Annotated in this window: 59 protein-coding genes (2 of these 59 only partly in view); 26 read left to right on the top strand and 33 right to left on the bottom strand. The window is 71.8% G+C overall.

Annotated features, from left to right (window positions below):
• Positions 1-1,538, bottom strand: the 5' portion of a protein-coding gene (locus AC6CCG_RS05905; RefSeq protein ID WP_496653540.1) for a DUF4091 domain-containing protein. Its footprint begins 985 nt before the window's first position; the window shows 1,538 of its 2,523 coding nt (coding positions 1-1,538); it begins with the start codon at positions 1,536-1,538; its stop codon lies off the left edge, out of view.
• A gap of 75 nt (positions 1,539-1,613) precedes the next feature.
• The gene (locus AC6CCG_RS05910) at positions 1,614-2,717 is read right to left on the bottom strand and encodes a phosphotransferase (RefSeq protein WP_496653541.1); all 1,104 of its coding nucleotides are present in this window, start codon (positions 2,715-2,717) and stop codon (positions 1,614-1,616) included.
• A gap of 163 nt (positions 2,718-2,880) precedes the next feature.
• Between AC6CCG_RS05910 and AC6CCG_RS05915 the strand changes: the two genes are divergently transcribed.
• Complete coding sequence (locus tag AC6CCG_RS05915) at positions 2,881-3,333, top strand: MarR family winged helix-turn-helix transcriptional regulator (protein WP_496653542.1); 453 nt, start codon at positions 2,881-2,883, stop codon at positions 3,331-3,333.
• Here the strand turns inward: AC6CCG_RS05915 and AC6CCG_RS05920 are convergent, their stop codons facing one another.
• Positions 3,334-4,134, bottom strand: a complete 801-nt coding sequence (locus AC6CCG_RS05920; RefSeq protein ID WP_496653543.1) for an ankyrin repeat domain-containing protein — start codon at positions 4,132-4,134, stop codon at positions 3,334-3,336.
• 74 nt (positions 4,135-4,208) lie between these two features.
• Between AC6CCG_RS05920 and AC6CCG_RS05925 the strand changes: the two genes are divergently transcribed.
• Positions 4,209-4,877 carry a GntR family transcriptional regulator gene (locus tag AC6CCG_RS05925; RefSeq protein WP_496653544.1) on the top strand — a complete coding sequence of 223 codons (669 nt, stop codon included), beginning with the start codon at positions 4,209-4,211 and terminating at the stop codon, positions 4,875-4,877.
• Here AC6CCG_RS05925 and AC6CCG_RS05930 read toward each other — a convergent pair.
• The 3 genes from AC6CCG_RS05930 to AC6CCG_RS05940 form a co-directional block, all read right to left on the bottom strand.
• Positions 4,820-6,112, bottom strand: a complete 1,293-nt coding sequence (locus AC6CCG_RS05930) for an MFS transporter (protein WP_496653545.1) — start codon at positions 6,110-6,112, stop codon at positions 4,820-4,822. The genes AC6CCG_RS05925 and AC6CCG_RS05930 overlap by 58 nt on opposite strands.
• Positions 6,109-7,299 carry an amidohydrolase gene (locus AC6CCG_RS05935; RefSeq protein ID WP_496653546.1) on the bottom strand — a complete coding sequence of 397 codons (1,191 nt, stop codon included), beginning with the start codon at positions 7,297-7,299 and terminating at the stop codon, positions 6,109-6,111. The genes AC6CCG_RS05930 and AC6CCG_RS05935 overlap by 4 nt, the downstream gene beginning before the upstream one ends.
• A gap of 140 nt (positions 7,300-7,439) precedes the next feature.
• On the bottom strand, positions 7,440-8,558 hold the full coding sequence (locus AC6CCG_RS05940; RefSeq protein WP_496653547.1) for a serine hydrolase: 1,119 nt from the start codon (positions 8,556-8,558) through the stop codon (positions 7,440-7,442).
• 135 nt (positions 8,559-8,693) lie between these two features.
• On the opposite strand from AC6CCG_RS05940, the gene AC6CCG_RS05945 reads away from it, so the two are divergent.
• Together AC6CCG_RS05945 and AC6CCG_RS05950 are read left to right on the top strand one after the other, a co-directional pair.
• Positions 8,694-9,503, top strand: a complete 810-nt coding sequence (locus AC6CCG_RS05945; RefSeq protein WP_496653548.1) for a hypothetical protein — start codon at positions 8,694-8,696, stop codon at positions 9,501-9,503.
• Positions 9,500-10,033 (top strand): hypothetical protein, encoded by a 534-nt coding sequence (locus tag AC6CCG_RS05950; protein ID WP_496653549.1) that lies wholly within the window; start codon positions 9,500-9,502, stop codon positions 10,031-10,033. The genes AC6CCG_RS05945 and AC6CCG_RS05950 overlap by 4 nt, the downstream gene beginning before the upstream one ends.
• A gap of 4 nt (positions 10,034-10,037) precedes the next feature.
• On the opposite strand, the gene AC6CCG_RS05955 is transcribed toward AC6CCG_RS05950, so the two are convergent.
• Both AC6CCG_RS05955 and AC6CCG_RS05960 read right to left on the bottom strand, forming a co-directional pair.
• Positions 10,038-10,832 (bottom strand): ABC transporter permease, encoded by a 795-nt coding sequence (locus tag AC6CCG_RS05955; RefSeq protein WP_496653550.1) that lies wholly within the window; start codon positions 10,830-10,832, stop codon positions 10,038-10,040.
• Positions 10,829-11,776 (bottom strand): ATP-binding cassette domain-containing protein, encoded by a 948-nt coding sequence (locus AC6CCG_RS05960; protein ID WP_496653551.1) that lies wholly within the window; start codon positions 11,774-11,776, stop codon positions 10,829-10,831. Before AC6CCG_RS05960 ends, AC6CCG_RS05955 begins: the two co-directional genes overlap by 4 nt.
• 82 nt (positions 11,777-11,858) lie before the next feature.
• Between AC6CCG_RS05960 and AC6CCG_RS05965 the strand changes: the two genes are divergently transcribed.
• Both AC6CCG_RS05965 and AC6CCG_RS05970 read left to right on the top strand, forming a co-directional pair.
• Positions 11,859-12,935, top strand: a complete 1,077-nt coding sequence (locus tag AC6CCG_RS05965; protein WP_496653552.1) for a TetR family transcriptional regulator — start codon at positions 11,859-11,861, stop codon at positions 12,933-12,935.
• Positions 12,936-12,973: 38 nt separating this feature from the next.
• Positions 12,974-13,195 (top strand): FmdB family zinc ribbon protein, encoded by a 222-nt coding sequence (locus AC6CCG_RS05970; RefSeq protein ID WP_496653553.1) that lies wholly within the window; start codon positions 12,974-12,976, stop codon positions 13,193-13,195.
• Here the strand turns inward: AC6CCG_RS05970 and AC6CCG_RS05975 are convergent.
• Positions 13,192-13,881 carry an SGNH/GDSL hydrolase family protein gene (locus tag AC6CCG_RS05975; RefSeq protein WP_496653554.1) on the bottom strand — a complete coding sequence of 230 codons (690 nt, stop codon included), beginning with the start codon at positions 13,879-13,881 and terminating at the stop codon, positions 13,192-13,194. The two genes, AC6CCG_RS05970 and AC6CCG_RS05975, sit on opposite strands and share 4 nt — an antisense overlap.
• 93 nt (positions 13,882-13,974) lie before the next feature.
• On the opposite strand from AC6CCG_RS05975, the gene AC6CCG_RS05980 reads away from it, so the two are divergent.
• Entirely contained in the window at positions 13,975-14,433 is a 459-nt protein-coding gene (locus AC6CCG_RS05980; RefSeq protein WP_496653555.1) for a winged helix-turn-helix transcriptional regulator, read from the top strand.
• Here AC6CCG_RS05980 and AC6CCG_RS05985 read toward each other — a convergent pair.
• The 7 genes from AC6CCG_RS05985 to AC6CCG_RS06015 all read right to left on the bottom strand — a co-directional run bounded on the left by AC6CCG_RS05985 (position 14,430) and on the right by AC6CCG_RS06015 (position 19,472).
• Entirely contained in the window at positions 14,430-15,149 is a 720-nt protein-coding gene (locus tag AC6CCG_RS05985) for a YqjF family protein (protein ID WP_496653556.1), read from the bottom strand. The two genes, AC6CCG_RS05980 and AC6CCG_RS05985, sit on opposite strands and share 4 nt — an antisense overlap.
• Before the next feature lie 2 nt (positions 15,150-15,151).
• Positions 15,152-15,754 (bottom strand): methylated-DNA--[protein]-cysteine S-methyltransferase, encoded by a 603-nt coding sequence (locus AC6CCG_RS05990; RefSeq protein ID WP_496653557.1) that lies wholly within the window; start codon positions 15,752-15,754, stop codon positions 15,152-15,154.
• A 2-nt stretch (positions 15,755-15,756) separates the two neighbouring features.
• On the bottom strand, positions 15,757-16,248 hold the full coding sequence (locus AC6CCG_RS05995; protein WP_496653558.1) for an RNA polymerase sigma factor: 492 nt from the start codon (positions 16,246-16,248) through the stop codon (positions 15,757-15,759).
• A gap of 2 nt (positions 16,249-16,250) precedes the next feature.
• Entirely contained in the window at positions 16,251-16,763 is a 513-nt protein-coding gene (locus AC6CCG_RS06000) for a methylated-DNA--[protein]-cysteine S-methyltransferase (protein WP_496653559.1), read from the bottom strand.
• 161 nt (positions 16,764-16,924) lie between these two features.
• Positions 16,925-17,830, bottom strand: coding sequence for an NAD(P)-dependent oxidoreductase (locus AC6CCG_RS06005; RefSeq protein ID WP_496653560.1), 906 nt, complete (start codon positions 17,828-17,830; stop codon positions 16,925-16,927).
• 91 nt (positions 17,831-17,921) lie between these two features.
• Positions 17,922-18,575 (bottom strand): flavin reductase family protein, encoded by a 654-nt coding sequence (locus AC6CCG_RS06010; RefSeq protein WP_496653561.1) that lies wholly within the window; start codon positions 18,573-18,575, stop codon positions 17,922-17,924.
• A 45-nt stretch (positions 18,576-18,620) separates the two neighbouring features.
• Positions 18,621-19,472, bottom strand: coding sequence for a helix-turn-helix transcriptional regulator (locus AC6CCG_RS06015; RefSeq protein ID WP_496653562.1), 852 nt, complete (start codon positions 19,470-19,472; stop codon positions 18,621-18,623).
• A 100-nt stretch (positions 19,473-19,572) separates the two neighbouring features.
• On the opposite strand from AC6CCG_RS06015, the gene AC6CCG_RS06020 reads away from it, so the two are divergent.
• The gene (locus AC6CCG_RS06020) at positions 19,573-20,595 is read left to right on the top strand and encodes an aldo/keto reductase (protein ID WP_496653563.1); all 1,023 of its coding nucleotides are present in this window, start codon (positions 19,573-19,575) and stop codon (positions 20,593-20,595) included.
• Between the two features lie 91 nt (positions 20,596-20,686).
• Complete coding sequence (locus AC6CCG_RS06025; RefSeq protein WP_496653564.1) at positions 20,687-20,887, top strand: three-helix bundle dimerization domain-containing protein; 201 nt, start codon at positions 20,687-20,689, stop codon at positions 20,885-20,887.
• A 4-nt stretch (positions 20,888-20,891) separates the two neighbouring features.
• On the opposite strand, the gene AC6CCG_RS06030 is transcribed toward AC6CCG_RS06025, so the two are convergent.
• The 7 genes from AC6CCG_RS06030 to AC6CCG_RS06060 all read right to left on the bottom strand — a co-directional run bounded on the left by AC6CCG_RS06030 (position 20,892) and on the right by AC6CCG_RS06060 (position 27,428).
• Entirely contained in the window at positions 20,892-21,587 is a 696-nt protein-coding gene (locus AC6CCG_RS06030; protein WP_496653565.1) for a TetR/AcrR family transcriptional regulator, read from the bottom strand.
• A gap of 7 nt (positions 21,588-21,594) precedes the next feature.
• Positions 21,595-22,842: an FAD-dependent monooxygenase gene (locus tag AC6CCG_RS06035; protein ID WP_496653566.1), complete on the bottom strand. Its 1,248-nt coding sequence runs from the start codon at positions 22,840-22,842 to the stop codon at positions 21,595-21,597.
• A gap of 177 nt (positions 22,843-23,019) precedes the next feature.
• A complete protein-coding gene (locus AC6CCG_RS06040) occupies positions 23,020-23,679 on the bottom strand; it encodes a hypothetical protein (protein ID WP_496653567.1) in 660 nt (219 codons plus the stop codon).
• Positions 23,676-25,100 carry a DUF58 domain-containing protein gene (locus tag AC6CCG_RS06045; RefSeq protein ID WP_496653568.1) on the bottom strand — a complete coding sequence of 475 codons (1,425 nt, stop codon included), beginning with the start codon at positions 25,098-25,100 and terminating at the stop codon, positions 23,676-23,678. The genes AC6CCG_RS06040 and AC6CCG_RS06045 overlap by 4 nt, the downstream gene beginning before the upstream one ends.
• Positions 25,097-26,140, bottom strand: coding sequence for an AAA family ATPase (locus tag AC6CCG_RS06050; RefSeq protein WP_496653569.1), 1,044 nt, complete (start codon positions 26,138-26,140; stop codon positions 25,097-25,099). The genes AC6CCG_RS06045 and AC6CCG_RS06050 overlap by 4 nt, the downstream gene beginning before the upstream one ends.
• Positions 26,137-26,631 (bottom strand): hypothetical protein, encoded by a 495-nt coding sequence (locus tag AC6CCG_RS06055; RefSeq protein WP_496653570.1) that lies wholly within the window; start codon positions 26,629-26,631, stop codon positions 26,137-26,139. Before AC6CCG_RS06055 ends, AC6CCG_RS06050 begins: the two co-directional genes overlap by 4 nt.
• A complete protein-coding gene (locus tag AC6CCG_RS06060) occupies positions 26,628-27,428 on the bottom strand; it encodes a DUF4129 domain-containing protein (RefSeq protein ID WP_496653571.1) in 801 nt (266 codons plus the stop codon). The genes AC6CCG_RS06055 and AC6CCG_RS06060 overlap by 4 nt, the downstream gene beginning before the upstream one ends.
• Positions 27,429-27,500: 72 nt before the next feature.
• Between AC6CCG_RS06060 and AC6CCG_RS06065 the strand changes: the two genes are divergently transcribed.
• The 4 genes from AC6CCG_RS06065 (at position 27,501) to pdxS (ending at position 32,009) form a co-directional block, all read left to right on the top strand.
• Positions 27,501-28,394: an alpha/beta fold hydrolase gene (locus AC6CCG_RS06065; protein WP_496653572.1), complete on the top strand. Its 894-nt coding sequence runs from the start codon at positions 27,501-27,503 to the stop codon at positions 28,392-28,394.
• Positions 28,395-28,741: 347 nt separating this feature from the next.
• Positions 28,742-29,815: a DMT family protein gene (locus tag AC6CCG_RS06070; RefSeq protein WP_496653573.1), complete on the top strand. Its 1,074-nt coding sequence runs from the start codon at positions 28,742-28,744 to the stop codon at positions 29,813-29,815.
• Positions 29,793-30,992, top strand: a complete 1,200-nt coding sequence (locus AC6CCG_RS06075) for a glycosyltransferase (protein ID WP_496653574.1) — start codon at positions 29,793-29,795, stop codon at positions 30,990-30,992. Before AC6CCG_RS06070 ends, AC6CCG_RS06075 begins: the two co-directional genes overlap by 23 nt.
• Positions 30,993-31,103: 111 nt before the next feature.
• On the top strand, positions 31,104-32,009 hold the full coding sequence (pdxS, locus tag AC6CCG_RS06080; RefSeq protein WP_496653575.1) for a pyridoxal 5'-phosphate synthase lyase subunit PdxS: 906 nt from the start codon (positions 31,104-31,106) through the stop codon (positions 32,007-32,009).
• Positions 32,010-32,048: 39 nt separating this feature from the next.
• On the opposite strand, the gene AC6CCG_RS06085 is transcribed toward pdxS, so the two are convergent.
• Entirely contained in the window at positions 32,049-32,795 is a 747-nt protein-coding gene (locus AC6CCG_RS06085; protein ID WP_496653576.1) for an NYN domain-containing protein, read from the bottom strand.
• 161 nt (positions 32,796-32,956) lie between these two features.
• On the opposite strand from AC6CCG_RS06085, the gene AC6CCG_RS06090 reads away from it, so the two are divergent.
• From AC6CCG_RS06090 to AC6CCG_RS06110, 5 genes are all read left to right on the top strand, one after another.
• Positions 32,957-33,706, top strand: a complete 750-nt coding sequence (locus tag AC6CCG_RS06090) for an ABC transporter ATP-binding protein (RefSeq protein ID WP_496653577.1) — start codon at positions 32,957-32,959, stop codon at positions 33,704-33,706.
• Positions 33,703-35,955, top strand: coding sequence for an ABC transporter permease (locus AC6CCG_RS06095; protein WP_496653578.1), 2,253 nt, complete (start codon positions 33,703-33,705; stop codon positions 35,953-35,955). The genes AC6CCG_RS06090 and AC6CCG_RS06095 overlap by 4 nt, the downstream gene beginning before the upstream one ends.
• Positions 35,956-36,072: 117 nt before the next feature.
• Positions 36,073-37,185: a serine hydrolase domain-containing protein gene (locus AC6CCG_RS06100; RefSeq protein WP_496653579.1), complete on the top strand. Its 1,113-nt coding sequence runs from the start codon at positions 36,073-36,075 to the stop codon at positions 37,183-37,185.
• 26 nt (positions 37,186-37,211) lie between these two features.
• Positions 37,212-37,304 (top strand): MerR family transcriptional regulator, encoded by a 93-nt coding sequence (locus AC6CCG_RS06105; protein ID WP_496653580.1) that lies wholly within the window; start codon positions 37,212-37,214, stop codon positions 37,302-37,304.
• 57 nt (positions 37,305-37,361) lie between these two features.
• On the top strand, positions 37,362-37,994 hold the full coding sequence (locus AC6CCG_RS06110; RefSeq protein ID WP_496653581.1) for a hypothetical protein: 633 nt from the start codon (positions 37,362-37,364) through the stop codon (positions 37,992-37,994).
• Positions 37,995-37,999: 5 nt separating this feature from the next.
• Here the strand turns inward: AC6CCG_RS06110 and AC6CCG_RS06115 are convergent, their stop codons facing one another.
• A complete protein-coding gene (locus AC6CCG_RS06115) occupies positions 38,000-38,722 on the bottom strand; it encodes an SDR family oxidoreductase (RefSeq protein WP_496653582.1) in 723 nt (240 codons plus the stop codon).
• 126 nt (positions 38,723-38,848) lie between these two features.
• Between AC6CCG_RS06115 and AC6CCG_RS06120 the strand changes: the two genes are divergently transcribed.
• Both AC6CCG_RS06120 and pdxT read left to right on the top strand, forming a co-directional pair.
• Positions 38,849-39,262, top strand: a complete 414-nt coding sequence (locus AC6CCG_RS06120; RefSeq protein WP_496653583.1) for a MerR family transcriptional regulator — start codon at positions 38,849-38,851, stop codon at positions 39,260-39,262.
• 85 nt (positions 39,263-39,347) lie between these two features.
• Complete coding sequence (gene pdxT / locus AC6CCG_RS06125; RefSeq protein WP_496653584.1) at positions 39,348-39,920, top strand: pyridoxal 5'-phosphate synthase glutaminase subunit PdxT; 573 nt, start codon at positions 39,348-39,350, stop codon at positions 39,918-39,920.
• On the opposite strand, the gene AC6CCG_RS06130 is transcribed toward pdxT, so the two are convergent.
• On the bottom strand, positions 39,900-40,496 hold the full coding sequence (locus AC6CCG_RS06130) for a rhomboid family intramembrane serine protease (protein ID WP_496653585.1): 597 nt from the start codon (positions 40,494-40,496) through the stop codon (positions 39,900-39,902). The two genes, pdxT and AC6CCG_RS06130, sit on opposite strands and share 21 nt — an antisense overlap.
• Before the next feature lie 249 nt (positions 40,497-40,745).
• Here AC6CCG_RS06130 and AC6CCG_RS06135 point away from each other — a divergent pair, with 249 nt between their 5' ends.
• From AC6CCG_RS06135 to AC6CCG_RS06150, 4 genes are all read left to right on the top strand, one after another.
• A complete protein-coding gene (locus tag AC6CCG_RS06135) occupies positions 40,746-42,146 on the top strand; it encodes an alpha/beta hydrolase family protein (protein WP_496653586.1) in 1,401 nt (466 codons plus the stop codon).
• A gap of 102 nt (positions 42,147-42,248) precedes the next feature.
• On the top strand, positions 42,249-43,256 hold the full coding sequence (locus AC6CCG_RS06140; protein ID WP_496653587.1) for a Gfo/Idh/MocA family protein: 1,008 nt from the start codon (positions 42,249-42,251) through the stop codon (positions 43,254-43,256).
• Entirely contained in the window at positions 43,253-44,263 is a 1,011-nt protein-coding gene (locus tag AC6CCG_RS06145; RefSeq protein WP_496653588.1) for a Gfo/Idh/MocA family protein, read from the top strand. The genes AC6CCG_RS06140 and AC6CCG_RS06145 overlap by 4 nt, the downstream gene beginning before the upstream one ends.
• A gap of 94 nt (positions 44,264-44,357) precedes the next feature.
• Entirely contained in the window at positions 44,358-45,578 is a 1,221-nt protein-coding gene (locus AC6CCG_RS06150) for an ROK family protein (protein ID WP_496653589.1), read from the top strand.
• Between the two features lies 1 nt (position 45,579).
• On the opposite strand, the gene AC6CCG_RS06155 is transcribed toward AC6CCG_RS06150, so the two are convergent.
• On the bottom strand, positions 45,580-46,182 hold the full coding sequence (locus AC6CCG_RS06155) for a class I SAM-dependent methyltransferase (protein WP_496653590.1): 603 nt from the start codon (positions 46,180-46,182) through the stop codon (positions 45,580-45,582).
• 132 nt (positions 46,183-46,314) lie between these two features.
• Here AC6CCG_RS06155 and AC6CCG_RS06160 point away from each other — a divergent pair, with 132 nt between their 5' ends.
• The gene (locus AC6CCG_RS06160) at positions 46,315-47,526 is read left to right on the top strand and encodes a Gfo/Idh/MocA family protein (RefSeq protein ID WP_496653591.1); all 1,212 of its coding nucleotides are present in this window, start codon (positions 46,315-46,317) and stop codon (positions 47,524-47,526) included.
• 102 nt (positions 47,527-47,628) lie between these two features.
• Here the strand turns inward: AC6CCG_RS06160 and AC6CCG_RS06165 are convergent, their stop codons facing one another.
• From AC6CCG_RS06165 to AC6CCG_RS06175, 3 genes are read right to left on the bottom strand one after another with little or no spacing between them, the layout of a single operon-like run.
• Positions 47,629-48,657: a DUF2891 family protein gene (locus tag AC6CCG_RS06165; protein ID WP_496653592.1), complete on the bottom strand. Its 1,029-nt coding sequence runs from the start codon at positions 48,655-48,657 to the stop codon at positions 47,629-47,631.
• A 43-nt stretch (positions 48,658-48,700) separates the two neighbouring features.
• On the bottom strand, positions 48,701-49,675 hold the full coding sequence (locus AC6CCG_RS06170; RefSeq protein WP_496653593.1) for a DUF4432 family protein: 975 nt from the start codon (positions 49,673-49,675) through the stop codon (positions 48,701-48,703).
• Between the two features lie 57 nt (positions 49,676-49,732).
• Positions 49,733-50,335 (bottom strand): hypothetical protein, encoded by a 603-nt coding sequence (locus AC6CCG_RS06175; RefSeq protein ID WP_496653594.1) that lies wholly within the window; start codon positions 50,333-50,335, stop codon positions 49,733-49,735.
• A 247-nt stretch (positions 50,336-50,582) separates the two neighbouring features.
• Between AC6CCG_RS06175 and AC6CCG_RS06180 the strand changes: the two genes are divergently transcribed.
• Positions 50,583-51,608 carry a DUF4192 domain-containing protein gene (locus tag AC6CCG_RS06180; RefSeq protein ID WP_496653595.1) on the top strand — a complete coding sequence of 342 codons (1,026 nt, stop codon included), beginning with the start codon at positions 50,583-50,585 and terminating at the stop codon, positions 51,606-51,608.
• Here AC6CCG_RS06180 and AC6CCG_RS06185 read toward each other — a convergent pair whose 3' ends face one another.
• The 3 genes from AC6CCG_RS06185 to AC6CCG_RS06195 form a co-directional block, all read right to left on the bottom strand.
• The gene (locus tag AC6CCG_RS06185; protein WP_496653596.1) at positions 51,609-52,175 is read right to left on the bottom strand and encodes a helix-turn-helix domain-containing protein; all 567 of its coding nucleotides are present in this window, start codon (positions 52,173-52,175) and stop codon (positions 51,609-51,611) included. It abuts the gene before it with no gap.
• 128 nt (positions 52,176-52,303) lie between these two features.
• Positions 52,304-52,942 carry a response regulator gene (locus tag AC6CCG_RS06190; RefSeq protein ID WP_496653597.1) on the bottom strand — a complete coding sequence of 213 codons (639 nt, stop codon included), beginning with the start codon at positions 52,940-52,942 and terminating at the stop codon, positions 52,304-52,306.
• Positions 52,939-54,061: the 3' portion of a sensor histidine kinase gene (locus AC6CCG_RS06195; RefSeq protein ID WP_496653598.1), read on the bottom strand. It continues 110 nt past the right edge of the window; only the last 1,123 of its 1,233 coding nucleotides appear in the window; the start codon falls outside the window, past its right edge; it ends in the stop codon at positions 52,939-52,941. Before AC6CCG_RS06195 ends, AC6CCG_RS06190 begins: the two co-directional genes overlap by 4 nt.

Consider the following 54,061-nt stretch of genomic DNA (forward strand, 5'->3'; position numbering starts at 1 on the left):
TCCGGCTGGATCTTGTGCTCGGCCAGGAAATCCCAGTACTTCAGCCGCATCGCCTCGCGCTCGCCCGGGTCGGTCATCCCGTACAGTTCCCAGGCCAGCCAGGGCGTGAACTGGAACGCGGTGCGCAGCTCCGGCCGGTCCTTCGGGGTGAGCGGCCAGACCGTCACCGCGACCGCGAGCCGCTGGTCCGGCTGGCCCTCGGCACGCACCCGCACGGTGATCTTGTAGCTGCCCGGCTTGAGGTTCCGGGCCGCCTCGACACTGACCAGGTACGGCTGCACGTCGCCGGCCGGGATGTCGACGGTGCTCAGGTCGGCCCGGATCGGGTCCGGGGTCCAGCCGGTGTAGGTCGGGCGGCCGTACGCCGAACTCGGCACGGTGTACAGCGACCCGATCGGGGCCACGGTCGCTGCCAGCGCGGTGGCCGGCACCGGCTTGCCGTCCGGTCCGCGGACGCCGTCGATCGAGACCCGGACGTCGTTGAGGTCGATGCCGTACGGGACCACGACGGCCTGCACGTGCTCGGCCTCGCCGCGGGCCAGTTCGAGCGCCGGGGCGGTGCCGGTGCCCGCCCAGGTCTTGTCCTTGGGATAGACCAGGCTCATCGAGTCGGCCGTGTCCAGGCCGAAGCGACCCTTCGGCTGGCCCTGCCGCAGGGTCAGGATCTGGGTCAGCCGCTCCGGCGCCGCGACCAGCGTGGCCAGCGTCTTGATCATGGTGTTGTACTGGTCGACGGTGGTGATCGAGCCGAGCCCGTCGCGGATCGCGTCGGTGTCGGCGGCGAGCCCGTCGACCTGCGCCTTCATGTCCGCGTACGACGGCGAACCCTCGTCGCCGAGCAGCGTGGCGGCCTCGGCCAGGTCGGCGTCCACGCCGTCGAGGATGGAGTCGAAGTCGACCTGCCGGACCAGGTTCTGCACCACCCGGTTGCCGAACGCGCTGTGGTCCGGAGTCCCGTCGATCAGGCGCAGGGCGTCGTAGTAGCCCTTCACGGGTTCGGCCCGGCGGGGGATCGAGATCCCGATGTACTTGATCGAGGCGAGGTCGACGCCGGCCTTCGCGACGTCGGCCAGCTTCACCTGGACCGCCGTCCAGCCGCGCCCGCGGATGGCGTAGTTCACGCCCCAGGCCACGTTGTGGGTGTCCCGGATCGTGATCCGGCCGTTGGTCGTGTAGTCGGTCGGCATCCAGAAGTCCCAGGCCAGCCAGTCGTGCCCGGACCAGTTGTTGTCCGGCATCGCGGCGGTGCCCGCGTTGAGCGTGAGACCGGAACTCGCGGTCGCCCCCGGCGTGCCGGTCGGCGCGACCGTGAACTCGAGTCCGCTCTCGCCGTGGCTGCCGTACGGCACCCGGGTGGCGGCGTCGTAGCCCGGCACGCTGACCGTGGTCGCCGCCACCGCCTCGTCGGTCTCGAAGTCCTGCCAGATGCCCGGTCCGGCCGCCCGCGCCGGCCCCGAGACGGCGACCAGCAGGGCCGCGATCAGGGCCAGTCCGAGCAGGACGGGGGTTGTTCGGCGAAGTCCGCGGTTACGCACCATGACCACATCCTCGACGTCGAGTTGGGATTATGTCGCAACCGTATGAGATTTTTCGGCTGACCGGAAGACCCAATTTTAACGATGAAACACGGGGGTCCGGCCCAGGATGTTCGCCTCGGCGAGGGTGCCGACCGCCCGGTCGGCCAGGAATTGGCAGAGCCGCACGCGCTCGTCGAAGGTGTGCCGGGCGCCGTCGGAGGGGTCGTCGAGCAGTCCGTACAGGAAGGAGTCGAAGCCGCTGCGCAGCAGGGTGGTGATCGCGAACGACCAGGCGACGCCGGCGATCGAGGGGTTCAGGCCCTCGGCCCGGAGACCGCGCAGATAGCTGGGCAGGATGACGTCGGCGATCGTCGGCAGTCGGCTCGCCGGGACCTCGCCGGCGTGCACCAGTCCCACCAGGAGCTGACCGAGGTCGAAGCCGAGGGTGTGCGGCGTCCGGAAGCTGAGGTCGATCACCACGACGGTGTCCGGCTCGTCCCGGGGGACCAGCAGGTTCTGCGGGCTGGCGTCGCCGTGCGGCAGACACTGCGGCAGGGTGTCGAGTCGATCAAGGAACTCCGGGATCCGCGGCGCCAACCGGCGCAGGTCGCGCCGCAGTTCACCATGATCACGAAGCCATGGGTGGGCCCACAGGTCGTCATCGGCGAGCGGCTCGAGGCCGCGCAGCGGGACGGCGGCCGTGGCGTACTGCCGGAGCGCCCCGTTGGCCGGGGAATCGTTGGTGGCCAGGATCTCCGGGCTGCTGCAGCGGGCGTTCCAGCGGCCCAGCAGGTAGGCCGCGCGACGATAATGATCAAGATCGAACGGCTCCGTGGAGATCGCGATGTCCTCCTGCCAGACGGCGACCCGGTCGTCCGGGAGTTCGACCAGCCGGTGCAGGCGCGGCGGCCGCAGGCCGGGCGGGAAGCTGTCCAGGATCAGCGGATCCCAGAGCTCGAGCTCGGACCGCCAGGGAAACCAGGCCATCATGTCGGCCCCGACCTCGGGCGGCAGCAGGGACAGCATCGGCCAGTGCCGGACGTGCTGCAGCACCTTGCAGAACAGGGACCAGCGGCGCCCGTCGGTGGTGGTCCCGCACAGCCGGTAGAGCGCGCCGGTGGCCGGTGAGCCGGAGGCGTAGGGGACGGGCTCGAGGGTGCCCTCGGTGGCGGCCTCGGCTCCGAACGCTTCCCGTACCAACGCGCGGACAGTCGTTCCCAGGTCGGCTGTCTGCAGGAGTTCGTTCGGTGTAAACGCCGGGCCGCCGCCGAGTTGGCCCCCCACTCGCGCGCCACGCATGGCGCTCCTTCCCCCCGATCTTTGTCAGGAAACCTTACTGACTCGCTGATAGTAAGGTTCCCTTATGACCGTGGTCAAGCAGGTTCAGCCCGATCACATCTTCGCCCTGCTCGGTGGACTTCTGGACGCGCTGCGAGCCGATTTTCAGCAGGAAGCAAAGGTGCTGCGACAGCCGTACCGGCGGCTGCGGACCTCTCAACTGCGGCTGCTCAGCCTGACCCCGGTGGAGGGAATGCGCCTGACCGATCTCGCGGTCCGGGTGGGGATGACCAAGCAGGCGCTGGGGGAGTTCGCCAACGTCCTGGAGGGCGAGGGATTTCTCGAGTCCGTGAGCGATCCCACCGATCGCCGGGTACGGATCCTGCGCCCCACCGCCAAGGGCCGGCGCGCCGTCGAGGCCGGTGAGCAGGTGATCAACGCCGTCGAGGAGCGTTGGCGGGAACGCCTCGGCACCGAGCACTGGGAGCGCTTGCGTACCCTGCTCGCCGACGCGCTCCCTGCCGGTGACGGGTCATGATCAGGAAGCCTTGTCGATCTCCGCGACGATCTTGGTGAAGCCGCGGTCGGCGGCCAGTCGGCGCGGGAGCACTCCGTCGCCGTCCGGGATGGACGGATCGGCGCCGGCGGCCAGCAGCAGTCGCACCACCTCGACATGATCATCCGAACCGTTGCCGAGCACGATCGCCTCGTGCAACGCGGTCCAGTTGAGCTTGTTGACATGGTTGACCGGCACGCCGGCCGCGATCAGCAGCCGCACGGTCTCGACGTGGCCGTGCTCGCTCGCCGGGATCAGGGCGGTGCCGCCGTACCGGTTGGTGCTCTTCACATCCGGGTCGTGTTCCAAGATCAACTCGAGGATCTCATTCAGTCCCTCGGCTCCCGCGTAGAGGAAGGCCGAGTCCTGGAGATCGTCCTTCGCGTCCGGGTCCGCGCCGGCCTCGAGCAGGAGCCGGGCCAGTTCGACCCGATTCGCCTTCGTGGCCGAGACCAGCGGCGTCCGGCCGTCGTCCGAACGCGCCTCCAGGTCGGCGCCGTCGGCGATCGCCTGCTTCGCTGCGGCGGGGTCGTCCTCGCGAACGGCGCGCAGCAGGGCCTTCGTCGCCGCCTCGCGGCTGACCTTCGGCTTCGGCGTCGGAGACGGTGTGGGCCGCGGTGTCGAGGACGACGGGGCGGGCGTCGGCGTGGGATCGGTCGGCATGGTGGTGCTCTCCTGCGTGGTCGGTACGGCAGCGGGCTGGGGCGGAGCGGCCGAACAGGCCGACGCGACCGTGATCGCGGCGATTCCGGCGGCCATGCGGATCGTGTCGCGGTAGGTCATCGGGTCCTCCTGAGAAAGTATCCTCCTTTTGGTATACCAAACCGTTCAAGGGGTGACTGGTGAAGAATGGCCGGATGGTGAACGACGGAGGCTTCGAGCCGGAGTCGGCGCGGGTCACCCGGCAGCTCCGCGACGACATCATCGACGGGGTACGGCAGCCGGGCAGCAAGCTGGTCGAGCGCGACCTGGCCACCGAGCTCGGGGTGAGCCGGATCCCGGTCCGGGACGCGCTTCGGGCGCTGGTCGCCGAGGGCCTGGTGGTGCAGCGCCCGCGGACCTGGGCCGTGGTGCGCGAGTTCACCCCGGCCGACATCGCCGACCTCAGCGAGGTGCGGTCCGCGTTCGAGGAACTGACCTTCCGGCTGGCCGCTCAGCGGCACGACCGGGCCGGGCTGCGCCGGCTGCAGCAGGTCCTGGAGACCGAGACCGAGGCGGCCCGGGCCGGCGACGCGGTCCGGGCCCGCCGGGCCGCGGCCGACTTCCACGAGGTGGTCACCGACCTGTCCGGCAACGAACTGCTGATCGAACTGGAACAGATCCTGCGCAGCCGGATGCGCTGGCTGCTGACCCAGCACGACGACCTCGAGGTGGTCGCCGCCGAGCACGAGCGGCTCTACCTCGCGGTCGCCGATCGCGACGTCGACGGCATCGGCGCCCTGGTCCGGCAGCACCTGGAGACCAGTCGTCAGCTGAGCCGGGCCGGGCGCTCCGTGGCAGACCCGTCGTCGTCCGGAACGGATTGACGGCCGATCCTGATCAGCCGCGGTTCGGCGACGGCGAGGGCGGCCAGGGTGATGATCAACAACAGGCTGCTGCAGAGGGTGGTCGGGCCGACCCCGACGACCTGGGCGATGGCGCCGAGGGCCAGGGCGGCGACCGGCATGATCCCGATCGCCAGTTCCTGCAGGCCGAGGGCCCGGCCGTGCAGGGCCTCGTCGGTGGTGATCAACAACAGGGTCGTCTGCATCACGCCGAACGCCGCGCTGAACACGCCGATCGCGGCCATCAGCAGGTACGAGACGGCGACCTGGCCGGACACCGCGAAGAGGGCCCACATGGCGCCCCAGGCCGCGGTGCCGAAGACGAACAGCGCGCCCTTGTGCCGGAAGTCGCCGAGCCCGGCGATGATCATGGATCCGACCAGCCCACCGACGCCGCCGCAGGTGAGCAGGACGCCCAGACCGGCGGCGTCCAGGCCGAGCTGGTCCCGGGCGAACACCGGCATGAAGGACTGGTAGACCGGCCAGATCAGGATGTTCGCGGCCAGCGTCACGCCGAGCACGGCGAGGGCGAGCCGGTTCCGGCCGATCTGCCGGAACCCGTTGATCATCAACGGCAGCATCCGCTCGGTGACCCGGGTGACGGCGCGGCCGTACCGGCGCAGCGGGAGCAGCAGGACCAGTGACGCCGCGTACCAGAGCGTGGAGATCCACAGCGTCGTCGGCGCGCCGAGCACGGCGATCATGGCCCCGCCGAGTGCCGGGCCGATCACCTGGGTGACGTTCATGGCCAGGGCGTTGAGGGCGTTGGCGTTGCTGAGGTTCTCCCGGCCGACCAGCTCGAGGACGAGCGCGGCCCGGGCCGGTTGGGAGGGCGACTGGGCCAGGCCGACGGCGAGCCCGCCGATCACGATCGCCCCGTACGAGAGCAGGTCGACCGAGGCGAGCAGGGCGACCACGGCGACCGCGAGGAAGGCCCAGCCACTGGCGATGATCAACATCCCGACCCGGTGGTGCCGGTCGGCCAGGGCTCCGGTCAGCGGGCCGAGCAGCAGCGGCGCCAGCCGTACGGCGGTGAACACGGCGACCAGGAACTCCGACCCGGTCAGTTCGTAGGCGATCCAGCCGAGCACCAGGGTCTGGCTCCAGGCGCCGCCGAAGAAGAACAGGTTCGACCACCAGAGCAGCCGGAACCGCGGGTTGTGCCGCAGGGAGGCGAGGGCCGAGCCGAGGCCCGGCCGGGTCCGGACCTGGTTCACGCCAGGCGGCCGGACCGTGCGACCACGCGACCGCCGGCGATCACCAACTCCCGGGCGGGCGCGCGGACCAGGGCATCCGGCACGTTCTCGGCGTCGATCAGCACCACGTCCGCGCGGGCGCCGGCGACAAGATCATGAACGGTACGCCCGACGAAGGCGGCGGCGCGGCTGCCGGCCAGCTCGACCGCGGTGATCAACTCCTGATCGGTACGCAGGCCGTGCAGCCTGGCGAATCCCAGCGCGACCCGGAGCAGATCGCCGTCGCCGAACGGTGACCAGAGGTCACGGATCCCGTCGGTACCGAGTCCGATGCCGACGCCGTACTCGATCATCTCGCGCCAGGGCAGCGGTGCTGATCTTGGTGGGGCGACGGTGGCCCAGGAGATCCCGGCCTCGGCCAGCCGCTCGACCATGGCGCGGCGGCGGTCGGCGGTCAGCTCGCCGAGCGCGAATCCGTGCGACACCGTGACCCGGCCCTGCAGCCCGGTCCGCAGCGTGCGGTCGATGATCAACTCGTACTGGAAGGCGCCGAGTTCGCCGCCGTCGTGCAGGTGGATGTCCAGCCCGACCCCGCGCCGCTCCGCGATCGCGAACAGGCCGTCCAGCTGTGCCACCGGGTCCCGGTCGATGCCGGCCGGGTCCAGCCCGCCGATCGCCGTCGCGCCCGCCGCCGCGGCGCGGTCCAGCAGGTCCAGCACACCCGGACGGCGGATCACCCCGTCCTGCGGGAACGCCACGATCTCCGCCTGGATGGCACCCTGGTGCCGGGCGACGGCCTCCCGTACCACCTCGATGCCGGTCAGCCCGACCCCGAGATCGACGTCGACGTGGGTCCGGGTCGCCGTCGTCCCGTGCTTGAGGAACTCGCCGAGCACCGCGGTCGCGGCATCGGCGCTCGGGATGCCGAGCCGGTCGCGTTCGGCGCGCTCGTGGGCGATCCGACCCTGCGTGCCGCCCTCGCCGCCCGAGGACACCCACGGCATCCCCCACCAGCTCTTGTCCACGTGGGCATGGGCATTGATGAACCCCGGCAGCGCGACCAGGCCCTTGCCGTCGATCACCTCGCCGTCGTCGGGGGTCCCCGGCCCACCCGCAGGCCGGACCTCCACGATCCGGTCGTCCTCGATCACCAGATCGACTGCCTCGCGACCCCAGGGTCGCACCTTGCTCACCGTCCGACGCACCATGGTCAGATGGTATACCAAATTGAGTCGTGGCGAGGGCGTCACGATTTCTCTTCGCACGCGAGTCTCCGGGCGAGCTAAGCGCTTTACCGGCTGGTGCGAAGAGGAATCGCGACACGAGGGTGGGCAGATCCGGCCCGGGGTCAGCGGCTGACGGCTTGGGCCAGGGCGGCGAACTGGTCAGGGTTGCTCAGGGCACCGATGCCGAGACGGATCAGGGCGGGTGCGCCGTTGATCACCTGCTCCTCGGACAGGTCGGTGAGCATCAGGGCGAGGACGCCGGTCCGGCCATCCTGCCAGTGCACGTTGAGGCCGAGGTTGACCGTCTTGGGCAGGCTGCCGCCCTTGAAACCGAGACCGGCGGCGCCGTCGGGGCGCAGGGAGGCGAGGCCGCGCTCCAGGTGGCCGCGGATCACGGGCAGCGCGGACCGGGGGCGGAAGGTTCCGGCGGCGACGGCGTGGTGCAGGCCGGCCAGGTCGGCCGCCGTGCCGCGCGCGTGGCCCTGGGTCCACGGCCACTGTTCCTCGGTGGTCGCCGGCATCCCCGGAATTCGCTTCCAGACCTCCTTGCGGAACTTCAGGTCGTGGACGAACCGCCGCGCGAGGTGATCACCGATCGCCCGGCGCAGGGCGGCCGGTGCACCGAACGGGGCCGCCCGTTCGGGCAAGATCAACTGGAGCACTTCGCCTTGCAGGGAACGGGTGTCGGGGCGATGCCAGCCGCCGGCTGCCGCGGCCCGGTGCAGCGTCGGATCGCCGAGCCGGTCCCGGAGATAGTCGGTCGCGGCATTGTCGCTGAAGTCGATCATGGCCGCGGCCAGGGTGTCCAGGGGTACGGTCCGGTCCGGGTCGTCGGCGATGCCGTACTCGTTGCAGGGGATGCCCAGCGCCGTCAGGGCCGAGTAGTGGGCCCGGCCGTCGCTGACGTACGGGTGCCGCGCGTCCCAGTCGCCGAGCCGGATCGGCTCCGCCGGATCCAGCCGGCCCCGGGCGACGGCGGTCGCGTACGCGGAGAGATGGACGATCTTGACCGCCGAGGCGAGCACCCGCGGCCGTCGCTCCAGGTGCCGGATCCGTCCCTGGTCGCCGTCGGTCGCCGCGACCGAGACGGAGGACCGGTGGGCCCCGATCCAGTCCAGCCAGGCCGCCACCTCGGGATCGGACGGCCGGCGCGGTTCGGCGGCGGCCGGCGTGGAGCCGAAGGCCAGTGCCCCCGGGATCGCCAAGGATCCGGCGATCAGGAATCGGCGCCGAGAGAACATGAACTCCTCCAAAGCCTGTAGATTACGTAATATCGTAAATCCTACAAGTTGATCAGGTCATGGTCAATCGACCTCGGTACGCGTCCAAGATCATTTAGAATCCAGGTCCGGAGACCCAAGGGGGATTGGGGACCTATGAGTGTGGTGCGTGCGTTCCGCTCCGTCCTGATCGCCGCGCTGTCGCTGGTGCTGCTGGCCTGGATCGGGCGGGCCCTGTTCGGGACCGACCAGCGGGGGCCGCTGCTGCCGTTCCTGGCGCCGTTCTCGTTCGACGCCGTCGTGGACGCGATGGCAGTGCCGTTGCTCGCCGGGGTCGCCTGGGCCGGGCTGCTGACGTTCGGCGGATCGACCTGGGACTCGACCTCGAAGAGAATCAAGGGCCCGGTCGCCATGGCCACGGTGATCGAGTCGTCGACGACCGGGCTGTCGGTCAACGACGTCCCGCAGTACCAGCTGTATCTCGAGGTGAGACCCACCGACGGTCACCGGTACGTGAGCCAGTGCCGGCTGCTGGCCTCCAGTCGTGATGCCTGGATGGTGGAGCCCGGGGTCGCCGTCCCGGTGCACTACGACCTGAACCAGCCCGACTACGTCACGCCGGCCGAGCCGGCCGAGCCCGAGGTCCGGCGGGCGGTGTTGCAGTGGCGGATCGAACGGGGCCTGATCGAGCCGCGGCTGATCCGCGCGTACCTCGACGGCCGCTCCGAGCATGCCTCGGTGATCGACCTGCGGCCCACCGGGCGACACCAGGACGGCCAGAGCGAGCTGGAGATCCGGCTGCTGGTCTCGCCGGACGGCCAGGACCCGTTCGAGACGACGAGCCGCGTGTTCGTCTACCCGGAGTCGGTCGCGGAGGTGCAGGTCGGCTCGCCGGTGCGGGCCTACTGGCTGCCGGGTGACCGGGAGAACGTCGCGATCGGCGTCGGGCGGGGGATCGGGCGGTGAACGGGCTTCTTGATCATCTCGTCTGGCTGGCGAACTTCCCGGCCGGCACCGGCTACGTCTGGGTCTTCATCTCGAGCTTCGGCGCGTTCGGGGTGGGACGTCACATGATCAACAGGAGCGCCCGGCGGTCGCGGCTGACCGAGCTGCGCCAGGAACGTGAGGCGCCGCTGGGGCTGCGCCGGCAGCCGGTGCTCGACGCGCTGCAGCTGATCAAGGCCTGGGTGGCCCGGGTGGTGTTCGTCTGGCTGGTCGTGGCCGGGGCGCTCGGAATCGCATCGCTGGCCGGCTTCGCGCCGACGCTCGGCTACATCCACGCCAACGGTGCGACCGCGCCGGCGACGCTCGAGAACGACTACGTGACGTTCACCGCGAGCGACGGCCGCACCTACACGCTGCCGTACGACTTCTTCACCACCCCGGCCTACCCGGACCGGGAGTTCTTCACCAGCGCCGACGAGATCGTCGTGCGCTATCTGGAAGCGCACCCGCAGGCGTACGTTCTCGACACCGAGCGGACGCCTGAGCGGTGAACGCTCACTGCTGCCGGGCCCAGGCGCGGACGGCGAGCGGGCAGAACACGGCGACGAGGATCGCGCACCAGATCAGCGTGACGATGATCGAGTTCCCGGCCGGCGTCCCGGTGAGCAGGGCCCGGCAGGCGTCCATCGCCTGGCTGAACGGGTTCACGCCGGCCCAGGCCTGGAGCCAGCCCGGCAGCGAACCGACCGGTGCGGCCAGGCTGGTGCCCAGCTGCAGCGGCAGGAAGGTGATGAACCCGATCGCGGTCACCCCGTTCGGGTCCTTGATCAACACGCCGAGGAAGACGGTGACCCAGCTCAGGCAACTGCCGAAGAGGATCGCCAGGCCCACTCCGGCGACCGCCGCCGGAAGGCCGCCGGTGATCCGGAAGCCGGCCAGGCTGCCGAGTCCGAACAAGATCGCGGCTGCCGCCAGATAGCGGACCAGGTCGGCCAGCAGGGAGCCGAACAGCGGGGCGATGCGGGCGATCGGCAGGCTGCGGAAGCGGTCGGTGATGCCGTTCCTCAGGTCCAGGCTGAGGTTGGTGCCGGTGGACAGCAGCCCGGCCGTCGCGGCGCCCATCACCAGCACGCCCGGGAACAGGTACTGCACGTACGCCGACGTGGAGCCGGCGACGGAGCCGCCGAAGAGATAGAGGAACACCGCGCCGAACAGGGCCGGCGTGACGACCGCGTTGATCACCGCCCCCGGGTTCCGGCCGGTCTTGATCAAGCTGCGCCGGGCCAGTACGGCGCTGTGCCGGAGCCAGCCGAGCGGGCGGGGCGGGGCCTCGGGCCAGGTGGTGATCATGAGGCGGTCTCCGTCGGCTGGGCGTCGGTCAGGGCGTGGAAGGCCTCGTCGAGGCTGGGGAGGCGGAGAGCCAGCTCGGACACGGCGACCGCCTCGTCGCGCAGCCGGGCGGCGATCTCGAAGAACTCGGCGTCGTCGGTGATCGGCAGCCGGAGCTGCCGTCCGGTGTGTTCCGGGGCGCTGCGGCTGACCGCCGTCATGATCGCGGTCGCCCGACCGGCTGAGGCAGGGTCGACCAGCCGGACCTCGACGGTACGGCCGCCGACCCGCGACTTCAGGTCGTCCGGCGTGCCCTCGGCGATCACCCGGCCGTGGTCGATCACGGTGATCTCGTCGGCCAGGGCGTCGGCTTCCTCCAGGTACTGCGTGGTGAGCAGGACGGTCACGCCGTCGGCGCGCAGCCCACGGATCAACTGCCACAGGTCGTCCCGCTTGCCCGGGTCGAGGCCGACCGACGGCTCGTCGAGGAAGATCACCTCCGGCCGCCCGACCAGGCTCGCCGCAAGATCGAGTCGGCGCCGCATGCCGCCCGACCAGCCGGCCGCCGGACGGTCGCCGGCCTCGCCGAGGCCGAAGCGGTCCAGGAGTTCGGCGGCCCGCGCGACGGCCTGCCGCCGGGGCAGGTCGAGCAGCTGGCCGATCATGATCAGGTTCGCCCGGCCGGTCAACTCCTCGTCGATGCTCGTGTGCTGACCGGACAGCGCGATCCGGCGGCGCACCTCGGCCGGCTGCCTTACGACATCGAAGCCGGCCACCCTCGCCCGGCCCCGATCCGGGCGGACCAGCGTGGCCAGGATCCGGATCGCGGTCGTCTTGCCGGCCCCGTTCGGGCCGAGCAGGCCGAGCACCCGGCCGCGCTCGACGGTCATTCCGACGCCGTCCAGGGCCGTGGTCCGGCCGAATCTCCTGCTGAGGCCGTCGGCCTCGATTCCGTACCCGCTCACTCACCCTCCTCGAAGAATTCAGATGATGTCATCATCTGAATGGTGACAGTATCCTAGTGCGGCGTTCGACGGAAGGAGATCGATGGCCCGGCTGACCCGTGCCGAGCAGCAGGTACGGACTCGCGCCGCCGTGGTCCGGGCCGCGGCGACGGAATTCGCCGAGCACGGCTACCTCGGCGCCAAGATCGACCGGATCGCCGACCGGGCCGAACTGACCAGGGGAGCGGTCTACTCGAACTTCCCCGGCAAACGGGCGCTCTATCTGGCGGTGCTGACCGAGCTGGTCGACGAGGCCCGCGCCGCCGAGGCCACCGAGCCGCCGGGCGATCCGGCCGCCGCACTGGCCGCCTTCGCCCGGGTCTGGCTGGAACGGCTGCCGCTGGCCGCCGACTCCGCCGAACAGGGCCGGCTCCAGTTGCGCTCGCTGACCGACGCCGCGGACGACGCGATACGGGGCACGCTGGCCCAGGCGACCCGGCTGCAGGCCGTGCTGCTCGGGCTGGCGCTGGAGTCGGTCCGGCCGCCCCGGGCCCGGCGACGGCGGCGGGTGAAGCAGGCCGAGCTGGCCCTGACCCTGCTGGCCGGCGCGGCGCATCTGGCCGAGATCGCCCCGGGCTTCGGTGATCCTTTCGCCGTCGTGCAGGCCTGCGCCGGGCTGGCCGCGGCCGAGCCGGACGACGGCTGGGACCCGCCGCACCTGGCCTATGCACCGCCGGCGCGGCCGGAACAGCGTGCGGCGCCGGCGGGGGCCGGGCAGGAGCTGGTGACCGGCCGCGAGGTTCGACTGGACGTGGACGGCGTGGTCGTCGTGCTCGGCACCGGGCGGCTGTCGGCGGCCGAGGAGGCGGTCCGGGCGACCGCGGCCGGTGAACCCGTGACGGTGGTCGTCGCGACCCGGGATCCGGACGAGCGTGGCCGGTTGGCCCGGCTGCTCCTGGCCGACCTGATCGGCTGCCTGCGCCGGGTGGTCCCGGTGGGGAGCTGGACCGGGCCGTACCTGCTGTTCGACGAGGGCGGGCGCTTGTCCGCGGCGCTCGGGGTGCCGGAGGCCGACGACGACACCGAGGTCGCGGTCCGGGTCGCCGGCGGCGTGATGGTGAGCCGGGCGGAGGGTCGCGGCGCCGGGCACAGCGTGGCGGTCGCTCCGGTGCCGCGCTGAGCTCCACCGCTCGGTCGCGCTGACGTACGCTGCTGCCCATGCCGCGCTATGAGTTCCGCTGTCGCGAGTGCAGTTCCACGTTCGAGGTCGACCGACCGATGGCGGCCGCGAGCGATCCGGCCGACTGCCCGCAGGGGCACCCGGACACGGTGAAGCTGCTGTCCACCGTCGCGATCGGCGGCCTGGCGAGCGGCGGCGCCCCGGTTCCGGCCGGCGGTGGCGGCGGTGGCTGCTGCGGTGGGGCCTGCGGCTGCGGCTAGCGGTTCGGGCCGGTCCCGGCGAGGCGGTCGGCGAGCGCGGTGATCACCAGGCTCGCGATCGCCGCCTGACCCGCCACGGCGAAGTGGATCCGGTCCTCGCTGAGCAGGTCGGGCCGGTCGTTCAGCGGGTGGTCCCAGCTGTCGGCGACCACGGCGCCGTACTCGGCCGCCAGGGCGCGGGTGAGGTCGTTGACGCGGGCGACGCGCTCGTTGAAGTCCGGGTAGGCGGGGACGACGAACGCGCGGCCGAGGGTGATCACGCTGAGCTGTGCGCCGGTCGCCGCGCCCCAGGCGTACTGGGCCCGGAGGTCCTCCTCGATCCGGACCCAGTCGGGCCGGCGGCGCATGATGTCGTTCGCGCCGCTGTTGAGATGCAACAGGTCGGGGCCGAACTCCTCGACCCGCTCCGTCTGTTCCTGCAGGGTCTGCGGCGTGGTCGCGGCGATCCGCGCGGTGTTGAGGTATGCGAGCGAGGGTCGGACCTGGCGCAGCACGCGGAGCACCCGGTCCGGCCAGCCCAGGGTCCGATAGCCCGGCCTCGCGTCACCGACCCCGAGGGACAGGCTGTCGCCGACGACGGCGAAACGCCGCCAGGGTGCGTCGGCGAGCAGGCTCAGTGCTCGCTCGGGCGGCAGCACGTCGGGGTCGGTCGCTTCGGTCCAGCACGGCGTGGTTGCTCCGGGCATGATCACTCCGAGAGTGAGTTGGGCTATCAAACTGACATCCATGGTGCACCTAGTAGGTTTGAGATCACAACCCACTGACCGGAGAAGGTGTGCATGCCGACAGCACCCGCGGGGCGGACGCCCAGGGACTGCACGATCGCCGACGCGCTCGAGGTGGTCGGTGACCGCTGGAGCCTGCTCGTGGTCCGGGAACTGTTCTACGGACAGCGTCGGTTCACCGAGATCGTGCGCAACACGGGCGCGCCCCGCGACATCCTGACCACGCGGCTGCGGAAGCTGGTCGATCACGGCGTGATCGACCGCGAGCCCTACAGTCGACATCCGCCGCGGTACGAGTATCGGCTGACCGAACGCGGCCGGGCCCTGTCGCCGGTGCTGCTCACGCTCAAGCGCTGGGGCCAGCAGCACGTCCGTGACGGCGCGGACCCGGTGCGGCTCGACCACACGTGCGGGCAGGAGTTCGTCGCGGAGGTGCACTGCGCGGGCTGCGGGGAACCGCTCGAACCCGGGCAGCTGGTCCTGGAGCCGGGCGGCGATGCGAAGCCGGCCTAGGCCCGGGCCCGGCCGAACCGGGCCGCGACGCCGGGACTGTAGAGCACCGAGTCCGGTGCCCGGTCCGCGACCCCGGGCAGACCTGCCGCCGCGACAAGATCATCGTCGAAGTCGATCAAGGTCGCACGCCGCAACGGCCAGGGTTCGTGGGCGTTCGGCAACCAGAGGGTGCGGCGTCCGCGGGCGGTGAACAAGGCCCAGCGCGCGGTCAGGAAATGACCAAGATCATCGGCGTCGAGTCGATCATGGTCCGGGCGTACGTCGAGCGAGAACGACTCGCCGGTCCGGTGCCGGCGGGACCGGTAGCCGATCACACCATTCCGGTCGGTCTGGGTCGTCCTGGCCCACTGGTACGGCAGCGAGAACAACGCCCGGGCGGCGATCACGGCGGCCAGCCGGGAGGCCTCCAGGGACCGGAACACCACGCCGCGGCGGCCACGGCCGTCGACCCCGTACAGCCGGACGTTGACCTCGGTGAAGGTGCCGAGGTACGGGACCGGCGGTCCGACCCGGAAACGGGCCCGGGCCAGCCGGAACGCGATCAGCCCGACCCAACTGGACCCGTCGAAGCAGTCCGGCTCGATGCCGGGCGGCAACAGCGGAGCGACCCGCTGCGACGGGACCCGCCAGTGCAGGAAGGTGACCGCCTGCCACAGTTGGGCCGCGACCACCGGCCCGGTCAACTCGGGCGCGACGCCCAGGATCGGCTCCGGCACGCTCACCGTGACTCGAGCGCCAGCAGGGCCGCCTTCGCCTCCGGGCCGCCGGCGTACTGGCCGATCCCGCCGCCGGCCGGCACCACGCGGTGGCAGGGCAGCACGATCGGCAGCGGGTTCAGCGCGCAGGCGGTGCCGACGGCCCGGAACGCGCGCGGGCTGCCGGCCCGCTCGGCGATCTGGCGGTAACTCGCCGTGCTCCCGTACCCGATCGTCGGCAGTTCCCGCAGCACCTGCTGCCGGAACCCGGCGGTCAGCGCCAGGTCAAGTTCCAGGTCGAACTCGGACCGCCGGCCGGCGAAGTACTCGTCCAGCTCCCGGGCCACCGGATCGAGCCGGCGCGGTGCCCGCAGCACCCGCGGGCTGATCTTGTCCGACAGCTCGGCGATCACCCGGTCATGATCTTGGATCTGGTACGCCACCCGGACCAGCCCGCGCTCGGTGGCGGCCAGCAGCAGCGGCCCGAGCGGGCTGTCCATGATCAGATAGCCCACGTCGAGCAGGCCGGAATCTCCGGCCAGCTTGGCCAGCCGGTCCTTCAGCCCGGCCAGTCCGGCCGGTTCCTCGCCGATCAGCGGATCGATCGGATCGATCGGATCGATCATGATCATGCTCCCTTCGAATCCTGCAACAGTGTGCGCAGCGCGCGGATGCCGTCCGAGGCGGCCTTGCGGACCGAAGCGGCGGAGCCGCCGATCAGCTCGGCGACCTCGGCATGGCGGAGGCCGCCGAGATGGTGGTAGGCGACGGCCTGGCGCTGTTTCGGCGGCAGGCCGCGGACCGCCTCCCAGAGTTCGTCGGAGCGGTCCGGCGGGCCGGGCTCGGGGGACGGCTCGGTGATCTCGGCGACCGGGATCGGCCGCCGGGCCCGGGCCCGGGTGACGTCGATCGCCTTCCGGTGCGCGATCGTCACCAGCCAGGCCTCGACCCGCCCGTCGGCGGGGAAGTCCGGCCAGGCCTTGAGCGCGGCCAGGAACGTCTCCGACCAGGCGTCGTCGGCGTCCGCGGTCGGCCCGAGCACGGCCCGGCAGACCCGGAGGATCCGCGCGCCGTGCTCGGCGACCACCGTGTCGAACGGCTGCTTGGCCAGCGGCGTCATGGTCAGAAGAGCCGCCCGGCCTCGGCCGGCACCGGCTGCTCCAGGTCGAGCAGCCGCTGCTTGCGCTCCAGCCCGCCGGCGTAGCCGGTCAGCCGGCCGTCCTTGCCGAGCACCCGGTGGCACGGCACGACGATGCTGAGCGGATTGTGCCCGACCGCGCGGCCGACCATCCGGGCCAGCGAGCGGTCGCCGAGCCGCTCGGCGAGTTCGCCGTAGCTGGTCGTCTCCCCGTACGGGATCGCGCGGAGCAACGCCCAGACGCGCTCCGAGAACTGATCGCCCCGGGTCGCGGTCGGCAGGTCGAAGCCGGTCCGGCGCCCGGCCAGGTAGTCCGCCAGCTGGGCGACGGTCTCGGTGAACAGGGCGTCGTCCGCCGCGTCGACGTACTCACCGATCGTGCCGGGCGCCGGCGGATGCCAGTGGCCTGGGAAGTAGATCCCGGTCAGCGCGTCGCCGGCGGCCACCAGCGTGAGTTCGCCGATCCCGGTGGCGACCCGCGTGTGTCGTACGTTCATGGCCCGATCCTTCCTCGTTGCTCTCGTACCAGGAAGACGCCCGTCTGCCGCGGGATGTGAGGTCCCGAAGTGGCCGCAGTTTTTCACGTTGCGTGAAAAACTGGCGCTTTGCCAGAGGAACTTCTCTGGTAAAGCGGCAAGAAATGTGGTGAAGACGGCCGTCAGGGCCAGGTGCGCCCGGACTCCTCGGCCAGGGCGAGGATCAGGGCCTGGGTACCGGAGCGGCCGTGGCCGAGCCGCTGCACCGACCGGTAGAGGCGCTCGGCGAGTTCGACGCCGGGCAGGGTGAGGCCGGAGCGGCGGGCCTCGGCGAGGATGATCCCGAGGTCCTTGAGGAAGTGCTCGACGTAGAAGCCGGGCGTCCAGTCGCCGGCGATCGTCTTCGGGGCCAGCGCGGCCAGCGCGGCGGAGCCGCCGGCGCCGCGGCTGACCGACTCCAGCACCCGGGTCGGATCCAGGCCGGCCGCGCTCGCGTACAGCAGGGATTCGGACAACGCGATCATGGCGCCGGCGACCAGGATCTGGTTGGCCGCCTTGGTGTGCTGCCCGGCACCCGGCCCGCCCTGGTGCACGATCGTCTCGCCGAAGCTGCGCAGCACCGGCTCGGCCGCGGCCACCGCTTCGTCCGAGCCGCCGACCATGATCGACAACGTGCCCCGCTCGGCGCCGCCCTGGCCGCCGGACACCGGCGCGTCGACCGCGCCGAGACCGCGTTCGGCCGCCGCGGCCGCGATCCGCCTGGCCAGTTCGGGCTCGCTGGTGGTCAGGTCGACGACGGTGCCGCCGGGCCGCAGATTCGCGATCACGCCGTCATCGCCGAGCAGCACCTGCTCGACGTCGGACGGCATCCCGACGATCGTCGCGACCAGGTCCGAGCCGGCGGCCAGTTCGGCCACCGAGGAGGCGATCCGGGCGCCCGCGGCAGCCAACGGGGCCGCCACCTCGGGCCGGCGGGCGTACGTGATCACGTCGAAGCCGGCGTCGATCACGTGGCGGCACATCGGCCCGCCCATGATCCCGAGGCCGATCCAGCCGACCGTCGGCCCGTTCTCCCGCTGCTCTGCCACGGCTGGGGTCCCTTCATGATCATCCGGTTGCCGGCGGTTGCCGACCATGATCAACGTACCGGCCGGAACCCGGACCGGCGGGACCGGGGGATCAGCGGCGGTAGGCCTCCTCGTCGATGGCGGCCAGCCGGGACGGGCCGACCCGCGGCGTGAGGCCGTACAGCTGCTGGAAGCTCATGATCAACGGGCGCCACCGGTCCGGGTCGATCCGGTCCGGCCGGCCGGGCAGCAGCAGTTCGGGGTGGGCGTGCACCCGGACCACCCGCAGTTCGGTCACCGGAGCGCCGTCGGTGCCGGGCTCGCTGTGGAACGCGACCACCTCGGCCTCGAGGGCGATCGGGGTCTCGGCCGGCACCGGCGCGTCGACCAGCTGGGCCGGGACCGGGGTCAGCCCGGCTCGGCCGAACTTGTCGGCGACCTGGACGTAACCGCGGGCCAGCTTGTAGGCCGCCGGGCTCGGGTTGCCGGTGGTGAGGGCGAGCCGGTTCACCACGTCGGCCTGATCGCTGGACGGCAGCGCGATCACGGCCTGCCCGGTGCGGCGCAGATTCGCGTACGTCTGCGAGCCGTGACTGACGCCGAGCACGGCCCGGTCGCCGAGCCAGAACGCCGACGAGAAGGGGGCCAGATTCGCCGTGCCGTCGGCATTCCTGGTGCTGACCAGCACCACCGGCGTGCCGAAGTAGAGGATGGCGGGGTTGGTCACGACGTGCCGGGCGGCCGGCTCGGTCAGGGTGTCGGTCATGCCCGGAAGACGCCCGGGCCGGCCCCGATGTGAGGTCGTCCCGGCTCAGGTCGCGGTCCGGAACTCCTGCAGGCCGATCACCGACAGCAGGGCCAGCTTGTCGGCGGCGTCGGTGCCCTCCACCGGGAAGAACGCCACCAGCCGTACGTCCTCGTCGGGAGTGAGCAGCACCTCGCAGTTCAGCTGGATCAGGCCGAGCTCCGGGTGCAGCACGTCCTTGCGGTCCGAGCGCCGTACCGCGACGTCGTGCTGCTCCCACAACGCCCGGAACTCGGCACTGCGGTCGATCAGGTCCCGCACCAGGCTGGTGATGTCATGATCACCGGCCCGCCGCGAGTACGTCGAGCGCAGGTCGTTCACGTGCGAGGCGGACAGCCGCGCCCAGTCGGACGCCGGCGTCCATTCCCGGATGCCCGGCTCGGTGAACCAGCGCCAGATGAGGTTGCGGTCCCGGCCGGTCCGGGCGGAGCCGTCGTGGATTCCGATCAGGGCCGCCAGCAGCGCGTTGTGCCAGAGCGCCTCGCCGAGATCGCTGTAGATGCAGGCCGGTACGTCGACCAGCCGGTCGGCCAGCGCGATCAGACCGGGCCGGACGTGGCCGCCGGACCGGCGCGGCGGGGCCGGGTAGCCGGCCAGATGGAGCAGGTGGTCGCGCTGGTCCAGGTCGCACCGGAGCGCGCGGGCGATGGCTCCGACCACGGCCTCCGACGGCGCGGAGCCGCGGGCCTGTTCCAGCCGGGTGTAGTGGTCGGTGGACACCCCGGCGAGCTGGGCGACCTCCTCGCGGCGCAGGCCCGGGGTGCGGCGGCGCGGGCCGTCCGGCAGTCCGACGTCGGCCGGGTGCAGCAGCCGGCGCCGGCGGCGCAGGAAGTCGGCGAGCCCGGGGCGATCGATCACGCCTCCATCGTGCCGGTTCGGCCGGAGCCGATCCAGGGAGAGCCCGTCCCTGGATGAACCGTGCCTGTCCCGGGACCGATCGTGAGCCCACGCTGGCCTCATGATCACTTCCTTCGCCACCAGAACTCTCGGCCGCACCGGCCCCGCCGTCAGCTCACCCGGACTCGGCTGCATGGGCCTGTCCGGCGCGTACGGCGACGTCGACGAGACCCAGAGCCTCCAGGTCATCCACGACTACCTCGACGCCGGCGGCACCCTGCTGGACACCGGCGACTTCTACGGTGCCGGCCACAACGAGACCCTGATCGCGCGCGCCCTGCAGGGCCGCTCGCGGGACGAGGTCGTGCTGTCGGTGAAGTTCGGCGCGCTGCTCGATCCGGTCAACTGGATGGGCGGCATCGACACCCGGCCGGTCGCGCTGCGGAACTTCCTCACCTACTCGCTGCGCCGGCTCGGCACTGACCACGTCGACGTCTACCGGCCGGCCCGGCTGGATCCGGCGGTGCCGATCGAGGAGACGGTCGGCGCCCTCGCCGACCTGGTGGACCAGGGCCTGGTCCGCCACATCGGGCTGAGCGAGGTCGGCGCCGAGACGATCCGGAAGGCGGCGGCCGTCGCGCCGATCTGCGACGTGCAGCTCGAGTACTCGGTGCTCACCCGCGGCATCGAGGACGAGATCCTGGACACCTGCCGGGAGCTGGGGATCGGCATCACGGCGTACGGGGTGCTGGGCCGCGGCCTGATCGGCGGCGGTGGCGAACTGACCGGCGGCCGGGCCATCTCGCCCCGGTTCCAGGGCGACAATCGGGCCCACAACCAGGCGCTGGTGGCCCGGCTCGAGGAACTGGCCCGGGCCAAGGACGCCACCGTCGCCCAGCTGGCGATCGCCTGGGTCCAGGCGCGTGGCGACGACCTGGTCCCGGTCATCGGTGCCCGGCGGCCGGAGCAGGTGGCGACCATGATCGACAGCGGGAAGGTCGTGCTGGACCAGGCCGAACTCGACCTGATCGACGAGCTGATCCCGCCGGGCGCGGTGCGCGGCGAGCGCTACCCGGCCCGGTTCATGGCTGATCTGGACAGCGAACGTCGCTCCGCGAGTGCGGCCAGTTCGTCCCAGGCCTGATGCCGCTGCACAATCTGTTTGAAGAGTCAGCGACCTGCCGTCCGCGCGCCGGGCGGCAGGTCGCTTCCCGCAGCTCGAACCGAGGACAGCCATGGCCCATGACGAAGAACAGGAACTCACCGCGGTGCTGGAGCGGCTCCGCCAGCGGTTCACCGGGATCGATCCGGGCGCGATCGAGGCCACGCTGCGGTCGGTGCACCAGCGGTTCGAGGGCAACCCGATCCGGGACTACGTTCCGCTGCTGGTCGAGCGGGCGACCACCAGCGAACTGAATCGCGTCGCCGCCGGCTGAGGACTCAGCCGACCGAGGCGCGTACCAGGTCGGCGTGCGTGATCAGCACGCGGGCGACCTCCTCGGCCAGCCGGACCCGGGCGGACCGGTCCGGCTCCCGGAGCTGCACCATGCCTCGGATGGCGAGCTGCAACGTGTGCTCCAGCTCGGCGTCGGGCTGTGGGTCGAGGTCGGCGGCCTTGAAGTAGCCGATCACGAGCAGGGCGACGGCATCGGCCTGCTGCTTCGCCGTCCAGTCGGTCCGGACGACCTCGTACGTCCTCCAGAGGGGCAGCAGGTCACGCAGGATCGGGCCGGCGCCGTGCGTCGTGACCAGGTCGCGGGCCCCGGGCTGGTCGAGCAGGCCGCCCAGCACCAGGTCGTCGGAGGTCTGCAGCGCGCGGACCAGCGGCCGGGTCAGCCAGGACCTGGTCACGGTGGCGCACAGCCGATCCGGCTGGGCGACCGCGGGATCGGCCCGGACCTGGTCGGCGAGCTCGGTGAGGACGTCGGCGAGCTCGCCGGCGATGAGCTCGAGGAACAGGTCCTCCTTGGTCCGCCAGTACTGGTACGCGGTGCCCTTGCCGACATGGGCCTGCTGGGCGATCGAGGCCATCGTGACCGCCTTGAACCCCTGCCGCAGGATCAGCTGGCGGGCGGCGTCGAGGATCGTGGCGGCGCGGGCACTGCGCCGGCCGGGGTCCGGGGCTGGCTCGGTCATCGGCTCCTCAGGCAGCGGCCAGGTCGCTGTTGCGCAACCGGAAATGCTTGGTCCGCGACAGCAGCTGGATCACGGGCGGAAAGCGGAACATCAGCTTACGGAGACCGAGCGTGCGGTTGTGCCGACGCTGCTCCTGGGCCGAGGTCTGGGTGAAGATCCGCCGCATCGGGTAGGCCGATTCCTGGAAGTCGGCGATCGCCGGGCGGAGCTTGCGCTCCCACCTGGTCAGCGCGGTCTCCAGGTCGTCCGGATGCCGCTGCAACATCAGTCCGAGCAGGTCGGCCCCGGCCAGTCCCGAGGTGGCGCCCATCCCCGAATACAGCGTCGGGCACCAGGCGGAATCGCCGACCAGTACCACCCGGCCCTGGTGCCAGCGGTCCACCCGGGCGTGTTCGACCGAGTCGAAGAGGAACTCGTCGGCCCGTTCCAGGTGGCGCAGCGCCGTCTCCATCAGATCGCCCAGCGGCTCGGGCCCGTAGAGCTCGCGGAGCCGGGCGGCCACGCCGACCTCCCCGGCCCGGGCACGTTCGGCGGCGACGTCGTCCGTCCGGTACGAGAAGAGCACGGTGGGCGGGTGATCGGCGAACGGGAAGACCCAGAACGACCGGCCCGGCTCGGACAGGATCGCGCCCTCCTGCGGCGGCAGGCCGGGCAGGGCCGTGGGCAGCTCGAACGCGGTGATCATGAACCCGAGCGGGTGCAGGTGGTCCTCGTGCGGCCCCCAGACGAGTCTCCGTACGGTCGAGCGCAGGCCGTCCGCGCCCACCACGAGGTCGAAGCGTTCGGTCGTGGTGCGGTCGTGGTGCGCGTCGTGCAGGGTCACGGTGACGCCGTCGGCGTCCTGCTCGATCCCGGTCGGCGAGGTGGTGAACCGGAGCTCGGTGCCGGCCGGCAGCGCCTCGTACGCGGCCTGTTCCACGTCACCGCGGAGCATCATCCACGGCCCGCCCGGAAGGTCCTGGAACCCGAGCGCCGCCCGGCGCCGGCCCTGCCGGTCGACCTGGTGGGTCCGTCCCGCCGTGATCCGGTTCCGGATCCCCTTCAGCCCGATCCGTTCGGCCGCGATCCGGCCGCAACCGTACATGGCGATGAAATAGCCGCCTCGCCGCCGGGCCGCGGCGCGCTCGACGATCACCGGCTGCCAGCCGGCGTTGTGCAGGGCGGTGGCGGCGGCGAGCCCGGAGATTCCGGCTCCCACCACGAGTGCGCGACGACGGGCCGACGTGGAACGCGAGGTGCCTGCTGAACTGGTCATGCGCCCAGCCTAGACAAACTGACCAAAACAGTCAGTTGGTCAGTCTGCCGCCCCGTGATCCATTCACCGAGTGTGACGATACGGACGTCAGAAATCGATTTCAGCGGTAGGTCACACGCGGTTTGCCCGAGGCGAACCGGGGCCGTCGCGGATCGCGTGCCAGATGTGTTCGCGGGGTCAGCGGCGCGGGCCGGTCCGGCGGCCCGAGACCCGGGGGAACAGCCAGACGGCGAAACCCACCAGCACGACGCCGGCGACCAGGGGCAGCACCGGGAGAGCCAGGTGGAGGCTGCCGATCCACCGGCCGAGCAGGCCGAACGCCTGGACGCCGGCCTGGATCGCCAGCCAGCGCAGCAGCAGGGGGCGCAGCGTGGAGGCCTCGAAGCGGGCCGACCAGCCGGCCGAACCGAGCAGGCAGGAGAGGGCCACCAGCAGATGGACGACGGCGGTGGCGACGAACCCGGCCGGCGCCCACGGATCCGGTTGCACCAGGACCCCGAGCCCGATCAGTGCGGTGTACGCGGCGACGGCGATCCCGCCCGGCCGGACCAGCCAGAGCAGCAGCGACGCCGAGGCCAGCACCAGCAGCGGCAGGGCCGGCCAGAGCAGCAGCAGGCAGGCGGCACCGAGGCCGAGGCCGGCCAGCCGCAGCGCCCAGCCCGGCACCGGGTTCCGTACGTCGACGTGGACCAGCGGCAGCGGCCGCTGGGAATCGGGCCGGTTGATCCGCAGGGCCCAGAGCAGCCGGATGCCGCGCTCCCGCCACGGCTCCAGTCGCCCACGCGCCGACCGGGTCAGCCGGGTCCGGACCCGGCTGCCGACGTTCGGGGCGCTCATCGCCGCCGCCTGATCCGGCTCAGCGCGGTCAACGCCGCGTCCGCCGGTACGGGCTCGCCGGCGGAGCCGCCCAGCTCGGCGCCGGCCGGCCGTGGGTCCCAGCGGACCAGCTCGATCCCGGCCCGGGCCAGGCCGCGGAACCGCAGCACCCGCTCCAGCATGATCATCCGGTACGCGGTCCGGCCGCGATCGCTCAGATCCCGGGTCACCGGCCGGGGCAGCACGTCGACCGCGACCACCCGGTGCCCGGTCCGGTGCCAGTCGATCGCGATCCGGGCCACGTCGTCGTCGAGGAAGGTCGAGCAGAGCACGATCATCGAGCCGGACGGCAGGCGCGGCACCCGTTCCCGGCGGCCGGGCTCGCCGCGCGGCGCGGCCAGGGCCAGGTGCAGGGCGAGCCGGCGGGCCTGGTGCTGGCCGCCGGCCGGCCGGACCGGGCGCTGCATCCGGCCCAGGTCCTCCAGCCCGACCCGGTCGCCGCCGCCCAGATAGCGGTCCGCGATCGACAGGGCGGCGACCCGGGCGATGTCCAGCGAGGTGGCCTGGTCCTCCCGGACCTCGGTCGCGTCGCCCCAGCTGCTCACCACCGGTCCGATCTCGTCCCGTGAGTCCAGCACCAGCATCACGCAGGCGTCGGCGGTGGCGTAGGTACGGCGGACGTACAGCTCGGCCAGCTGGGTCGCGCCCGGCCGCCCGTCCGGTCCGGGCCGGCGCAGGCCGCCGGTCCGGTCGGCGGCCCGCCGGGCGGTGACCCGCCAGTCGATCCGGCGCAGCCGGTCGCCCGGGGCGAACGGCCGGACGTCGTGCAGTTCGCCGCCGTCGCCGGCCCGGCGCCAGCTGTGCGGCCCGGTCAGGCCCTGCAGCCGGAACGGCAGCGGCACCAGCGACAGCCGTTGCAGCCCGGGCAGCACCGTGATCGCGACCGGCCCGGCCTGCTGTGGCTCGGTCCGGGTCACGCCCGCGGTGCCGGCCTCGTACCACTCCACCCAGAACAGGTCGCGCCGCCCGGTCCGTACCGTCTCCATGGAGATGCCGACACCATGATCATCGAGCCGGTGCGCGTCGAGCACCGCCTCCCGCGGTCGGTGGCCGGGCGCGTTCACCCGGACCATGATCAACTCGCCGGCCGGTTCCATGATCATCCGGCCCGGGATCACTCCCGGCCGTGGTTGTTGATCATCGGCCTGGAGGTCCAGCCGGCCCGGGGCGGCCGGGCGGTTCAGCCAGCCCCAGAGCACGAACAGCACCACCGGCAACGCGAACGTGACCAGGTCGGGCCGGCCGGCCAGCAGGGCGAGCATGATCAGTCCCAGCGCCACCGGCAGGCTCAGCCCGGCGGCCAGGCTGAGCCGCGGCGGCAGGCTCGACTCCGGTCGCCGGGTCTCGCGGCTGGGCGGATCGTCGCGGGAGAGTACGGTCATCGTCCGGCCGGCTGGGCGGCGGCCCCGCGCAGGCTCGGCGGCGCGGCGACCTGGCCGAGCAGGGTCTTGATCACGTCGCCGGCCTGCAGCCCGGTCGCCCAGGCCTGCGGGTTCAGGGTCAGCCGGTGCGCCAGGGCGCTGACCGCGATCTCCTTGACGTCCTCCGGCGTGACGTACGGCCGCCCGTCCAGCACCGCGATGCCGCGAGCCACCAGCATCAGGGCCAGCGACCCGCGCGGCGAGCAGCCGACCTCGACGCCCGGATGGGTCCGGGTGGCGGCGGCCAGGTCGACGCAGTAGCGGACCACGTCGCGGTCCAGCTCGACCTGCTCGGTGCCGGCCTGCATCGCCAGCACCGTCGCGGCGTCGACGACCGGCCGGACCGGTGCCTCCTCGCGCTGCCGTTCCAGCCGGCGCAGCAGCACGTCGGTCTCGGCGTCAGGGTCCGGATAGCCCACCGCGAGCCGGACCATGAAGCGGTCCAGCTGCGCCTCGGGCAGGGGATAGGTGCCCTCGTACTCGACCGGGTTGGAGGTGGCCATGACGTGGAACGGCGGCTGCAGCCGGTGGCTGACGCCCTCGACGGTGACCTGCCGTTCGGCCATCGCCTCGAGCAGGGCGGACTGGGTCTTCGGCGCGGTCCGGTTGATCTCGTCGGCCAGCAGCAGGCCGGTGAACACCGGTCCCGGCCGGAACTCGAACGCCGACGCCGCGGGGTCGAACACGTACGACCCGGTGATGTCGGCCGGCAGCAGGTCCGGCGTGCACTGGAGCCGGCGGAACTCCAGCCCGAGCGCGGTGGCCAGGCTGCGCGCGGCGAGCGTCTTGCCCAGCCCCGGCACGTCCTCGAACAGCACGTGCCCGCCGGCCAGCACCGCGGCCAGCGCCGTCCGCAGCGCGGTCCGCATGCCGACGACGACGGTCCCCACCTCCTCCAGGACCCGTTCGCCCAGCCGGGCGACCTCGGCGACCTCGAGCACCCGGTCGGCCACGCCGTCGTCCACCCTCGTGCTGTCGTTCAACCCCGTGCTGTCGTTCAACTCTGCACTCCTTTGTCCTGCGGTACGGCCAGCAGTTGCTCCAACCGGGCCAGCACGCCGACGAACTCGTCGTAGTGCGGCCGGTCGGCTTCCAAGGTTCGGTAGGCCCGCTCTCCGAGCAGCGCGCGGCAGCGCTCCTGGTCCTCGTCGCGGGCCAGGTCCAGCCCGTGCTCGGCCAGCGTCTCCGCCGCGAGGGTACGGAGCCGGCGGCCGGACCGGGCGTCCACCTGGGAGGAGTGACCCTGCAGCGTCCAGGACAGCCGGGCCACCTCCCGCCGGGCGCCGCGGTCCCGGCCGCGGTCGTCCGGTTCCGGCCAGCCGGCGTTGTCGCCGAACTCGGTGAACAGCCGGAACGACCCGAACAGGGCGACGGCGACGGCGATCAGCAGGCACTTCAGCGGGTCCAGCCCGACCAGCCAGGCCCCGCCGCCGAGGATCGCCGCGACGACCAGGCTGCCGATCGCCGTGGCCCGCAACTCTGCCGGGTTCACTGGTCGTGCTCCCGGCCCGCGCTGCCGGGACTGCCGGCGCTGCCCGGGCTGCCGCCGCGGCTGATCCGCTCGACCGCGTCGTCGGCGGCGGTCCAGTGCTCGGCCAGCGCGAACAGGGCCCGCTTCGCATCCCGTACGTCCTCGGTGGTGGCGGGAGCGGACCCGAACCGGGCGGCCAGGTAGAGCTTGAGCAGCCGCCGGACCGGCTCCGGCGGCGCGGGCGTCCGGTCCAGCACGTCCACGGTGAACTCGGTCGGCGTCTCGAACCGTTCCCGGTGCACCCCGGACTCCGCGGCGGCCTCCTCCAGCGCCAGCCAGGCTCGGATGATCGCGTCGTTCGGGTCGGCGATCCGGTCCAGCAGCCGGACCGCGGCGGCGGCGCCGCGACGCAGCACCGGCAGTTCCGGCTCGACCTGGGTCCGGGCCAGACCGGTCCCGGTCGGCACCGGCTCGTCCTCCAGGTCGGGTCGCATCGCCCGGAACCGGCGCCAGATCAGCCAGGCGACGAAGCCGAGCGCGGCCACGCCGGCGACGACGGCGAGGGTGAGCAGGACGTTGTCCAGCCAGCTCAGGTCCAGCGGCGGCCGCCGCTCCCGGGCCGACGGCGTCGCGCTGGCGAACGGGTTGCCGATCGGCTGCGGCGGCCGCGACATCGGCGCCGGGGTGCCGAAGATCAGGCCCCACCGGTCGACCACGGTCCACGGCCCGCCGACGCCCGCCGCGATCAGCGCCATCAGGCCGACGACCCCGGCCAGCACCAGCACCGCGCCGGCTGATCCAGCCCTCGGTCGGCGCACGGTGATCACCCCCTCGTGGCGTGCCCCAAACCTATCCTCTCGTCCCGCGGCCGCGCGGGTAGAGTCGCCCCCGTGATCGAGCCGCACCACCAAGAGGTCGAGGTGGCGGGCTGCTGTACCCACTGCTTCACGTACGCCGAGGGCGTCCCCGGCGGTCCGGTGATGATCTTGGTGCACGGCTTCCGTGGTGATCATCACGGCCTTGCCCGGATCGCCGAGGAGCTGGTCGCCGCCGGCGGGCCGTACCGGATCGTGGTGCCGGACCTGCCCGGCTTCGGTGTCTCCGAACCGTTCCCGGACCGGCCGCACGACCTGGCCGGCTACGCCGCCTGGTTGATCGCCTTCGTCGACGCGGTGGCCGCCGGCCGGCCGGTGATCATGGTCGGACACTCGTTCGGGTCGATCGTCGTCTCGGCCGCGCTGGCCGGCGGGCTGGTGGCCGACCGGGCCGTCCTGATCAACCCGATCGGGGCGCCGGCACTGAGCGGGCCGCGCGGGATCCTCAGCCGGCTGGCCGTCGGGTACTACTGGCTCGGCGCGAAGCTGCCGGCGCCGATCGGGCTGCCGCTGCTGCGCAGCCGGGCGATCACCCGGCTGCTCAGCGAGGTGATGGCCAAGACGAAGGACCCCGAGCTGCGCCGCTGGATCCATGATCAGCATCGGCGGTACTTCGGCGCCTTCGCCGACCGCGAGGTCGTCCTCGAATCCTTCCGGGCGTCGGTGTCGTCGGACGTCAGCCAGTACGCCGCGCGGCTCGACCTGCCGGTGCTGCTGATCGCCGGCGAGGTCGACGACATCACCGAGCTGGACCGGCAGCGCATCCTGGCCGACCGGTTCCCGCAGGCCGAACTGGTGGTCGCCGAAGGCGTCGGTCACCTCATCCACTACGAGGCGCCGCAGCGGGCGGCCGCGGCGATCGGCTCCTTCGCGGGTCATACCGATGGCGTACCCGGCCCTGAGTCCTGATCCCGCTCCAGTAGGGCTACCCCTACCGCAAGATCGGTAGACAGCCTGATGGAGATGGTGCGCGCCAACTGCGAGGGTTGAGCCGTGCCGAACCGACCAGCGTCCATCCGTTGTGTGCCAAACCGTAATGGGCACCCGGCCTCCGGGAGGTTGGGTCGTGAGCCACGGATCGTTAGTGTCGGGGCCGTGAGTGCAACCACCACATTGCCCGGCGGCCGGGTGGGTGTGGCGCCGACTGTGCGCCACCGACCTGTGCTACGCATTGGCCCTGTGGAACGGTTTGGCCCGGTCGAACGGGTGATCTCTGTGGGACGGACGGGTTCGATGGAACGAGTTGGCGAACCGTCGTGACGCCGAACAGCCTGTTGACGCTCCTCGCGGTCGGCATCGCCGTGTGCGACGCCGCCTGCTTCGCGTTCGGCGCGATCCTGCAGCACGACGCCGTCCGGCGCACCATCTCGACCCCGTCGGGTGAGAACGGCAACCTCGGCCTGCGGGGCATGCTCGCCCTGCTCCGCCAGCGGCGCTGGCTGGCCGGCCTCGGCCTGATCGGGCTCGGCGCGGGGCTCCATGTCATCGCGCTCGTGCTGGCGCCGGTCTCGGTGGTCCAGCCGATCGGCGTCCTCGGGGTGCCGCTCGCCGTGATCGTCGCCGCCCGGCGCGGTCATGAGCACGCCACCCGGGGGGTGGTGGCCGGGATCGCCATCTCCGTCGTCGGTACGGCGGCGTTCGTCTGGCTGACCGCGGGCAAGGCGACCTCGGTGCCGCTGACCGGCGAGACGCTGGTGCTGGCCGGGATCCTGGTCGGCCTGCTGGTCGGCGCCGCGATCATGGTCGCGAAGGTCAACCAGGGCTGGGTCCGGGCCCTCGGCTGCGCGTTCGGCGGCGCGGCGGCGTTCGGGCTGGTCGCGGCGGGCATGCGGGCCCTGTCGCAGCTCATCGCCGGTGATTTCAGCCGGATCACCCAACCAGTGGTCATCGGCACGCTGCTCGGCATCATCGCCGCGGCCGCGGTCGGCGGCACCCTGGTGCAGCAGGCCTACACGGTCGGCTCGCCGGAGGTGGTGCTCGCCTGCGTCACGGTGACCGACCCCTTCGTCGCCGTACTCATCGGGCTGATGCTGCTCGGCGAAGGCAAGCACATGGATCCGCTGACCGGCTTCGGGATGGCGGCCGCGGCCGTGGTCGCGACGGTCGGCGTGTTCGTCCTGGCCCGGCATCATCCCGACGCCAAGAAGCAGAAGGACCAGGACACCGACCGCGACGCCGGAACCAGCGGTCCCCGCGGGGAACTCGGCACCGGGCGACCGGATGCCGCCACCGAACTGAACCTGGGCGGTCAGTCGACCGCCGTGCCGTCGCCCGATCCGGACGACACCGACCCGAAGAGGACACTCGATGAAAATCCTGCTTGGCGCTGACACCTATCCGCCCAACGTCAACGGGGCCTCGACCTTCACCCACACCCTGGCCAACGCGCTCGCCGCGCGCGGCCACGAGGTGCACGTGGTGTGCCCGTCGGTCGAGGGGCCGCCGGTCACCCGGGTCGTCGACGGGGTGACCGAGCACCGGCTCCGGTCCTACCGCTACCCGCTGCACGAGAGCCACCGGATCTGCACGCCGTGGCAGGCGATGCCGGCCATCGACCGGCTGATCCGGGAACTGCGGCCGGAGGTCGTGCACTCCCAGTCGCACATGCTGATCGGACGTGGTCTGCTCTGGTCGGCCGCACGCCGCGGGGTGCCGTCGATCGCCACCAACCACTTCATGCCGGGCAACGTGCTGGGCTACCTGCCGCTGCCGAAGTTCCTGTACGGGCCGGTGTCGCGGTGGTGCTGGAACGACCTCGGCCGCGTGTTCGGGCACGCCGACGCGGTCACCGCCCCGACCCCGCTGGCGGTCCAGGTGATGCAGGACAACACCGACATCACCGGGGCCCGGGCGATCTCCTGCGGGATCGAGACCGACAAGTACTGGAAGGCGACCCAGGCGGCCGCCGCCCCGATGACGCCGACCATCCTGTTCGTCGGCCGGCTGGACGCCGAGAAGCACGTCGACCAGCTGATCAAGGCCGTGGCCCGGTTCCCGCTGGACCGGCCGGTGCGGCTGGAGGTCGTCGGCAACGGCGACCGGCGCGCGTCGCTGGAGGCCCTGGCGGCGCGGCTCGGTCTCGGCGACCGGGTGAAGTTCCTCGGGTACGTGGACGACGACGAGCTGTTGCGGGCCTACGGCAGGGCCTCGGTGTTCTGCATGCCGGGCGTCTCCGAGCTGCAGAGCATCGTCACCCTGGAGGCGATGTCCGCCGGCAAGCCGGTCGTCGCCGCGGACGCGGTGGCGCTGCCGCACCTGGTGCACCCCGGCGAGAACGGCTGGCTGTTCACGCCGGGCAACATCGACGAGCTGTCCGACCGGCTGCTCAGCCTGATCGCCGACCCGGCCCTGCGCCGGCGGATGGGCGCGGCCAGCCGGAAGATCGTCGAGAAGCACAGCATCGGCGCCACCCTGGAGGCGTTCGAGGAGTTGTACCGGCAGGTCCAGCCGTCCGGCCGGCTCGTTTCGCTCAAGAAGCACCGCCGGTTCTCCCGCCGCGCGGCCTGAGGCCGCTGGCGCCCTGAGCCTGGCGAAGGGCAAAGGTGGACCGCCGCCCTCCCGGCCGGCCGGAGGAGGTACGTTGCTCCCGTCCCGGCACCGATCCGGGCAGAGGGAGGAATGACGATGACTGCAGCACAGGAGGCCCCGACGGGCACGCTGCGGGTCAAGCGGGGCATGGCCGAGATGCTCAAGGGCGGCGTGATCATGGACGTGGTCACCGCCGAGCAGGCCAAGATCGCCGAGGACGCCGGCGCGGTGGCGGTGATGGCGCTCGAGCGCGTACCCGCCGACATCAGGGCACAGGGCGGCGTGGCGCGGATGAGCGATCCGGACCTGATCGACGGCATCATCGAGGCCGTCTCGATCCCGGTGATGGCGAAGGCCCGGATCGGCCACTTCGTCGAGGCTCAGGTGCTGCAGGCGCTCGGCGTCGACTACATCGACGAGTCCGAGGTGCTGACCCCGGCCGACTACGCGCACCACATCGACAAGTGGCAGTTCACCGTGCCGTTCGTCTGCGGCGCGACCAACCTGGGCGAGGCGCTGCGCCGGATCACCGAGGGCGCGGCCATGATCAGGTCGAAGGGCGAGGCCGGCACCGGCGACGTCTCCAACGCGACCACCCACATGCGCCAGATCCGCGACGAGCTGCGCCGGCTGCAGAGCCTGCCGCCCGACGAGCTGTACGTCGCCGCGAAGGAGCTCCAGGCGCCGTACGACCTGGTCGCCGAGGTGGCCCGGACCGGCAAGCTCCCGGTCGTCCTGTTCACCGCCGGCGGCATCGCGACCCCGGCCGACGCCGCGATGATGATGCAGCTGGGCGCCGAGGGCGTCTTCGTCGGCTCGGGCATCTTCAAGGCCGGCAACCCGGCCCAGCGCGCGGCCGCGATCGTCAAGGCGACCACCTTCTACGACGACCCGGACGTGATCGCCAAGGTCTCCCGCGGCCTCGGCGAGGCGATGGTCGGCATCAACGTCGACGACGTCCCGGAGCCGCACCGGCTCGCCCAGCGCGGCTGGTGACGCTGAAGGCGATCATGCTGACGTAACCAGCCGACCGCGCTAAAGTGTATGTACACCCCCAGGTGGCTTCGGCTCCTGGTTAGAGGGCCCCGCTTCGGCGGGGCTCTCGGAATTTCTGGCCCATTTCTCGGGCCTCCAGATTGTGCCTTGGCCGTCCTTGAGGTGGTCCGGTAGCTGGCAAGCGGCGAGATCCTGAGGTGTGATCTGACGGTGCCAGATCGGACCGGTCTGCTTCAGTTCGTTGCTGGCGCGCTTCGGCTCCATGGGCGACAGCAGGCCGACCTGACGACCGAGTTCTTCCTTGGCGAGGCGCATCGGCATGACGAGGTCGGAGTCATTCGTGCACACGACGTAGACGTCGGCGACGCCCTTCATGGCGTCGATGAGCAGCCTGCTCGCCAGCGCGACATCGGACCCCTTCTCCTCGGTCTTCTTGACCTTGACGCGCTTGGGTTCACCGTCTGCATCCAGGACGGTCGGATGCAGCGGCATGACCCGTGGGTCGACCCGGAACTTGCCGCGGTAGATCTCGGTTCGGGGCAAGGTCGCCAGCGCTCGCAGGTAGGCCTGCTGGCGCTGGGGGGAACTGGGGTCCTTGCCGGGGAGCGCCTTGATGATCGCGGTGAAGTAGGAGACCGACCTGACCCGACAGTCCGGGAGCACTCGCTCCGCGAGAGCCTCGAGATCGAGCCACTTGTGCTGCGGGTGGCCCTCCAGGAGCCGCCGATACAGGTTGAAGCCGTCGACATACACCGACGCGGTCGGTTTCGTGTCGGCATCGTCCACGGAGTTCATCCTTCCACCAGCCGGCGACACAATCCGCAGGCTCCCCCGGCCGAGGTGGAGCCGGGCAACCGCGTGTCCTGCCTCGTCCACGGACGCGCGACTGCGGGCGGTGTCAGGGGCGTGTCAGGTGGGTGACAGGCGGCGGCTCGAAGGTTGGCGTCATGAGAACTTCGGCGACCGCGGCGACCGGCCTGCGGAACAAGACGGACAACGGCGGCTTCCTGGCCGTGGCAGGACTGCAGAAGAGTTACGGCACGGGCGTCGTCACGCCGGTGCTGCGGGGCACCGGGCTCGAGCTCGACCGGCACCGGATCGGAGTCATCCTCGGCCCGTCCGGGTCCGGGAAGTCGACGCTGATGAACATCGTCGGCGGGATCGATCGTGCCGACAGCGGCACGGTCGAGGTGGACGGCGAGCGGATCTCCGACTTCAGCGATGATCAACTTCTCGAATACCGCCGGACCAAGATCGGCTTCGTCTTCCAGTTCTACAACCTGGTGCCGAACCTCACGGCGGGCGAGAACGTCGAGGTGGTCTCGAACCTCAGCGAGAAGCCGCTGCCGACCGGCGAGGTGCTGGCCGCGGTCGGGCTGGCCGACAAGAAGAACCGCTTCCCCCGGGAGCTTTCCGGTGGTGAGCAGCAGCGGGTCGCGATCGCCCGGGCGATCGTCAAGAGCCCGCGGCTGCTGCTCTGCGACGAGCCGACCGGGGCGCTCGACGTGGAGACCTCGCTCGGGGTGCTTTCCCTGCTCCAGCGGGTCAACGCCGAATTCGGTACGACGATCCTGATGATCACCCACAACGCCGCGATCGCCGACATGGCGCACTCCGTCTACCGGATGCGCGACGGCCAGGTCGAGGACGTCACGCACCATGATCAGCCGGTGCCCGCCGAACGGATCCAGTGGTGAGCGCCCTGAACCGCCGCATCGGGCGGATGCTGCGCGAACACAGGGGCCGCTCCATCGGCATCGCCATCCTGGTCCTGCTGGGCAGCTTCTACTTCACCGCGGCCACCGGGGTGGCCGGCAGCATGGAGCGCCTGGTGGTCGGGTTCGCCGACCGGAACCAGCAGGAGGACCTGACCTTCAGCACCGACAAGCCGCTCGACATCCCCGCCTGGGAACGCGAGTCTGGCGCGACGATCGAGGCCGCGCTGCGCCACGACGTCCGGCTCCCCGCGGGCGAGCTCCGGCTGCTCAGTCCCGGCACCAAGATCAACCTCGCCGAGGTCACCTCTGGCCGGGCCCTCGCCGCTCCGGGGGATCTGCTGGTCGATCCGCACTTCCTGCAGACCCACGGGCTGAAGCTCGGTGATCAACTCTCTCTCGACGGCAGGACGTTCACCGTCGTCGGCACGGTGGCGGTGCCGAACTACGTGTATCCGCTGAAGGGGCTGTACGACGTCCTGCCGACCGCGGGGTTCGGCGTCGGCGTCGCGGCCCGGGCCGACATCGAGGCGCTGCCGTCGGCGTCCGCGGCGACGACGACGTACAGCGTGCGCTTCGGTGATCGCGACCGGCTCGAGGCCCAGACCACCGCGTTGCGGAACCGGCTCGCCGGCGACGGCTATCGCCTGTCCGAGTGGATCGAGGCCGAGCACAACCAGCGGATCAACATGCCGTGGGGCAACATCTCGAGCATGCAGTCGATGAGCCTGCCGGTGGCGGGTGCCTTCTTCGTCCTCGGCTGCGTGATCGTCGGCGTGATGATCACCCGGACCGTCAAGGCCGACAGCGTCATCGTCGGCAGCCTGTACGCCCTCGGCTACCGGCGCGGCGAACTGACCCGGCACTATCTGGCCGTGCCGGTGCTGGTCACGCTGGCCGGCAGCCTGGCCGGGACACTGCTCGCGCTGCCCTGCGTCGGGCCGGTGGTCGGCACCATGCTGACCTCGTACAACCTGCCGGACACGGGGCTGTCCTTCGCGCCGCACAACCTGGCGATCGCGCTGCTCGCGCCCGTCGCGTTGATCGGTACGGCCAGCGCCCTGGCGATCCGCCGGATCCTCGGCAAGAGCGCCGCCGACCTGATGAAGGGCGGCGAGAAGTCCGGCAAGGTGACGGCGCTGGAGCGGGCGCTCCGGCTGGACCGGTTCCGGTTCGCCACGGCCTTCCGGATCCGCGAGCAGGTCCGCAGCATCCCGCGCCTGCTGTTCCTGGTCCTCGGCGTGGCCGCCGCTTCGATGGTGATGCTGTTCGGGCTGACGTACAGCCACTCGATGGACGTCGTCACCGAGCGGGGTGCCCTGAACCGCTACAACTACAAGATCGAATACAACTTCACCGAGGTGCAGAACCTGAAGGACGCGCCGGTCCCGGCCGGCGCGGAGCCGTACAACACGATCCGGGTGCATCCCGAGGGGCGCGAGGCCGTCGGGTTCTACCTGACGGGGATGCTGCCGGACTCGGTCGGCATGAAGCTCGACGACACCCGGGGTGCCCCGCTGCCGCGGGACCAGGTCAACATCACCGAGTCGCTGGCGACCCGGCTGAAGCTCGGGGTCGGCGACACGCTCCCGATCGTCAGCCAGCTCGACGGCGCCACCTACAGCCTGCGGATCGACGGGATCGTCCAGGCCTACGGCGAGCAGTTCGTGACCATGCCGCTGGCCGAGTTCAACCAGCTGACCGGCCAGCCGGCCGGCAGCTACCGTACGGTGCTGGCGAGCCGGGAGATGGATTTCGACGAGTCGAAGCTCGCCGGCGTCCTCGACACCCGCGATCCCGCCGCGTTCGAACAGGTCGGCGCACCGACGTCGTTGATCATGGGATCGGTGACCGCCCTGGCGGTGCTGATCGCGGTCGTGATCTTGTTCCTCGTCACGTCCTTGATCATCGAGGAGAGCCACGGAACTGTTGCCCTGTTCAAGGTGCTGGGCTACCGCCGGCGGGAACTCGCGAGATTGATCTTGAACAGTGCGACACCGGCGGTGATCGTCGGGATCCTGCTCGGCTTCCCCGCCATGCTCGTCTTCGCGAACCTGCTGTTCGGGATCGTGGCCGACACGCTGAACATGCTGATCCCGATGACGGTGAACCCGTGGCACGTCGTGATCAGCTTCGTGACGATCTTCGTGGTGTACGAGATCACCAAGCGGCTGTCCGGGCGCAAGCTGGCCAGGATCCCCATGAGCGACGCGCTCAAGGGCGCCGAGTGATCGGTCCCGGGGCAGGAGGTGAGGCAGGTCACGGTTGAGGTTGACCCGAGGTCAAGGTGGACGCTCGGCGCAGCGGCAGGAGAGCCGGACCGACGAGCCACGAAGGGGCGAACCACCATGACCACCTCCGACCCGACCAAGATCAGCAACACCGCGGCCACCCAGGAGCGGCCGGAGCTGCAGCAGACGATCGAGGAGATCGTCGCCACCGGCTTCGTCGGGGTGACGCTGCGCGTCCACGACGACCGAGGTGAGTGGGCCGGGAGTGCCGGCGTGGCCGAACTGGGCGGTACGGCCACGCCGCCGGTCGACGGGCATGCCCGGATCGGCAGCAACACCAAGCCCTTCGTGGCGACGCTGGTGCTGCAGTTGGTCGCCGAGGGCCTGATCGAGCTGGACGCGCCGGTCACCGACCGGCTGCCCGAGTTCGGGCTGGACCCGCGGATCACCGTACGGATGCTGCTGCAGCACACCAGCGGGCTGTTCAACGTCACCGGCGAGGTGTACGAGGACGGGTCGATCGTGCACGGCGTCCCCGTCCCGTACGGCTCCACCGGCCAGGAGTGGCTGGACAAGCGGTTCCACACCTACCGGCCCGAGGAACTGGTCCGGCTCTCGCTGGCCAACCCGCCCCGGTTCGAGCCGGGTGCCGGCTGGAGCTACTCCAACACCAACTACGTGCTGGCCCGGCTGCTGATCGAGCGGATCACCGGACGCCCGCTGCCCGAGGAACTGCAGCGGCGGGTCCTGGGGCCGCTCGGACTGACGGGCACGGTGGTGCCGGACGGCTCGCCGGAACTGCCCGAGCCGCACGCCCGGATCTACTACCGCCACGAAGGCGAGGTCGTCGACGTCACCCGGTACGACCCGTCCTGGGTCTGCACCGGCGGCGACATGATCTCGACCAGCCGGGACCTGCACACGTTCATCTCCGCGCTGCTCGGCGGCAAGCTCCTGCCGGCCCCGTTGCTGGCGGAGATGTGCAGCCCGCGTGACACGGGCGTCCCGCATCACGACTACGGGCTGGGCCTGTACGTGCAGACGACGGACCGCGGCGACACCCTGATCACCCACAACGGCGGCAACCTCGGCTCCATGACCCTGATGTACAGCACGCCCGACGCCGGCCGGACCATGATCGCCGTGCTGAACTGGGTGGACGACGCGGGGCTTTCCCTGGCGCCGGTGGTCCAGCAGGCCCGGCAGCGGCTGGTCGACCAGGTGTTCTGAGGCGATCGGGAGGCAGGATCGTGTCCATGAACGGAGTCACGATCGGCCAGGCGGCGGCGTACGTCGGCGTCACCGTGAAGACCGTCCGGCACTATCACAAGCTCGGCCTGGTGCGGTAGCCGGAGCGGGACAGCTCCGGCTACCGCCGGTACGGCTCGGACGACCTGCTGCGGCTGGTGCAGGCCAGGACGCTGGCCGCCTCGGGAGTCCCGCTCGCCGACGTCGGGCCGCTGCTCGACGCCGAACCCGAGGCGTTCGCCGCCTCCCTCACCGACGTCGAGCGGCAGCTCACCGAGCGGATCGAGGAGCTGATCGAGCGGCGGGAGCTGCTGCGCCGGCTGGCCGACGGTGACCGGGCCCTGCTGCCCGACCGCGCCGTCGCCCTGCTGCGGCGGATGACCGATGTGGGCCTGCCGGCCGACGAGGTGGTCGCCGTCCGGGACGGCTGGGTGCTGGCCAGGGCCCTGGTCCCGGAGGGGTTCGACGACTTCCTCGACCATGTCGAGCACGCCCTCGACGACCCGGAGTTCGTCGCGCTGAGCCGGCGCGCGATCGAGGCGGCCGGCTGGGCGCCGGACGATCCGCGGCTGCCCGAGTTCGCGGCCGCGATGGCCGACCACTTCCTCGCCAACCCCGAGCACCTCAAGATCGTGACCGGGCTGCAGGGCCGGACCGACACCGCGACCCGGTACCAGTTGCTCGCCCAGCACGGCGCGGAGCCGGGCTCGGCGACGGCCAAGGGTGTCGCGCTGGTCGAAGCCCGGCTGCGCGCTGCCGGGGTCCGGATCCCGCGCCCGGACACCCACTGACCGGCTCAGGCTCCGAGCAGCGCGGTGATCTTGGCGTAGAACGGGGCGGGGTCGGCGGCCAGCGAGGTCTTCACCATCGCGGTCCAGTCGTCGACGATCACCTCGATCGCACCGGTGGCCAGGCCGTCGAGCGACCGCCGCGGGACCTCGCGGGGATCGATCTTCGGGCCGTCGTAGTCGGCCATGATGTCGGTGTCGGCGGCGCCGAGCAGGACGCCCTGGACCAGGGTGCCCTGGGCCGCGAGTTCGAGACGGACGCCGTTCGTCATGTTCCACTCGGCGGCCTTGGCCGCGGCGTACGCGCCGGCTCCGGGGCTGGCGAACCAGGACAGGGCCGACAGGATGTTGACGATCGCGCCGCCGCCGTTGGCCGCGAGGACCGGGCTGAATCGGCGGATGACCTCCAGCGTGCCCCAGAAGTGGGTGTCCAGCTCGCGCCGGATCTCGGCCGGGTCGCCGGTGACGAGCGCGGCCCCGGTCGCGATGCCGGCGTTGTTGACGAGCAGGGTGACGTCCCGCGCCGCCGCGGCCGCCGCGGCCACCGACGCGTGATCGACCAGGTCGAGGTGCAGCGGCACGACGCGCGGGTCGTCGAGGTCGATGAGCTCGGGGCGGCGCGCGGTCGCGTACACCTTGGCCGCGCCGCGTTCGAGCAGTTCGAGCACGAAGGCGCGGCCGATGCCGCGGTTGGATCCGGTGACGAGGGCGATCTGGTCGGTGACGTTCATGTCCTGGGTGCTTCCTGACGTGAGGGTTCTGATCGGGTACGCGAGCCGCAGCCGACGCGGCTCTCGTACGCTAGGACTTGACGTTGGCGTCAAGGTCAAGTCGGGAACGGCAGCGGAGGACGGCGGATGCGGATCGGCGAGGTGGCGCACCGCGCCGGGGTCAGCACCCGGGCGCTGCGTTACTACGAGGAGCAGGGCCTGCTCGCCTCCGAACGCAGCCCCAGCGGGCAGCGCACGTATCCCGAGTCGGCCGTCGAACGGGTCCGGCTGATCCAGCAGTTCTTCACCGCCGGCCTGCCCAGCCGGACGATCCTGCGGCTGCTGCCCTGCGTCGACGCCGGGCAGGCGTCGCCCGAGGTCTTCGCGCTGCTGGCCGCGGAACGCGACCGGATCACCGCCGCCATGGCCGACCTCGCCGCGGCCCGGGACGCCCTCGACCACATGATCGCCATCGCCAACCATCCGACCCCTGAGCACTGTCCCGCCCTCCGCGACCCGGCCTGGTCGCCGTACGACGCCGCCGAGCCGGCCGCCGGCTGAAGGTCGCCGGTCCACGTCTCGGGTGCCGGGCGGACCGCGGCCGCGGCGCGACTACCCTGAGCGGCATGCTCGCAGCTGGTGTTCCATGATCGGCGTCCTGGCCCTGCAGGGGGACGTGGCCGAGCATGCCCGGCTGATCGGTCAGGCCGGCGGCGAGGTGCGCCCGGTGCGGCGGGCCCGTGAGTTGGCCGGACTGTCCGGCTTGATCATTCCCGGCGGCGAGTCGACGACGATCGGCAAGCTGTTGGTCGCGTTCGATTTGTACGACGAGCTGCGCGGGGCGATCAAGGAAGGGCTGCCGGTGCTCGGGACCTGCGCCGGCCTGATCATGCTCGCCGACACGATCGTCGGCGGCACCGAGGACCAGCGCACGCTGGGCGGGATCGACATGGTGGCGCGGCGGAACGCGTTCGGCCGGCAGGTCGACTCGTTCGAGGCCGACCTCGAGCTGCGCGGGCTGGAGGCTCCGTTCCGGGCGGTGTTCATCCGGGCGCCCTGGGTGGAGCGGGTCGGCCCCGGCGTCGAGGTGCTGGCCGCGTACGAGGGCCATCCGGTGGCCGTACGGCAGGGGAGCCTGTGGGCCACCTCGTTCCATCCGGAACTGACCGGCGACCCGCGACTCCACGCGGCGTTCCTGTCAGCGACGGCGGTGCAGTAGCCAGGCGGCCAGGACGCCGCCGATGGCGCCGCCCAGGTGGGCCTGCCAGGAGACGCCGGCCGCGCCGGGCAGCACGCCGACGATGAGCCCGCCGTAGAACAGCAGGACCGCGGCCGCGATCACGACCTGGCCGGGCTTGCGGGACCAGATCCCGCGCGCCAGCAGGTACGTCAGCCAGCCGAAGATCAGGCCGCTGGCACCGATGATCACCGTGTTGACCGGGGTGAGCAGCCAGGCGGCCAGGCCGGAGGTGATGATCGAGATCAGGCTGGACCAGATCCACCGCGCCACACCGCCGAGCATGACCAGCAGCCCGAGCACGAAGAACGGCACCGAGTTGCTGATCAGGTGGGTCCAGCCGGCGTGCAGCAGGGGTGCGGCGAAGATGCCGGGCAGTCCGTCCAGTTCCTGGGCGTGGATGCCGTACCCGTCCAGCCGGCCGCCGATCAGCGAGTCGAAGCCCTCCAGCACCCACAGCAACGCGAGCAGGCCGCCCATGACGACGGCGGAGCGGACGACGTTCGCCGCTCCGGCACGGACCGGGGACGGGCCGGCGGGGGAGATGCTGCTGGACACGGGTGCTCCTCGGGGTCCGGTTCTTCCGGGTGATCCAGCTTGCCCGTTCCCGCCAAACGCCGCACGGCAAGCCCTCGATGCGGCGTGCGGGCGGCCTGGCGGGTGCGCGGACGGCGGTAGAGGTGCGCGGCCGGGCAGGAGGGGCCGACGGGCTCGCACGCTCGCGGGACGATGTCCCGGACCGGGGTCGTAGCGGGATCGAGACCTGGGCCTGTCGCCCGGGATCCGCGGCCGGACCAGGATCGGGGCGTGCTGGAGCCGCTGCCGTTGATCTCGCTGTCCGTCCCCGAACTGCTGGCGGTGCCGGCCGTCCTCGCGCTGGTGTTCAGCCGCCGGCTGCCGGAGCGCTCCCGGACCGGAGTGCGGCTCGTGGCCTTCGCCGTCGGCGCGGTCGCCCTGGCGGGGATCCTGGTCGCCGGTCCGCGGTGGGTGCTGCTCCCGGTGCTGGCCGCGTTCCTGCTGGTCCTGCCGGGCACGGTCGTCGCGCTGGTCCGGGCCCGCCGCGGCCGCCCGGGCCGGATCGGGCGCCGCTGGGCCGCGGTCCTCGGCACGGTGGTCCTGGTCGGCCTGACCGGTGCCGGCGTGGCGCTCGCGGTGCTGCTGCCGGTGCCGAGGCTGCCGGTGCCGACGGGGCCGTACCCGGTCGGGACCAGGGTCGTCCAGTGGACCGATCCGGACCGGCCGGAGCCCGCCGAGCCGGCCGAACGCCGGGTGGTCGTGGCCCAGCTCTGGTATCCGGCGCTGCCCTCGGACGGGCCCCGGGCCCACCTTCTCGGACGTACGGCAGCGGAGGCCGGCACGGTCGCGGCGGCGGTGGCGGGCCAGTACGGGCTGCCGGCGTTCCTGCTCGACGGACCCGCCCGCGCACGGTCCCGCGCCCGCCAGGATGCCGAACCGGCTGCCGGGCGATTCCCGGTCGTGCTCTTCTCGCCCGGTCTCGGCGCGGTCCGGACCCAGAGCACGGCCTGGGCCGAGGAACTCGCCTCCCGCGGCTACGTCGTCGCGGCGCTGGACCACCCGTACGACTCGGCGGCGGTCCAGCTCGCCGACGGCCGGGTGATCACGTCGAGGCTGGTCGCGACCGGCGACGACGCCGAGGACAACCGCCGGGCGCTCCGCTCGACCGAGCTCCGGGCCGCCGACCTCAGCTTCGTCCGGCAGCGGCTGGCCGATCCGGCGGGCCCCCTGGCCGGCCGGCTGGACCTGGGCCGGATCGCGGTCGCCGGCCATTCGCTCGGCGGCGCCGCGGCCCTGCTGGCGGCCCGGCTCGACCCTGCGTTCGGCGCGGTGATCGATCTGGACGGCTATCCGCGCGACCCGAGCCCGGATCCGTACCCGCAACCGGTGCTGGCGCTGCGACACCAGCCGGACGGCGAGGAGACCGCCGACTACGGGTCCCGGCTGACCGACGCGCTGCGGCGCAGCCGGGCGACCGGCTATCTGATCATGGTCCCGGGCACCGCCCATCTGACCTTCACCGACGCCCCGCTGTACCTGCCGCCGCTGCCCGGACTGATCGGCTCGCTGGGCCGGACCGACGGGCTCGCGATCACCGCCCGCGCGAGTGCCGACTTCCTCGACTCCGCCTTCTCCGGTACGGATCCGGCGCCTCGGCTGGCTCGTCACGGCGAGCTCCAGGTGATCGATTGACCTACCCCGGTCGCGGCCGTCGGCGACCGGTCGGGCCAGAATGGTGCACCACCTCCTCGGTCCACCGGGGGTCGAGTCCACTGTGAGAGAGGGAGCCACTCGATGGCGGAACCATTCACCGTCGGCATGATCGGCGCCGGCGCGATCGCCAGCGCCCACCTGCCCGCCTGGCTGAGCCTCGGCGTCCGGGTCCTGGTCTACGCCAAGGACGACCCGTCGCCGTTGCTGAACCGGGTCGGCGGCGGCGAGGCCGTCGGATCGCTGGACGAACTGCTCGCCTCGGTCGACGCGGTCGACGTCTGCACGCCGACCACGACGCACGCCGAGCTGGTCCGGGCGGCGGCCGCGGCGGGGCGGGACGTGCTGTGCGAGAAGCCGTTCGCGCTGTCCAGCGCCGACGCCGAGTCCATGATCACGGCCTGCGCCGATGCGGGTGTGCAGCTCTACCCGGCGCACGTGGTCCGCTACTTCAGCGAGTACGTGACCATGCACGACGCGGTCGCCGCCGGCAGGATCGGCGACATCGCGGTGCAGCGGTTCACCCGGGCCGGTTCGCGCCCGGTCCGGCCCTGGTACCTGGACGACGCACTGAGCGGCGGCCTGGTGGTCGACCAGAGCATCCATGATCTTGACTTCGCCCGCTGGAACGCCGGCGAGGTGGCGACCGTGTTCGCCCGCGACACCGGTGCCGATCCGGCGGTCCCGGTGCGCAGCACCCAGGTGATCCTGACGCACACGAGCGGCGCGATCAGTTACGTGAACGGCACCTGGGCCCGGCCCGGAACGACGTTCCGCACCACGTTCCAGATCGCCGGCACCGGCGGGCTGCTGCAGCACGACTCGACCGAGCATCGGCCGCTGGTGATCGACGGCGGTGCCGCCGACGACTCCGGCACCGGTCTGCTGCCGGACGCGGGCTTCACCGAAAGCCCTTATCTGACGGAGATCCGCGAGTTCCACGCCGCGTTCACCACCGGCGCGCCGACCCGGGTCAGCGCCGCCGACGGGCTGGCCGCGGTCAAGATCGCCGAGGCCGCCGCGACCTCGATCCGGACCGGCCAGCCGGTCCACCTGACCACCGATTCCGTCGCCGAGGAGGCAGCCCGATGAAGATCGCGATGATGTCGTTCGCCCATCTGCACGCGGTCTCCTACGTGCACGCGCTGAAGCGGCTCGGGATCGAGGTGATCGCCAGCGATCCCGATCATGATCAGCGACCGGCCGGCGAGGCGGGCGGCCCGAGCCTGGCCGCCGACCTCGGCGTCCCGTACTTCGACGACTACCAGGCGCTGCTGGCCACCGAGCCGGACGGCGTGATCATCTGCTCCGAGAACGCCAAGCACCGTGAGCTGACCGAGCTGGCCGCGGCCGCCGGCGCGCACGTCATGTCGGAGAAGCCGATCGCGACCAGCACCGCCGATGCCCGGGCCATGATCGACGCCTGTGCCGCGGCGGGGGTGAACCTGATGGTCGCCTACCCGGTCCGGTTCTCCTCGGCGTTCGCCGCGACCAAGGCCGCCTACGACGCCGGGTCGCTCGGCCAGGTGCTCTCGGTGACCGGCACCAACAACGGCCGGATCCCGCTGGACGCCCGGTCCTGGTTCGTCGACCCGGCCCTGGCCGGCGGCGGCTCGCTGGCCGACCACACCGTGCACGTGGCCGATCTGCTGGACTCGCTGTTCGACGGCACCCGGGCCGCCGAGGTGTACGCGTCGGTCAACAAGATCCTGCACGCCGACAAGGTCGAGGTGGAGACGGCCGGCCTGGTCTCGATCCGGTACGCCAACGGGGTGCTGGCCACAATCGACTGCAGCTGGTCCAAGCCGCCGAACTACCCGACCTGGGGCGGCCTGACCCTGCAGTTGGTCGGCACCGGCGGGATCGCCGACATGGACGCCTTCAACAGCCGGGTGGACGGCTTCTCCGAGGCCGACAAGAAGTCGCTCTGGCTGGCCTACGGCGGCGACGCGGACACGGCCCTGGTGGCCGAGTTCGTGGACGCGATCGCGACCGGCCGGCGGCCCCAGCCGGACGGCGAGGCGGGGCTGCGCTCGATGGAGATCGTCGAGGCGGCCTATGAGTCCGTACGCAGTGGCGAGCCGGTGGTGATCAACTGAACTGACGGTGCACCAGGGGTGACCTTTATGATGTGATCGCCCCAGATCTACCGCCGACGGCGACGGCGGATCCAGGCATCGGAGGTGTGACGGCATGGGCAAGGGCTCGAATCTTCGAACCCTCGGCGACTTCAATCAGGCGGTCGTCCTCGATGCCATTCGCCGTTCCCCGCACGGCCGGAGCCGGGTCGAGCTGGGTGAGCTGACCGGGCTCACCCAGCAGACGATGTCCAACATCGCCCGCAAACTGCTGCAGGCCGAGCTGGTGCTGGAGACCGGCAAGGTGGCCCAGGCCCGGGGCAAACCGCGCACCCTGCTGGAGGTCAATCCGGACGGGCACTACGCGATCGGCGTGCACGTCGACCCGGCCAACCTGAACTTCGTCCTGGTCGACCTGGCCGGGCACGTCCGGGCGGACCGGCGGCTGCCGACGCCGTCGAACCACACCCCGGCCGGCATCGTGAACCTGATCAAGGTCACCTGCGACGCGTTGATCGCCGAGGCCGGGATCGACCAGACCCGGCTGCTCGGCCTGGGCGTCGCGGCCCCCGGCCCGATCGACATCGAGTCCGGGGTGCTGCTGGACCCGCCGCAGCTGCCGTCCTGGCACAACGTCGGCCTGCGCTCCGAGCTGCGCGAGGCCACCGGGCTGCACGTCCTGCTGGACAAGGACGCCACCGCGGCGGCGACCGGCGAGCTGTGGGCGTCCAGCGAGCGGCGCCGGGACTTCCTGTTCTTCTATCTCGGCAGCGGCGTCGCGGCCGGCGTGGTGGTCGGCGGCGAGGTGATCCGCGGCGTCAGCAACAACGTCGGCGAGGTCGGCGAGATCATCGTCGATCCCGAGGCCGAGGATCTCGACTACGGGCGGCGCGGCTCGCTGAACACGTCCTGCGCGCCGCAGGGTCTGGTCCGGCAGGCGGTCCGGCACGGGCTGCTGGACCCGCCGGCCACCGAGACCGACTACGCGGACCTGCAGCAGCGGTTCACCCGGCTGTGCCGGCTGGCCGACGAGGGCAACGCGGAGGCGACCGCGATGCTGGAGGCCTCGGCCCGCCGGCTCGGTGCCGGCATCGCCCTGATGATCAACATGCTCGATCTCGATCTTGCGGTGATCGGCGGCCCGATCTGGTCGCTGGTCCGGGATCGCTTCCTGGAGGTCGTTCCGGAGGGGATGAAGGGCTGGCTGGTCCGCCCCGACGCCGGCGTACGGGTCGAGGGCTCGATCGTCGGCGACCGGGTCGCGGCGCACGGCGCGGCGGCCCTGGTCCTTGATCATTTCCTGTCCGCGCACCCTTCCGTACTGCTGATGGAGTGACCTATCCGGCGCGATGAGTGATCAACAAGCGGCCCGGCAGCCGTACCTCCGCGCCGTCGATCCGGGCGGACACCTCGGCCGGCCGGACCTCGGTGCCGGTCCAGTCCGGCGCGGCGAACCGAGTGATCAACTCGTCCCGGCCGGCGTCGGCGTGCTCGCTGCCCGGGTCGTCGCGGGCCAGCAGGACGAGCCGGGCGCCGGGCTCGCAGAGGTCCCGCAGTTCCCCGGCGTACGCGGTCCGGGAGGCCTCGTCCAGGCCGAGCAGCAGCCCGGAGTCGACCACCGTCCGGGGCCGCAGCGGCAGTGCGCCGAGCCGGGTCGCGTCGGCGACCAGGAAGGTGACGTCGAGCGTGTCGTCGGTGATCTTGGCCCGGGCCTGCTCGATCGCGGCCGCGGAGAAGTCGAAGGCCAGCACCCGGTGGCCGCGGGAGGCCAGCCAGAGCGCGAGGTCGCCGGTGCCGCAGCCGGCGTCCAGCACCGGGTCCTCGAACGGCTCCCGTACCAGCAGGTCGGCCAGGGCGGGCTGTGGCCCGCCGAGCTCCCAGGGTGGGCGCCCGTCGGCGTACAACCGCTCGAAATCCTGCCTGCTTCGCTGCCCGGCCATGGATTCATGGTGCCGCATCGCGAACCAGACCTACAGACTTCACGCCCGATCGCCTAGGCTGCTCGTCGATAGTTTCGCGACAACACAAACCTCACACCCCAACACCACACCCAGCATCGGAGACAGGACACAATGAAGATCGGTGTCATCGGCACGGGCCAGTTCGCGGGAAGCTTCATCCGGTTGTGGCAGCTGCATCCGGACGTCACCTCCATCGTCGTCACCGACCTGCTGCCGGAGCGGGCCGAGGAGACGAACGCCAAGTTCGGCATCGACGGCACGGTCCCGTCGGCTGAGGAGCTGCTGGCCTCCGACGTGGACGCGGTGGCGGTGATGACGCAGCGCTGGACCCACGGCGAGCTGGTGATCAACGCCCTGAAGGCCGGCAAGCACGTCTACTCGGCGGTGCCGATGGCCGTGTCGGCGGAGGAGATCGCGGAGATCATCAAGCTGGTCGAGCAGACCGGCCTGATCTACATGATGGGTGAGACCAGCTACTACAACCCGGCCGTCGTCTGGGCCCGGGACAAGATCGCCGCCGGCGAGTTCGGCCGGGTCTTCTACGGCGAGGGCGACTACGTGCACGACATGGACAACGGGTTCTACTCCGCGTACCAGTTCAGCGGCGGCGAGAACTGGAAGTCGACGGCGTCGTACCCGCCCATGCTCTACCCGACCCACGCGGTGGGCGGCGTGCTGGGCGCCTGGCCGACGCACGCGACCTCGGTCAGCTGCATCGGCATCGTCGACGACCGCGGCGACGGGGTGTTCGACCGTGAGGTGTCGATGTTCGACAACGACTACTCCAACATGAGCGCGCTGTTCCACCTGGCCGACGGCGGCGTGATGCGGACCAACGAGTTCCGCCGGGTCGGCCATCCGGGCCGGGTGCACGAGTCGCGGTTCCGGTTCTACGGCACCGAGGGCGTGATGGAGCAGACCTCGACCGGCGCGAGCTGGAGCGACCGCAAGGAGATCGAGGACATCAGCGAGCTGTTCTACACCCGGGAGTACCAGGCCGAGCGGCACACGGACCTGGCCGGGCTGGACCCGGAACTCCTGCACAGCTTCAGCTCCGGGATGGCGAAGGCCCATGATCGTTCCCGGCTGCCGAAGGAGTTCGAGGGCGCCCCGAACGGTCACGAGGGCTCGCACCACTTCCTCGCCGACGACTTCGTCCGCGCCGTCACCAAGAAGTCGCAGCCCCCGATCAACGCCTGGGTCGCGGCCCGATTCACGCTGCCCGGCGTCGCCGCCTTCGCCTCGGCCCGCCAGGACGGCGCCCGGATCGAGGTGCCCGACCACGGCCCCGGCCCGGACGTGGACCTGGCCGCCTTCCGCTGAGCCCTGGTGAGCCCTGGTCGGTTTTTCACGTTAACGTGAAAAACCGGCACTTTACACAGGTTGCAACGTGTGTAAAGCGTCAGGAAGGTGGGTCAAGTCGGGTTACCAATCGGTGGCCAGGATGGCGAAGCTGAGCAGCCAGTGGGTGGAGGCGAAGTGGGCCTCCGTCACCAGCGGCAGGGCCGGTTCGCGGAGTTGGATCGCCGCAGCCACGAGCCGGCTGTGCCGCTGGTCCTCGGTCGGCAGCGAGCCGGCCAGCCGGGACAGCTGCCAGGACTTGGACAGCGCCAGGCCGGTCAGGTGCGCCAGCTGGCCGTCGGCAGTGTCCTCGACCGGCATCGGCCGCAGCAGCCGGTCCAGGTCCGGGTCGGGCTTCGGCTTGCGGGCCAGGCCGGGCAGGAACCGGTCGAGCCAGGCCGGGAACTCGGTGTCGAGCACCCGCAGCATCAGTTCGGCCTCGCTCAGGGCGGGGGACAGGAAGTCGGTCCCGGACGGCTCGTACGCGAGCGGGGCGGCGGTGTCGCCGCCGTACGCCTTCCGTGCGTAGTCGTTGATCAACTCCACCACGTCGGCCCGGCCGATCACGGTGAACGCGTGGTGCATCAGGCTGAGCGCGAAGGCCGTGTTGCCGTGCAGGCCGTGCCGGACCGGATGCGGCAGCCGGGGCAGGAAGTCGATGATCAAGTCGGCGATGCAGGCGACGAGCTCGCTGGTCGCCTCGACCCACGGGTCGGCGAACTGGTCCAGGCAGCGCCAGGTCTCGGCGCCGAGCATCGCCGCCCAGGCCCAGCCGTACGGCCGCTCGAATCCGGGATGATCATGAAGATAGGTCACTTCGGCGGCGATCTTGGCCGGGGTCAGCCGGGCGTCCAGCAGGTCGCAGACCGGCCCGGTCAGCTGTTCGGCGTCCAGGGCGGGGCGGTGGATCGTCAGCAGCCGGACCAGGGACCACTGCAGGTGCACGCTGGAGTGCCAGTCGAAGCTGCCGTGGAAGGCCGGGTGCAGCGTCCGCGGGGTGACGTCGTTGTCGTAGGCGTCCCGGCTGACGTGATGGCTGGCGTACGGGTACGCGGTGCCGAGCGAGCGCGCGGCGACCCGTACCCAGGACTTGATCAGCTGCTGATCGACCATCGTGGCCCGCCCCTCTGCAGTCGGTCGGTTCCCCCTGCTGTGCCTACTCCGTGCGCGCGTGCACGGTGAGGGACAGCCGGGCGTTCCGGGTCTCGTCGGGCTGCACCCAGACGGTCGCCTTGGAGATTCGGCGCGCGTCGTGGATGCCGTGCGCCGGCCAGCTGCTGGACGGCGTCAGGGCCAGGAAGTAGCCGTCGCCGAACCAGGGGAAGCCGCGCCGGTGGCCGGACTCCAGCGAGTACCAGGCGTACGGCCAGGACTCGGCGTCCCAGCTGAGGTCGAGACCGAGATCGGCCGCCGGATTCCGTACGGTGATCCGGGGATCGACGAAGTCGGTCAGGTAGGCCAGCCGGGCATGATCGGCGCGCGGCCCGACCACCCGGCGCAAGTTGATCATGGAGTCCTCGCCGACCGAGCGCGGCCACGGCATCACGTCGTTGTAGTTGGCGCCGGAGGTCGCGGTCGGGTCCGGGTGGACGATCGTCGCGCCGCTCTCGATCACGGTGTCCGGGCCGAGCAGCGGCGCGCCGAGCACCACCTGCTGGCCCCACATCACCTCGACCGCTTCGTTCGCGTCGTTGTGGACCGACTCCTCGACGGTGATCGTCGGGCCGTCCACGGTGACGATCTTGGTCACCCGGAACGGGCTGCGGACCAGCCGGGTGGTCATGATCACCGACGAGCCGTCGACCTGCCAGTCGAACGGGGCCAGCCGGGTCTCGCCGTTGTAGCCCCACTCGACGCCGTGCGCGTGGGCGGTGTCGCCGCCGTTGGGGAACAGCGTCTGCCAGCCGCCCGGGAAATGATCAAGCATCGACGCCTCGGCGTTGCCGGGCAGGGTCGGCGTCAGCGGCCGGAGTCCCCACGGGGTGCGCCAGAGCAGTTCGGCGTCGTCGTCCGGCCGCCGGAGTGAGGTCACCGTGCCGCCCAGGCCCGGGACCAGTTCGGCGACGATCCCCTCGGAGCGGATCCGGAGCACGTCCCAGCCGCGCTCGGTGTGAGTTTCGACCTCGGTCATAGCGATGAAGCCTACTGATCGACCGGGGCCCGCACTGACGCGCGTCGGGATCGTGATTCAGTCGACGATCTTGATCGCGGTGATCCAGTCGGCGGCGTCGCTGGACATCATCAGCGTGACGTCGCCGCGGGGGAGCAGAAAGGTGAGGTAGCCGCGGGCCGCGTCGCCGGGTTCGAGCACGCCGACATCGAGATCGCCGTGGGCGAAGGAGTCCTCCGCGCGGACCGGGTTGGCCAGGTCGCGGGCGGCGAAGAAGTAGGCCGGGTCGTAGTCGACGACGCCGTCCAGGGCGCGCAGTTCGACCTGCACCCGGAGCCGGACCTCCGACGAGCCGGGCTTGCGGAGCCAGGTGTGGTCGATCACGGTGAGTTCGCCGCGTCCCTGCGGGGTGGTGAACTCGATCGCGTCGGGTTCGCCGGCGGGGTCGGATGCGACGGCCGGCGGTGCGGTGATCACCGGCGACGGGACCGGCCTTCTGGCCTCTTCCGCGGCCTTCCGGTTGTCCTGGACGCTGCCGGCCACGATGATCACGGCGGCCAGGGCGAGGATCACGAAGGTGCCGACGGCCGGAGCGATCCGGAGCAGCAGGGAGCGGCGGCGCGGAGGTTCGGGTGCGGGCCGCGGTGCGGCCGGTGGCGTACCCAGGGGTCGATCGGCCAAGGGGAGCCCGGAAGCGGGTGGCGCGAAGGCGGGGCCGCTGGAACTTCGACCGAGACCGGGGGCGGTCCGACTGGTCGAGTCCGCCCGCTCGATCTCGTGACTCACACCCATCACGTTACCGTGGCGTCGGACGAGATGCAGCAAGTCCGCGGCGGCCGCCGGCGCTGTCCACAGGCGCCCGCCGACTTTCTCGGTTGTCCACAGATTTTCTTTCCGCCGGCGGATTCGGCGGGAATGACGCAGAACCATGGGCATGAAACGTGCCCAACCTCACCGGCCTCCGCCGCCGGCCGTCCGGCTCGACGCCCGCGATCCGCAGGAGCTGCTCGGCCTGATTCCCTACCTGCTCGGCTTCCAGCCCGAGGAGTCCTTCGTCCTGCTGCTGTTCCAGGGCAACGACCTGCTGCTGACGGCGCGGGTGGACCTGCCGCCGGCCGCCGGCGCCGACCAGTGGGCCGACTACGGTCATGCGCTCGCGGTCGCCCACCGGGCGTCCGGAGCGGTCGCGGTGGCGTACGGCCGCGACTTCACCGCGGCCACCGCGCTGCTGGACCGCTGGCGGGCCTGCTGGGCCCGAGCCGAGCGGGCCCGCCCGAGCTGCGTGCTGCACGACGTGTTGTACGCCGACGGCGAGCGCTGGTGGTCCCGCACCACGGCGTTCGGCAGGTCCAGGACGTCCGGCATCCCGTACGATCCACGGGCCAGCGGCGCGGCCGCGGCGGCGGTGCTGGCCGGCCTGCCGGTGCTGGCCAGCCGGGCCGAGCTGGAGGCGAGCATCGCCGGCCCGGACGAGCCCGAGCGGCCCAGTCTCGCCGCGCTGGCGGCCAGGGCGGTCCGCGACCTGGACCGCCTGCAGCCGCGGGCGCGCCAGATCGCGATGGTCGAGGCCGTGCAGGCCGGGCTGGCCACCGAGCCGTCGGACGCGGAATGCGCCCGACTGGCCGTGCTCGCGGCGACGATCGAGGCCCGGGACGCCGCCTGGTCCATGATCACGGTCGACCGCGCCGACGACCACCTCGAGCTGTGGCGCCGGGTGGTGAGCCGGACCATCGACCGGTACGCCCTCGCCCCACTGGCGCTGACCGGTGCCGCGGCCTGGGTCAGCGGGCACGGTGCGCTGCTCAACTGCTGTGTCGAACGCGGGCTGCGGCTCGATCCGTCGTACAGCATGATCACGCTGCTGGCGGAGCTGGGCAGCAGCGGGATCCCGCCCACGCTGTGGCACGAGCTGGGGCCGCGGATCCGGGAGGAGGTGTGGCCGGAGACCGGATGATCAGTCGTCGTCGGCGACGTGCGGGAAGCCCTGCACGGCGATGGTGATCCGGCGGCTGCCCGGCGCCTTCTCCCGCTGGCTGGTGAGGGGCTTCAGCACCTCACTGATCCGCTCGCCGACCTGCTTCAGTTCCTCGGGCGAGAGATCCGTGTCGATCTGCATCTCGAACCCGACGTGCTGCCAGGGCTCGGGCAGGTCCCGCTGACGCCGCGCCCAGGCCTCGATCCGCCGGGCCAGCGCACTGCGCAGCGCCTGGCCCATCGCCAGCGCGGCCCGCCGCGCGTCACCGGCCAGGTTCTCCGGCTCGACCCGCATCCAGCCGTGCCGGATCTGCCAGGGCCGGTTGCGCCCCTTGCCGCCCTCGGCCTCCTCGATGAACCCGTACTTGGCCAGGGTCCGCAGGTGGAACGAGCAGTTCGCCGGGCTCTCGCCGATCCGGTCCGAGACCTCGGTCGCGGTGAGCGGTCCCTCGTCGTCCAGCAGGTCCCGGATCCGCAGCCGGAGCGGGTGCGCCAGGGCCCGCATCGCCCGCGGGTCCTCGAGCGGGTCGACCTTTTCGAAAGACACGTTTCGAATCTAGTCGGGTGGCGGTGGCCGGTCAATGGCGACCGGGCTCGGCGGCGGGTGACGTAGGGGCGCGGGAGGTGGGTGGAGGGGCACGGGGGTGGGTGGGGAGGGGGAGGGGCCCCCAAGGATCAAGGGAGGAGGCGTTGCTCCTTGGCGACCGCGACGGCGCCGGTCCGGGTGTCGACGCCGAGCTTCTCGTAGATCCGGCCGAGGTGCGTCTTCACGGTGGCCTCGCTGAGGAACAGGGCCTTCGCGATGTCGCGGTTGGACAGGCCGAGGGCGAGCTGGCCGAGGATGTCGTGCTCGCGCGGGGTCAGGGTGGGCCGGGGGCTGCGCATCTGGGCCATCACCCGGTGTGCGACGGGCGCGGACAGGGCGGTGCGGCCGGCGGCGGCGCTGTGGATGGCGGCGAACAGTTCCTCCGGTCGCTCCGCCTTCAGCAGGTAGCCGGTGGCGCCGGCGGCGATCGCGCGGGTGATGTCGGCGTCGGTGTCGTACGTGGTCAGCACCAGCACGTGGACGCCGCCGCCGGCCGCGGTGATCTGCCGGGTCGCCTCGATGCCGTCGATGCCGTCGCCCAGCTGGAGGTCCATCAGCACCACGTCGGGGTCGAGGGCGGCGGCCTGGGCCACCGCCTCCTCGCCGCTGCCGGCCTCGCCGACGACCTCGATGTCCGGGGCGCTGGCGAGCAGGGCGCGCAGGCCGGCCCGGACCACCACGTGGTCGTCGCAGAGCAGGAGCCGGACGGCGGAGTCGGTGTCGGTCATGGGGCGGGGACCTCCAGAGTCGCGGGTACGGCGACGGACACGACCGTGCCGTCGCCGGGGGCGGACTCGACGGCCAGGGTCCCGCCGAGCTGGCCGACCCGGGCCCGCATGGCGGGCAGTCCGTGGCCTCGGTCGGCCGGACCGGGCCCGGTGGCGGCCGGGTCGAAGCCGCGGCCGTTGTCGGCGACGTCGAGGCGTACCTGGTCGCCGAGGTAGGTGACGGTGACGGCGGCCCGGGTGGCGCCGGAATGCTCGCGTACGTTGGCGAGCGCGCCCTGGGCCACCCGCAGCAGGGCGGACTGGACCCGGTCGGGCAACGGTCCGGGCGTGCCGTCGACCTGGCAGGCCACGATCCGTTCGGCGGTGGTCTCGCGGTCGGCCAGCGCGCGCAGCGCGGACGGCAGGTCGCCGCTCTCGGCGAGGTCGGCCGGTGCCAGGTCGTGGACGAAGCGGCGGGCCTCGGCGAGGCCGCGTTCCGCGACGGCCGCCGCGGTGTGGACGTGCTCGCGGGCCCGGGCCGGTTCGGCGTCCCAGAGCCGGTCGGCGGCCTGCAGCAGCATGCGTTGGCTGGACAGGCCCTGGGCGATCGTGTCGTGGATCTCCATCGACAGCCGCTGCCGCTCGGCGAGGGTGCCCGCGCGCCGTTCGGTGGCGGCGAGCTCGGCCCGGGTCCGGACCAGGTCGTCGATCAACGCGGCCTGGCGGGTCGTCTGCCGATCCATCACGACGAACACCGCGGTGGCGAGCGCGGCGACGGCGGGCGGGCCGACCACCCAGTCCAGATCGAACCGGCCGGCCAGCCGCAGCTGGGCGAAGATCACCAGGCCGGTGAACAGGACGATCATGACCAGTGCCAGCCGCAGCGGCAGCATCCGCAGCGCCAGGTAGAACAGCGGTACCGCGCACCAGGCGAAGCTCGGTGCCAGGTTCACCAGCACCGACCAGACCCCGACCACGCCGCAGAGCCAGACCAGCCGGGCCGCGCCGGCGCCGAGAAGCCGGGACAGGGCGAGCCCGTACAGGACGGCCAGGGCGGCGGCCATCAGGTACACGAGGGCCGCCTGCACGTCGCCGCCGTGCCGTTGGGTGAACCGGAACAGGGCCGATCCGAGCAGGACG

Source organism: Microlunatus sp. YIM B11417 (genome assembly GCF_059617205.1).

What these genes read in the sequence shown, in the direction of transcription:
- AC6CCG_RS06190 (WP_496653597.1), bottom strand. Translation starts at nt 52,942, where the DNA reads ATGACCGACACCGACTCCGCCGTCCGGCTCCTGCTCTGCGACGACCAC.
- AC6CCG_RS05970 (WP_496653553.1), top strand. Translation starts at nt 12,974, where the DNA reads ATGCCGCGCTATGAGTTCCGCTGTCGCGAGTGCAGTTCCACGTTCGAG.
- AC6CCG_RS06145 (WP_496653588.1), top strand. Translation starts at nt 43,253, where the DNA reads ATGAAGATCGCGATGATGTCGTTCGCCCATCTGCACGCGGTCTCCTAC.
- pdxT (WP_496653584.1), top strand. Translation starts at nt 39,348, where the DNA reads ATGATCGGCGTCCTGGCCCTGCAGGGGGACGTGGCCGAGCATGCCCGG.
- AC6CCG_RS06030 (WP_496653565.1), bottom strand. Translation starts at nt 21,587, where the DNA reads ATGACCGAGCCAGCCCCGGACCCCGGCCGGCGCAGTGCCCGCGCCGCC.
- AC6CCG_RS06180 (WP_496653595.1), top strand. Translation starts at nt 50,583, where the DNA reads ATGGGCATGAAACGTGCCCAACCTCACCGGCCTCCGCCGCCGGCCGTC.
- AC6CCG_RS06035 (WP_496653566.1), bottom strand. Translation starts at nt 22,842, where the DNA reads ATGACCAGTTCAGCAGGCACCTCGCGTTCCACGTCGGCCCGTCGTCGC.
- AC6CCG_RS06105 (WP_496653580.1), top strand. Translation starts at nt 37,212, where the DNA reads ATGAACGGAGTCACGATCGGCCAGGCGGCGGCGTACGTCGGCGTCACC.
- AC6CCG_RS06040 (WP_496653567.1), bottom strand. Translation starts at nt 23,679, where the DNA reads ATGAGCGCCCCGAACGTCGGCAGCCGGGTCCGGACCCGGCTGACCCGG.
- AC6CCG_RS06045 (WP_496653568.1), bottom strand. Translation starts at nt 25,100, where the DNA reads ATGACCGTACTCTCCCGCGACGATCCGCCCAGCCGCGAGACCCGGCGA.
- AC6CCG_RS06150 (WP_496653589.1), top strand. Translation starts at nt 44,358, where the DNA reads ATGGGCAAGGGCTCGAATCTTCGAACCCTCGGCGACTTCAATCAGGCG.
- AC6CCG_RS05955 (WP_496653550.1), bottom strand. Translation starts at nt 10,832, where the DNA reads ATGATCACCACCTGGCCCGAGGCCCCGCCCCGCCCGCTCGGCTGGCTC.
- pdxS (WP_496653575.1), top strand. Translation starts at nt 31,104, where the DNA reads ATGACGATGACTGCAGCACAGGAGGCCCCGACGGGCACGCTGCGGGTC.
- AC6CCG_RS05940 (WP_496653547.1), bottom strand. Translation starts at nt 8,558, where the DNA reads ATGTTCTCTCGGCGCCGATTCCTGATCGCCGGATCCTTGGCGATCCCG.
- AC6CCG_RS06115 (WP_496653582.1), bottom strand. Translation starts at nt 38,722, where the DNA reads ATGAACGTCACCGACCAGATCGCCCTCGTCACCGGATCCAACCGCGGC.
- AC6CCG_RS06100 (WP_496653579.1), top strand. Translation starts at nt 36,073, where the DNA reads ATGACCACCTCCGACCCGACCAAGATCAGCAACACCGCGGCCACCCAG.
- AC6CCG_RS05995 (WP_496653558.1), bottom strand. Translation starts at nt 16,248, where the DNA reads ATGACGCCGCTGGCCAAGCAGCCGTTCGACACGGTGGTCGCCGAGCAC.
- AC6CCG_RS06075 (WP_496653574.1), top strand. Translation starts at nt 29,793, where the DNA reads ATGAAAATCCTGCTTGGCGCTGACACCTATCCGCCCAACGTCAACGGG.
- AC6CCG_RS06160 (WP_496653591.1), top strand. Translation starts at nt 46,315, where the DNA reads ATGAAGATCGGTGTCATCGGCACGGGCCAGTTCGCGGGAAGCTTCATC.
- AC6CCG_RS05980 (WP_496653555.1), top strand. Translation starts at nt 13,975, where the DNA reads ATGCCGACAGCACCCGCGGGGCGGACGCCCAGGGACTGCACGATCGCC.
- AC6CCG_RS06165 (WP_496653592.1), bottom strand. Translation starts at nt 48,657, where the DNA reads ATGGTCGATCAGCAGCTGATCAAGTCCTGGGTACGGGTCGCCGCGCGC.
- AC6CCG_RS05990 (WP_496653557.1), bottom strand. Translation starts at nt 15,754, where the DNA reads ATGATCGATCCGATCGATCCGATCGATCCGCTGATCGGCGAGGAACCG.
- AC6CCG_RS06000 (WP_496653559.1), bottom strand. Translation starts at nt 16,763, where the DNA reads ATGAACGTACGACACACGCGGGTCGCCACCGGGATCGGCGAACTCACG.
- AC6CCG_RS06090 (WP_496653577.1), top strand. Translation starts at nt 32,957, where the DNA reads ATGAGAACTTCGGCGACCGCGGCGACCGGCCTGCGGAACAAGACGGAC.
- AC6CCG_RS06010 (WP_496653561.1), bottom strand. Translation starts at nt 18,575, where the DNA reads ATGACCGACACCCTGACCGAGCCGGCCGCCCGGCACGTCGTGACCAAC.
- AC6CCG_RS06155 (WP_496653590.1), bottom strand. Translation starts at nt 46,182, where the DNA reads ATGGCCGGGCAGCGAAGCAGGCAGGATTTCGAGCGGTTGTACGCCGAC.
- AC6CCG_RS06020 (WP_496653563.1), top strand. Translation starts at nt 19,573, where the DNA reads ATGATCACTTCCTTCGCCACCAGAACTCTCGGCCGCACCGGCCCCGCC.
- AC6CCG_RS05915 (WP_496653542.1), top strand. Translation starts at nt 2,881, where the DNA reads ATGACCGTGGTCAAGCAGGTTCAGCCCGATCACATCTTCGCCCTGCTC.
- AC6CCG_RS05925 (WP_496653544.1), top strand. Translation starts at nt 4,209, where the DNA reads ATGGTGAACGACGGAGGCTTCGAGCCGGAGTCGGCGCGGGTCACCCGG.
- AC6CCG_RS05965 (WP_496653552.1), top strand. Translation starts at nt 11,859, where the DNA reads ATGGCCCGGCTGACCCGTGCCGAGCAGCAGGTACGGACTCGCGCCGCC.
- AC6CCG_RS06140 (WP_496653587.1), top strand. Translation starts at nt 42,249, where the DNA reads ATGGCGGAACCATTCACCGTCGGCATGATCGGCGCCGGCGCGATCGCC.
- AC6CCG_RS05975 (WP_496653554.1), bottom strand. Translation starts at nt 13,881, where the DNA reads ATGCCCGGAGCAACCACGCCGTGCTGGACCGAAGCGACCGACCCCGAC.
- AC6CCG_RS06120 (WP_496653583.1), top strand. Translation starts at nt 38,849, where the DNA reads ATGCGGATCGGCGAGGTGGCGCACCGCGCCGGGGTCAGCACCCGGGCG.
- AC6CCG_RS05920 (WP_496653543.1), bottom strand. Translation starts at nt 4,134, where the DNA reads ATGACCTACCGCGACACGATCCGCATGGCCGCCGGAATCGCCGCGATC.
- AC6CCG_RS05935 (WP_496653546.1), bottom strand. Translation starts at nt 7,299, where the DNA reads ATGGTGCGTCGGACGGTGAGCAAGGTGCGACCCTGGGGTCGCGAGGCA.
- AC6CCG_RS06025 (WP_496653564.1), top strand. Translation starts at nt 20,687, where the DNA reads ATGGCCCATGACGAAGAACAGGAACTCACCGCGGTGCTGGAGCGGCTC.
- AC6CCG_RS05945 (WP_496653548.1), top strand. Translation starts at nt 8,694, where the DNA reads ATGAGTGTGGTGCGTGCGTTCCGCTCCGTCCTGATCGCCGCGCTGTCG.
- AC6CCG_RS06170 (WP_496653593.1), bottom strand. Translation starts at nt 49,675, where the DNA reads ATGACCGAGGTCGAAACTCACACCGAGCGCGGCTGGGACGTGCTCCGG.